The organism is Streptomyces sp. NPDC047853 (genome assembly GCF_043204535.1).
GTDB lineage: Bacteria > Actinomycetota > Actinomycetes > Streptomycetales > Streptomycetaceae > Streptomyces.
On the sequence record NZ_JBIDCI010000003.1, the window covers coordinates 519,745 to 576,976 of the forward strand.

The 57,232-nt window shown below is 72.9% G+C and carries 46 protein-coding genes; 25 read left to right on the top strand and 21 right to left on the bottom strand.

Going from position 1 to position 57,232, the window contains the following annotated elements; all coding sequences use genetic code 11:
• Nucleotides 1-238 precede the first annotated feature (238 nt).
• A complete protein-coding gene (locus tag ACGF5T_RS09240; protein ID WP_366766815.1) occupies nucleotides 239-1,633 on the bottom strand; it encodes a diaminopimelate decarboxylase in 1,395 nt (464 codons plus the stop codon).
• 197 nt (nucleotides 1,634-1,830) lie between these two features.
• On the opposite strand from ACGF5T_RS09240, the gene hutU reads away from it, so the two are divergent.
• The 4 genes from hutU to hutI are packed head-to-tail and all read left to right on the top strand — an operon-like array spanning nucleotide 1,831 to nucleotide 7,308.
• Complete coding sequence (gene hutU / locus ACGF5T_RS09245; RefSeq protein WP_361013685.1) at nucleotides 1,831-3,531, top strand: urocanate hydratase; 1,701 nt, start codon at nucleotides 1,831-1,833, stop codon at nucleotides 3,529-3,531.
• Nucleotides 3,528-4,745 carry an allantoate amidohydrolase gene (locus ACGF5T_RS09250; protein WP_366766768.1) on the top strand — a complete coding sequence of 406 codons (1,218 nt, stop codon included), beginning with the start codon at nucleotides 3,528-3,530 and terminating at the stop codon, nucleotides 4,743-4,745. The genes hutU and ACGF5T_RS09250 overlap by 4 nt, the downstream gene beginning before the upstream one ends.
• Nucleotides 4,742-6,091, top strand: coding sequence for a formimidoylglutamate deiminase (locus ACGF5T_RS09255; RefSeq protein ID WP_361013679.1), 1,350 nt, complete (start codon nucleotides 4,742-4,744; stop codon nucleotides 6,089-6,091). Before ACGF5T_RS09250 ends, ACGF5T_RS09255 begins: the two co-directional genes overlap by 4 nt.
• A gap of 41 nt (nucleotides 6,092-6,132) precedes the next feature.
• Complete coding sequence (gene hutI, locus ACGF5T_RS09260) at nucleotides 6,133-7,308, top strand: imidazolonepropionase (protein ID WP_361013676.1); 1,176 nt, start codon at nucleotides 6,133-6,135, stop codon at nucleotides 7,306-7,308.
• Between the two features lie 103 nt (nucleotides 7,309-7,411).
• On the opposite strand, the gene ACGF5T_RS09265 is transcribed toward hutI, so the two are convergent.
• Nucleotides 7,412-8,338, bottom strand: a complete 927-nt coding sequence (locus ACGF5T_RS09265) for an RNA polymerase sigma factor SigF (RefSeq protein ID WP_356608809.1) — start codon at nucleotides 8,336-8,338, stop codon at nucleotides 7,412-7,414.
• Nucleotides 8,339-8,579: 241 nt separating this feature from the next.
• Between ACGF5T_RS09265 and ACGF5T_RS09270 the strand changes: the two genes are divergently transcribed.
• The gene (locus ACGF5T_RS09270; protein WP_121747439.1) at nucleotides 8,580-8,957 is read left to right on the top strand and encodes an STAS domain-containing protein; all 378 of its coding nucleotides are present in this window, start codon (nucleotides 8,580-8,582) and stop codon (nucleotides 8,955-8,957) included.
• A 179-nt stretch (nucleotides 8,958-9,136) separates the two neighbouring features.
• Nucleotides 9,137-9,760 carry an ATP-binding protein gene (locus ACGF5T_RS09275; protein ID WP_356608807.1) on the top strand — a complete coding sequence of 208 codons (624 nt, stop codon included), beginning with the start codon at nucleotides 9,137-9,139 and terminating at the stop codon, nucleotides 9,758-9,760.
• 493 nt (nucleotides 9,761-10,253) lie between these two features.
• Here ACGF5T_RS09275 and ACGF5T_RS09280 read toward each other — a convergent pair whose 3' ends face one another.
• Entirely contained in the window at nucleotides 10,254-11,750 is a 1,497-nt protein-coding gene (locus ACGF5T_RS09280) for an MFS transporter (protein ID WP_356608805.1), read from the bottom strand.
• 530 nt (nucleotides 11,751-12,280) lie between these two features.
• On the opposite strand from ACGF5T_RS09280, the gene ACGF5T_RS09285 reads away from it, so the two are divergent.
• Both ACGF5T_RS09285 and ACGF5T_RS09290 read left to right on the top strand, forming a co-directional pair.
• On the top strand, nucleotides 12,281-12,958 hold the full coding sequence (locus tag ACGF5T_RS09285) for a response regulator transcription factor (protein ID WP_053132192.1): 678 nt from the start codon (nucleotides 12,281-12,283) through the stop codon (nucleotides 12,956-12,958).
• A 47-nt stretch (nucleotides 12,959-13,005) separates the two neighbouring features.
• A complete protein-coding gene (locus ACGF5T_RS09290) occupies nucleotides 13,006-14,280 on the top strand; it encodes an ATP-binding protein (protein WP_356608803.1) in 1,275 nt (424 codons plus the stop codon).
• A 28-nt stretch (nucleotides 14,281-14,308) separates the two neighbouring features.
• Here the strand turns inward: ACGF5T_RS09290 and ACGF5T_RS09295 are convergent, their stop codons facing one another.
• Nucleotides 14,309-14,881, bottom strand: coding sequence for a GtrA family protein (locus ACGF5T_RS09295; protein WP_356608801.1), 573 nt, complete (start codon nucleotides 14,879-14,881; stop codon nucleotides 14,309-14,311).
• A 165-nt stretch (nucleotides 14,882-15,046) separates the two neighbouring features.
• On the opposite strand from ACGF5T_RS09295, the gene ACGF5T_RS09300 reads away from it, so the two are divergent.
• Genes ACGF5T_RS09300 through ACGF5T_RS09310 form a run of 3 tightly spaced genes read left to right on the top strand, consistent with a single transcriptional unit; the run spans nucleotide 15,047 to nucleotide 17,909 of the window.
• Complete coding sequence (locus ACGF5T_RS09300; RefSeq protein ID WP_356608800.1) at nucleotides 15,047-16,186, top strand: 5-(carboxyamino)imidazole ribonucleotide synthase; 1,140 nt, start codon at nucleotides 15,047-15,049, stop codon at nucleotides 16,184-16,186.
• On the top strand, nucleotides 16,183-16,725 hold the full coding sequence (gene purE / locus ACGF5T_RS09305; protein WP_366766767.1) for a 5-(carboxyamino)imidazole ribonucleotide mutase: 543 nt from the start codon (nucleotides 16,183-16,185) through the stop codon (nucleotides 16,723-16,725). Before ACGF5T_RS09300 ends, purE begins: the two co-directional genes overlap by 4 nt.
• Nucleotides 16,726-16,730: 5 nt before the next feature.
• Nucleotides 16,731-17,909, top strand: coding sequence for a dipeptidase (locus ACGF5T_RS09310; RefSeq protein WP_361013665.1), 1,179 nt, complete (start codon nucleotides 16,731-16,733; stop codon nucleotides 17,907-17,909).
• On the opposite strand, the gene ACGF5T_RS09315 is transcribed toward ACGF5T_RS09310, so the two are convergent.
• On the bottom strand, nucleotides 17,858-19,000 hold the full coding sequence (locus ACGF5T_RS09315; protein WP_366766766.1) for an alkene reductase: 1,143 nt from the start codon (nucleotides 18,998-19,000) through the stop codon (nucleotides 17,858-17,860). The genes ACGF5T_RS09310 and ACGF5T_RS09315 overlap by 52 nt on opposite strands.
• A 73-nt stretch (nucleotides 19,001-19,073) precedes the next feature.
• Between ACGF5T_RS09315 and ACGF5T_RS09320 the strand changes: the two genes are divergently transcribed.
• Together ACGF5T_RS09320 and ACGF5T_RS09325 are read left to right on the top strand one after the other, a co-directional pair.
• The gene (locus tag ACGF5T_RS09320) at nucleotides 19,074-19,430 is read left to right on the top strand and encodes a MerR family transcriptional regulator (protein ID WP_361013660.1); all 357 of its coding nucleotides are present in this window, start codon (nucleotides 19,074-19,076) and stop codon (nucleotides 19,428-19,430) included.
• Between the two features lie 103 nt (nucleotides 19,431-19,533).
• On the top strand, nucleotides 19,534-20,664 hold the full coding sequence (locus ACGF5T_RS09325) for a dipeptidase (protein ID WP_366766765.1): 1,131 nt from the start codon (nucleotides 19,534-19,536) through the stop codon (nucleotides 20,662-20,664).
• Nucleotides 20,665-20,706: 42 nt separating this feature from the next.
• Here the strand turns inward: ACGF5T_RS09325 and ACGF5T_RS09330 are convergent, their stop codons facing one another.
• Both ACGF5T_RS09330 and ACGF5T_RS09335 read right to left on the bottom strand, forming a co-directional pair.
• Nucleotides 20,707-21,099 carry a VOC family protein gene (locus tag ACGF5T_RS09330; RefSeq protein WP_356608788.1) on the bottom strand — a complete coding sequence of 131 codons (393 nt, stop codon included), beginning with the start codon at nucleotides 21,097-21,099 and terminating at the stop codon, nucleotides 20,707-20,709.
• Between the two features lie 28 nt (nucleotides 21,100-21,127).
• Nucleotides 21,128-21,499, bottom strand: a complete 372-nt coding sequence (locus ACGF5T_RS09335; protein ID WP_361013653.1) for a VOC family protein — start codon at nucleotides 21,497-21,499, stop codon at nucleotides 21,128-21,130.
• A 93-nt stretch (nucleotides 21,500-21,592) separates the two neighbouring features.
• Between ACGF5T_RS09335 and ACGF5T_RS09340 the strand changes: the two genes are divergently transcribed.
• Entirely contained in the window at nucleotides 21,593-22,099 is a 507-nt protein-coding gene (locus ACGF5T_RS09340) for a CGNR zinc finger domain-containing protein (RefSeq protein ID WP_361013650.1), read from the top strand.
• Nucleotides 22,100-22,211: 112 nt separating this feature from the next.
• Here ACGF5T_RS09340 and ACGF5T_RS09345 read toward each other — a convergent pair whose 3' ends face one another.
• Nucleotides 22,212-23,555, bottom strand: a complete 1,344-nt coding sequence (locus ACGF5T_RS09345) for a UDP-glucose/GDP-mannose dehydrogenase family protein (protein WP_366766764.1) — start codon at nucleotides 23,553-23,555, stop codon at nucleotides 22,212-22,214.
• Nucleotides 23,556-23,735: 180 nt separating this feature from the next.
• On the opposite strand from ACGF5T_RS09345, the gene ACGF5T_RS09350 reads away from it, so the two are divergent.
• Nucleotides 23,736-24,893, top strand: coding sequence for an acyl-CoA dehydrogenase (locus ACGF5T_RS09350; protein ID WP_366766763.1), 1,158 nt, complete (start codon nucleotides 23,736-23,738; stop codon nucleotides 24,891-24,893).
• Nucleotides 24,894-24,916: 23 nt separating this feature from the next.
• On the opposite strand, the gene ACGF5T_RS09355 is transcribed toward ACGF5T_RS09350, so the two are convergent.
• A complete protein-coding gene (locus ACGF5T_RS09355; RefSeq protein ID WP_356608778.1) occupies nucleotides 24,917-25,483 on the bottom strand; it encodes an acyl-CoA thioesterase in 567 nt (188 codons plus the stop codon).
• A gap of 119 nt (nucleotides 25,484-25,602) precedes the next feature.
• Here ACGF5T_RS09355 and ACGF5T_RS09360 point away from each other — a divergent pair, with 119 nt between their 5' ends.
• The gene (locus ACGF5T_RS09360) at nucleotides 25,603-26,859 is read left to right on the top strand and encodes an LCP family protein (protein ID WP_356608776.1); all 1,257 of its coding nucleotides are present in this window, start codon (nucleotides 25,603-25,605) and stop codon (nucleotides 26,857-26,859) included.
• Between the two features lie 42 nt (nucleotides 26,860-26,901).
• Here ACGF5T_RS09360 and ACGF5T_RS09365 read toward each other — a convergent pair whose 3' ends face one another.
• Entirely contained in the window at nucleotides 26,902-28,278 is a 1,377-nt protein-coding gene (locus tag ACGF5T_RS09365; RefSeq protein WP_366766762.1) for an LCP family protein, read from the bottom strand.
• 269 nt (nucleotides 28,279-28,547) lie between these two features.
• Here ACGF5T_RS09365 and ACGF5T_RS09370 point away from each other — a divergent pair, with 269 nt between their 5' ends.
• Entirely contained in the window at nucleotides 28,548-29,594 is a 1,047-nt protein-coding gene (locus ACGF5T_RS09370) for a glycosyltransferase family 2 protein (RefSeq protein WP_356608772.1), read from the top strand.
• Nucleotides 29,595-29,600: 6 nt separating this feature from the next.
• On the opposite strand, the gene ACGF5T_RS09375 is transcribed toward ACGF5T_RS09370, so the two are convergent.
• From ACGF5T_RS09375 to ACGF5T_RS09400, 6 genes are all read right to left on the bottom strand, one after another.
• The gene (locus ACGF5T_RS09375) at nucleotides 29,601-31,220 is read right to left on the bottom strand and encodes an LCP family protein (protein WP_356608770.1); all 1,620 of its coding nucleotides are present in this window, start codon (nucleotides 31,218-31,220) and stop codon (nucleotides 29,601-29,603) included.
• A gap of 76 nt (nucleotides 31,221-31,296) precedes the next feature.
• Nucleotides 31,297-33,033, bottom strand: coding sequence for an LCP family protein (locus ACGF5T_RS09380; protein ID WP_366766814.1), 1,737 nt, complete (start codon nucleotides 33,031-33,033; stop codon nucleotides 31,297-31,299).
• A gap of 216 nt (nucleotides 33,034-33,249) precedes the next feature.
• Nucleotides 33,250-34,968, bottom strand: coding sequence for an LCP family protein (locus tag ACGF5T_RS09385; protein ID WP_366766761.1), 1,719 nt, complete (start codon nucleotides 34,966-34,968; stop codon nucleotides 33,250-33,252).
• A 199-nt stretch (nucleotides 34,969-35,167) separates the two neighbouring features.
• Nucleotides 35,168-36,943: an LCP family protein gene (locus ACGF5T_RS09390; RefSeq protein WP_366766760.1), complete on the bottom strand. Its 1,776-nt coding sequence runs from the start codon at nucleotides 36,941-36,943 to the stop codon at nucleotides 35,168-35,170.
• A gap of 273 nt (nucleotides 36,944-37,216) precedes the next feature.
• Complete coding sequence (locus tag ACGF5T_RS09395) at nucleotides 37,217-38,452, bottom strand: LCP family protein (protein ID WP_392887340.1); 1,236 nt, start codon at nucleotides 38,450-38,452, stop codon at nucleotides 37,217-37,219.
• 209 nt (nucleotides 38,453-38,661) lie between these two features.
• A complete protein-coding gene (locus ACGF5T_RS09400) occupies nucleotides 38,662-39,426 on the bottom strand; it encodes a TIGR03089 family protein (RefSeq protein ID WP_356608762.1) in 765 nt (254 codons plus the stop codon).
• 139 nt (nucleotides 39,427-39,565) lie between these two features.
• Between ACGF5T_RS09400 and ACGF5T_RS09405 the strand changes: the two genes are divergently transcribed.
• Together ACGF5T_RS09405 and ACGF5T_RS09410 are read left to right on the top strand one after the other, a co-directional pair.
• Nucleotides 39,566-40,975, top strand: a complete 1,410-nt coding sequence (locus ACGF5T_RS09405; RefSeq protein ID WP_366766759.1) for a peptidoglycan recognition protein — start codon at nucleotides 39,566-39,568, stop codon at nucleotides 40,973-40,975.
• Between the two features lie 106 nt (nucleotides 40,976-41,081).
• Nucleotides 41,082-42,164 carry an NDP-sugar synthase gene (locus ACGF5T_RS09410; protein ID WP_361013627.1) on the top strand — a complete coding sequence of 361 codons (1,083 nt, stop codon included), beginning with the start codon at nucleotides 41,082-41,084 and terminating at the stop codon, nucleotides 42,162-42,164.
• Nucleotides 42,165-42,291: 127 nt separating this feature from the next.
• Here ACGF5T_RS09410 and ACGF5T_RS09415 read toward each other — a convergent pair whose 3' ends face one another.
• The 4 genes from ACGF5T_RS09415 to ACGF5T_RS09430 all read right to left on the bottom strand — a co-directional run bounded on the left by ACGF5T_RS09415 (nucleotide 42,292) and on the right by ACGF5T_RS09430 (nucleotide 46,228).
• Nucleotides 42,292-43,302: a DNA-3-methyladenine glycosylase 2 family protein gene (locus ACGF5T_RS09415; protein WP_356608756.1), complete on the bottom strand. Its 1,011-nt coding sequence runs from the start codon at nucleotides 43,300-43,302 to the stop codon at nucleotides 42,292-42,294.
• Nucleotides 43,303-43,376: 74 nt separating this feature from the next.
• Nucleotides 43,377-44,720, bottom strand: coding sequence for a coenzyme F420-0:L-glutamate ligase (locus ACGF5T_RS09420; RefSeq protein ID WP_366766758.1), 1,344 nt, complete (start codon nucleotides 44,718-44,720; stop codon nucleotides 43,377-43,379).
• Nucleotides 44,717-45,676, bottom strand: coding sequence for a 2-phospho-L-lactate transferase (cofD, locus tag ACGF5T_RS09425; RefSeq protein WP_356608752.1), 960 nt, complete (start codon nucleotides 45,674-45,676; stop codon nucleotides 44,717-44,719). Before cofD ends, ACGF5T_RS09420 begins: the two co-directional genes overlap by 4 nt.
• 33 nt (nucleotides 45,677-45,709) lie before the next feature.
• Nucleotides 45,710-46,228 (bottom strand): cysteine dioxygenase family protein, encoded by a 519-nt coding sequence (locus ACGF5T_RS09430; RefSeq protein ID WP_356608750.1) that lies wholly within the window; start codon nucleotides 46,226-46,228, stop codon nucleotides 45,710-45,712.
• Nucleotides 46,229-46,916: 688 nt separating this feature from the next.
• Between ACGF5T_RS09430 and ACGF5T_RS09435 the strand changes: the two genes are divergently transcribed.
• The 3 genes from ACGF5T_RS09435 (at nucleotide 46,917) to ACGF5T_RS09445 (ending at nucleotide 52,661) form a co-directional block, all read left to right on the top strand.
• The gene (locus ACGF5T_RS09435) at nucleotides 46,917-47,180 is read left to right on the top strand and encodes a WhiB family transcriptional regulator (RefSeq protein ID WP_003975777.1); all 264 of its coding nucleotides are present in this window, start codon (nucleotides 46,917-46,919) and stop codon (nucleotides 47,178-47,180) included.
• Nucleotides 47,181-47,397: 217 nt separating this feature from the next.
• Nucleotides 47,398-51,159, top strand: a complete 3,762-nt coding sequence (locus ACGF5T_RS09440) for a glycosyltransferase family 2 protein (RefSeq protein WP_366766757.1) — start codon at nucleotides 47,398-47,400, stop codon at nucleotides 51,157-51,159.
• On the top strand, nucleotides 51,156-52,661 hold the full coding sequence (locus tag ACGF5T_RS09445; RefSeq protein ID WP_366766756.1) for a DUF5719 family protein: 1,506 nt from the start codon (nucleotides 51,156-51,158) through the stop codon (nucleotides 52,659-52,661). The genes ACGF5T_RS09440 and ACGF5T_RS09445 overlap by 4 nt, the downstream gene beginning before the upstream one ends.
• A 52-nt stretch (nucleotides 52,662-52,713) precedes the next feature.
• On the opposite strand, the gene ACGF5T_RS09450 is transcribed toward ACGF5T_RS09445, so the two are convergent.
• Nucleotides 52,714-53,169 (bottom strand): metallopeptidase family protein, encoded by a 456-nt coding sequence (locus tag ACGF5T_RS09450; RefSeq protein ID WP_356609088.1) that lies wholly within the window; start codon nucleotides 53,167-53,169, stop codon nucleotides 52,714-52,716.
• Between the two features lie 294 nt (nucleotides 53,170-53,463).
• On the opposite strand from ACGF5T_RS09450, the gene ACGF5T_RS09455 reads away from it, so the two are divergent.
• From ACGF5T_RS09455 to ACGF5T_RS09465, 3 genes are all read left to right on the top strand, one after another.
• A complete protein-coding gene (locus ACGF5T_RS09455) occupies nucleotides 53,464-53,886 on the top strand; it encodes a DUF3499 domain-containing protein (RefSeq protein ID WP_356608744.1) in 423 nt (140 codons plus the stop codon).
• Between the two features lie 205 nt (nucleotides 53,887-54,091).
• Nucleotides 54,092-55,708: an L-lactate permease gene (locus ACGF5T_RS09460; RefSeq protein ID WP_366766755.1), complete on the top strand. Its 1,617-nt coding sequence runs from the start codon at nucleotides 54,092-54,094 to the stop codon at nucleotides 55,706-55,708.
• A gap of 89 nt (nucleotides 55,709-55,797) precedes the next feature.
• Nucleotides 55,798-57,162 carry a phosphomannomutase/phosphoglucomutase gene (locus ACGF5T_RS09465; RefSeq protein WP_366766754.1) on the top strand — a complete coding sequence of 455 codons (1,365 nt, stop codon included), beginning with the start codon at nucleotides 55,798-55,800 and terminating at the stop codon, nucleotides 57,160-57,162.
• The last annotated feature ends 70 nt before the right edge of the window (nucleotides 57,163-57,232 follow it).

Here is a 57,232-nt window from a genome sequence, read left to right on the forward strand (position 1 = left end):
GCCGCACCCTGCGGGCCCCGAGCCGCGTCACGCGCACGCCGAAGCGACCCCGACAGCCACCCGGCCGCCGTACGTCGCTCCGCCTCACACCGAGTTGCCGCACGCGGGGCCTCGTCCCGCGTCCGGTTGCCGCACGCGGGGCCCGGCCCGGCGTCCGGCCGCCGCACCCCGGCCCGGCGCCCGGCCGCCGTACGCGGCCCGGACCACGCCCGGCCGCTGCCGCGGGGGCCGCGGCCGTCTACGAGCCGCCGGTGCCCCTGTCGCCGGCCATGTCCGTGAGCGCGATGGCGTGCTTCCCTCCCGCCTCGGTGACGATCTCGTCGACCGTCTGGGCCTCCCGGACGGTCGCGAAGGCGACACCCCCGTCCGCGCGCCGCACGAAGCCGTGGACCGCGGGACGGGCGAGCGAGTTGTACGCGTAGTGGTGCGCGAAGTAGTACGCCCCCGTGTCCAGCGCCGCCGCGTAGTCGCCCTGCTCCAGCCGCGGCAGGGCGCGCCCGACCGCCAGCAGGTCGCCCGCGAAGCACGCCGGACCCGCCACGTCCTGCACCACGTCCGGCCCCTGCTTCGGCAGCCCCTTGCCGTCGTACGCGGCGATCCGCAACGGCCACGCCCCCGGCGCGTACACCGTCCGCGTCGCGACCTGGACGCCCGCGTGCGTCACCGCGACCGGCCGCCCCCCGGCGCTCTTGGCGTACTCCACCTGCGCCACGACGGTGCCGTGCTCGGCCAGCAGGGACCGCCCGAACTCGGTCACCAGCCCGTACCGGCCGTCGAACAGCCCCGGCACCGCCTCGCGCAGTACGCGCGCGTAGTCCGCGTACGTCGGTGTCGTCTCGTCGGACGCGAAGTTCACCGGCAGGCCGCCGCCGATGTCGAGCGTGTCCACCTGCCGGCGTCCGGCCCGCTCGTTGATCTCCTCGGCGAGCGCGTACGTCTCCGCGACACCCTCGGCCATCAGGGAGAGCGGGATGCCCTGGGACCCGGTGTGCGCGTGCAGCCGGGTCAGCCACGGCCTGTCCAGGTACGCCCGCACCACCCACTCGCGCGCCCCCTCGTCGCGCAGCGCCACCCCGAACTTGGAGGTGGCCGTCGCCGTCGACAGGGCCTCGATGGAGCCCCCGCCGATCTGCGGGTTGACCCGGATGCCGAGCGGTGAGGAGCTCGTCCCCCCGGCCATCAGCGCGTCGATGCGCTCCAGCTCCTGCGGGTTGTCCGCGTTGACGGCGACGCCCAGCGCGAGCGCCTCCCGCAGTTCCTCCGGTGTCTTGGCCGGGGAGTCCAGCACCGTCCGCTCCGGCGGCACCCCCGCCGCCCGCGCCAGCGCCAGCTCTCCCGGGCTCGCGACCTCCGCGCCGATGCCCTCCCCGTGCAGCAGGCGCACCACCGGGACCAGCGGGGACGCCTTCACCGCGAAGGCGTGCAGCACGGGCGTCCCCGGCGCCGTCACCGCCTCGAACGCCGCTTGCAACGCCGCCGCCGACTCCCGGATCCCGGTGACGTCCAGCAGCCCGACGATCGGCGCACCCGGTCCGAGCAGACCCTGTTCCACGGCCGCCCGCACCGCCTCGTCCCGCCGGGCCGCCCGCTCCGTGCCGGTGCCGTGGGGGCCACCGCTCGTGCCCGTGCCCATGCCTTCGCTCACGCGCTTCCTCCGTACTCGCCGCCTGCCTGTGCACACCCCTGGCTGCCTGCCCACGCCATCAAGCCAAACACCCGTGGCGCCCCCGCGCCGGGACACGGGACGTATTGACTAGTTCTATTCACGAAGCGAGGATATGAATAACAGCAGTAACAATCCGCCGGGACCAAGCCACCAGGAGGCAGACCATGTCCGGACCCCGTCCTGTCCGAGCGCCGCGCGGGACCACGCCGAGCGCCCTGGGCTGGCAGCAGGAGGCCGCCCTGCGGATGCTGCAGAACAACCTCGACCCCGAGGTCGCCGAGCACCCCGACAAGCTCGTCGTCTACGGCGGGACGGGCAAGGCGGCCCGCGACTGGCGGTCCTTCGACGCGATGGTCCGCACCCTGGAGACCCTCAAGCAGGACGAGACGATGCTCGTCCAGTCGGGCCGCCCGGTCGGCGTCATGCAGACCCACGAGTGGGCGCCGCGCGTCCTCATCGCCAACTCCAACCTCGTCGGCGACTGGGCCAACTGGGAGGAGTTCCGCCGCCTGGAGGCCCTCGGCCTGACCATGTACGGGCAGATGACGGCCGGTTCCTGGATCTACATCGGCACCCAGGGCATCCTCCAGGGCACCTACGAGACCTTCGCCGCCGTCGCCGCCAAGAAGTTCGGCGGAACCCTCGCCGGGACCATCACCCTCACCGCCGGTCTCGGCGGCATGGGCGGCGCCCAGCCCCTCGCCGTCACCATGAACGACGGCGTGGCGATCTGCGTCGACTGCGACCCCCGAGCCATCGACCGCCGCATCGAGCACCGCTACCTCGACGTGAAGGCCGACTCCCTCGACCACGCCCTCCAGCTGGCCACCGAGGCCCGCGACCGGCGCAGGCCGCTCTCCATCGGCGTCCTCGGCAACGCCGCCGACCTGGTCCCGCAGCTGCTCGCCATGGGCGCCCCCATCGACATCGTGACCGACCAGACCTCGGCCCACGACCCCCTCGCCTACCTGCCCACCGGCCTCGCCTTCGAGGACATGGCCGACGCCGCCGCCAAGGACCCGGCCGGCTTCACCACCCGCGCCCGCGAGTCCATGGCCCGGCACGTCGAGGCGATGGTCGGCTTCCAGGACGCCGGCGCCGAGGTCTTCGACTACGGCAACTCCATCCGCGGCGAGGCCCGGCTCGCCGGGTACGACCGGGCGTTCGCCTTCCCCGGCTTCGTCCCCGCCTACATCCGCCCCCTCTTCTGCGAGGGCAAGGGCCCCTTCCGCTGGGCGGCCCTGTCCGGCGAGGCCTCCGACATCGCCAAGACCGACAAGGCGATCCTCGACCTCTTCCCGGAGAACGAGTCCCTGGCCCGCTGGATCAAGCTGGCCGGCGAGCGCGTCCACTTCCAGGGCCTGCCCGCCCGCATCTGCTGGCTCGGCTACGGCGAGCGGGACAAGGCCGGCGAGCGGTTCAACGACATGGTCGCGAGCGGTGAACTGGCCGCGCCCGTCGTCATCGGCCGCGACCACCTGGACTGCGGCTCCGTCGCCTCCCCCTACCGCGAGACCGAGGCCATGCTCGACGGCTCCGACGCCATCGCCGACTGGCCGCTGCTCAACGCCATGGTCAACGTGGCCTCCGGCGCCTCCTGGGTCTCCCTCCACCACGGCGGCGGAGTCGGCATGGGCCGATCGATCCACGCCGGGCAGGTCACGGTCGCCGACGGCACCGCGCTGGCCGGCGAGAAGATCCGCCGGGTCCTCACCAACGACCCCGGCATGGGCGTCATCCGGCACGTCGACGCCGGGTACGACATCGCCGAGTCCGTCGCCGGGGAGCGGGGCGTGCGGGTGCCGATGCGCGAGGGCGACGGGGCCGGCGAGGGTGACGAGGCGCGCGAGGGTGACGGCGCGTGAGCTTCCACAGCATGTGGGCGGAGCTGCTGCCGATCGGCCGCGGCTCCGCCTCCGGCGGCTACCGCCGCTTCGCCTGGACCGGCGCCGACGCCGACTGCCGGGCCTGGTTCCGGGAGCAGGCCGAGGCCCGCGGGCTGACCTACGAGACCGACCGCAACGGCAACCAGTGGGCCTGGCACGGCGACCCCGCCGCCCGCAACGCCGTGGTCACCGGCTCCCACCTGGACTCCGTGCCCGACGGCGGCGCCTTCGACGGGCCCCTCGGGGTCGTGTCCGCCTTCGCCGCCCTGGACGAACTGCGCGCCAGGGGAGCCCACCCCACCAGGCCGCTCGGCATCGTCAACTTCGGCGACGAGGAGGGCGCCCGCTTCGGCCTCGCCTGCGTCGGCTCCCGGCTCACCGCGGGCGCCCTCACCGTCGAGCAGGCCCACCGCCTGACCGACGGGGACGGCATCACCCTCCCGCAGGCCATGGAGGCCGCCGGCCACGACCCGGACACCCTCGGCCCCGACCCCGAGCGCCTCGCCCGTATCGGCGCCTTCGTCGAACTCCACGTCGAACAGGGCCGCGCCCTCGACCTCTCCGGCGACCGGATCGGCATCGCGTCCGCCATCTGGCCGCACGGCCGCTGGCGGTTCGACTTCCGGGGCGAGGCCAACCACGCCGGCACCACCCGGCTCGCCGACCGGCGCGACCCGATGCTGAGCTACGCCGAGACCGTCCTCGCCGCCCGCCGCGAGGCCGAACTGGCCGGTGCGGTCGCCACCTTCGGCAAGATCGCCGTCGAGCCCAACGGCGTCAACGCCATCCCGTCCCTCGTCCGGGGCTGGCTCGACTCCCGCGCCGCCGACCAGGCGAGCCTGGACACCGTGGTCACCGCCATCGAGAAGGCCGCCCGCGAGCACGCCGCGGCCCAGGGCGCCGAACTGGACGTGGTCCGCGAGTCCTTCACCCCCGTCGTCGAGTTCGACCACGCCCTGCGCGACGAACTCGCCCGGATCCTCGGCACCGGCACGGACCTGCGGGTGCCCGTCCTGGGCACGGGCGCCGGACACGACGCCGGAATCCTCTCCGGGCGCGTCCCGACCGCCATGCTGTTCGTACGCAACCCCACCGGCGTCTCGCACTCCCCGGCCGAGTACGCCGCCGAGGACGACTGCGTGGCCGGGGTGACCGCACTCGCCGACGTACTGGAAGGGCTGGCCTGCACGTGAGGACCACCGAGCGGACCCGGACGTACTGGCTGGAGCACGCCTGGCTCGGCACCCACGTCGAGCCGGGCGTCGCCGTGGACGTGCGCGACGGCCGCGTCACCGCCGTCCGCACCGACACCCCCGCCCCGCCGGCCGGAGCCGAGATCCTGCGCGGACTGACCCTGCCCGGTCTCGCCGACGCCCACAGCCACGCCTTCCACCGCGCCCTGCGCGGCACCGTCCAGGTCGGCTCCGGCACCTTCTGGACCTGGCGGGAGGTCATGTACTCCGTCGCCGACCGGCTGACCCCCGACACGTACCACGACCTCGCCCGCGCGGTGTACGCCGAGATGGCCCTCGCCGGCATCACCGCCGTCGGCGAGTTCCACTACGTCCACCACGCCCCCGGCGGCACCCCCTACGCCGATCCCAACGCGATGGGCGAGGCGCTCATCGAGGCAGCCGCCGAAGCCGGCATCCGCATCACCCTCCTCGACACCTGCTACCTGTCCTCCGGCTTCGGCCGGGCCCCCGACGCCCACCAGCGACGCTTCTCGGACGGGACGGCCGAGGCCTGGGCGGAACGCTCTTCACTTCTCAAGGAACGGGATCACGCGCGGATCGGTGCCGCCGTCCACTCCGTACGGGCCGTGCCCGCCGACCAGTTGGCGACCGTGGCCCACTGGGCCGAGCAGCGGCGGGCCCCGCTGCACGTGCACCTGTCCGAGCAGACCGCCGAGAACGACGCCTGCCACGCCGCCCACGGCCGCACCCCCACCCGGCTCCTCGCCGACCACGGCGTGCTCGGCCCGCGCACCACCGGCGTCCACAACACCCACCTCACCGACGAGGACATCGCCCTGCTCGGTGACAGCCGCACCGGCACCTGCATGTGCCCCACCACGGAACGGGACCTCGCCGACGGCATCGGACCGGCGGCGGCCCTCCAACGGGCGGGCTCCCCGCTCTCCCTCGGCTCCGACAGCCACGCCGTCGTAGACCTGCTGGAGGAGGCCCGCGCCATGGAACTGAACGAGCGCCTGCGCACCCGCACCCGCGGTCACTGGACCGCTGCCGCCCTGCTGCGCGCCGCCGGCGCCGACGGATACGCGGCCCTCGGCTGGGACGACGTGGGCACCCTCGAGACCGGGGCCCGGGCCGACCTGACGACCGTCGCCCTCGACTCGGTCAGAACAGCGGGGCCGCCGCCCAGGCTCGGCGCCGAGACGGCCGTATTCGCCGCGACGGCAGCGGACGTGCGGCACACCGTGGTGGGCGGGCGGCACGTCGTGCGCGACGGGGCGCACACCCTCGTACCCGATGTGCCCGGGGCCCTCGCGCGGGCCGTCGCCGCCCTGCACGCGTAGCAACCGCCCGCCCCAGCACCCGCAAGGACGCCACGGACACCATGAGCAGCAGCACCGTCATCACCAACATCGCCGCACTCGTCACCAACGACCCCTCCCTCGGTGACCGCTCCCCCCTCGGACTGGTCCGGGACGCGGCTGTCGTCATCGACGGCGACCGCGTCGCGTGGACCGGTGAATCAAGCAAAGCACCCGCCACTGACAGCCGGGTCGACGCCGGAGGCCGGGCCGTCCTCCCCGGCTTCGTCGACTCCCACTCCCACCTCCTCTTCGCGGGCGACCGCACCGAGGAGTTCAACGCCCGCATGTCCGGCCGCCCCTACAGCGCCGGCGGCATCCGCACCACCGTCGCCGCCACCCGCGCCGCGAGCGACGCGGAACTGGAGGCGGGCCTCGTCCGGTATCTCGACGAGGCCCTGCGCCAGGGCACCACCACCTTCGAGACCAAGTCCGGCTACGGCCTGACCACCGCCGACGAGGCCCGCGCCCTGCGCGTCGCCGCCCGCCACACCGACGAGGTCACCTTCCTCGGCGCCCACATCGTCGCCCCCGAACACGCCGACGACCCGGCGGCCTACGTCGACCTCGTCACCGGCGAGATGCTCGACGCCTGCGCTCCGCACGCCCGCTGGATCGACGTCTTCTGCGAGAAGGGCGCCTTCGACGGCGACCAGGCCCGGGCCGTCCTCACCGCGGGCAAGGCCAGGGGACTGCACCCGCGGATCCACGCCAACCAGCTCTCCTACGGCCCGGGCGTGCAACTGGCCGTCGAGCTGGACGCCGCCAGCGCCGACCACTGCACCCACCTCACCGACGCCGACGTGGACGCCCTGGCGAGCGGCCGCACGGTCGCCACCCTGCTCCCCGGAGCGGAGTTCTCCACCCGGGCCCAGTGGCCCGACGCCCGGCGCCTGCTCGACGCGGGCGCCACGGTCGCGCTCTCCACCGACTGCAACCCGGGCTCGTCCTTCACGTCGTCCGTGCCCTTCTGCATCGCGCTCGCGGTACGGGACATGGGCATGACGCCGGACGAGGCGGTCTGGTCGGCCACCGCGGGCGGCGCCGCGGCCCTCAGGCGCGACGACATCGGCCGCCTCACCCCGGGCGCGTACGCCGACCTGACCCTTCTCGACGCCCCCAGCCACGTCCACCTGGCCTACCGGCCGGGCGTGCCCCTGGTCGCGGGGGTGTGGAGGCGCGGCGTGCGCAGGGTGTGAGCGCTCGCACGCCGGCCGGGCCCGAACCGCCCCCGGACAGCCCGAAGGGGGGCGGCCCGACGTCGGACCACCCCCCTGGAGGGCAAGCGTCACCCGGCGAGGATCAGTCCTCGGCCGTGAGCCCCTTGCGCAGCCGTACGAGCGTCCGCGACAGCAGGCGCGAGACGTGCATCTGGGAGATGCCGAGTTCCTCGCCGATCTCCGACTGGGTCATGCCCGCGACGAAGCGGAGGGAGAGGATCTTCCGGTCCCTGGAGGGGAGTTCGGCGATCAGCGGCTTCAGCGACTCGACGTACTCGATGCCCTCGAGCCCGTGGTCCTCATAGCCGATGCGGTCGGCCAGCGCGCCCTCCGCGTCGTCCTCCTCCGGCTGGGCGTCCAGCGAGGAGGCGGTGTAGGCGTTGGACGCCGCCATGCCCTCCAGGACCTCGTCCCTGGACAGGCCGAGGTGCTCGGCCAGTTCGCCCACCGTGGGGGCGCGGTCGAGCCGCTGGGCCAGCTCGTCGCCGGCCTTGGCCAGGTCGAGCCGCAGCTCCTGCAGCCGGCGCGGGACGCGCACGGACCAGGAGGTGTCGCGGAAGAAGCGCTTGATCTCGCCGATGATGGTCGGCATCGCGAACGTGGGGAACTCCACACCGCGCGACAGCTCGAAACGGTCGATCGCCTTGATCAGGCCGATCGTGCCGACCTGGATGATGTCCTCCATCGGCTCGCTGCGCGAGCGGAAGCGGGAGGCGGCGAACTTGACCAGCGCGAGGTTCAGTTCGACGAGCGTGTTGCGTACGTACGCGAACTCGTGGGTGCCTTCCTCCAGCGACTCCAGCCGCTCGAAGAGGGTCCTGGACAGGGCCCGGGCGTCCGCCGGAGCCACCTCGTCGTACGCCGGGATGTCCGGAAGCCCGGCCAGTGCGCCGTCGTGTCCGACGGCCACGTCGTGCTGCTCGATGGGATCCAGATGTTCCGGAGGGAGTGTCGACGTCGCTTCTTGGGTACGCGATCCGTCGAGCCGGGGTGACATGATGTCCTCCATCGTTCTCGGCATACGGCTGCCGAAGCCAATTGCGTGCACTGCGGTGTGCGGCGCCTCCAAAGCCGGCCGTGTCGGGTTACGTGTTCCTACTAGGCCTACCGGGTTTACCGAGCCAACCGCAAGTGTGTTCTGTGCATGTATGTCCGTTTGTGTGCGGTTGTTCGGGTGTCGGAGTGCGCGGGGAAGGCGTAGTGTTCGAGGGCGTCAGCAAGCAGTCACGACCTCGGGAGAGAGAAACGGCATGGACCGCGGGACGGTCGGCAGTGCCCAGTCGGGCCGGCTTCTGGTGGAAGTACGGGAAGAGGGCCCCAGTGCCGTCGTGACACCGGCGGGTGAGTTGGACCACCACACCGCCGAGCTGTTGCGCGAGCCACTGGAGGACTGTCTCGCCAAGGGATTCAACCGGCTTGTCGTCGATTGTTCGCGTCTGGAGTTCTGCGACTCCACAGGGCTCAACGTCCTGCTCGGCGCGCGGTTGAAGGCGGAGGCCGCGGGGGGCGGTGTGCATCTGGTGGCCATGCAGCCCGTAGTGGCTCGCGTGTTCGAGATCACGGGGGCCGAAGCGGTCTTCACCCTCCACGACACGCTCGAGGCCGCCCTGGCCGACGAGTCCGACTGAGCCCGCTCCGGCCCGGCCGGCGGGTTCCGTGCGCTCCCTGGGGCGGGCGTTTTCACCCCGTCCCGTGTTTCGTGGCCAATACAGGGGTGTTCGGACGGTTCGGTCGGGCAGGAGACATCCAGAACCGACTGTGTACGACGTTGAAACATGAACTGGTGAATCGGTGAGGTGAAGCGCTGATGAGCACCACCCGGCCCTACTCGCCGGGCGACCGCGGTCCGGAGCCCAGCGGCGCTTCCGGGGGCTCCGAGGGGGGCGGTGTGTCCGGGACCGGGGAGTCCGACGAAGGCGTGTCCGCGGGGCAGGCCGCCGCGATCGGGGCGTCCGCGTCCCCGTCGCCCGCGCAGGCCGTGGCCGCGCCCGAGAGTGCCGTCGCGCGTGCGGAGAACGGTGGGCGGCAGGTGCGCAGACTGAGCTTCGACGACCAGAGCGGGGTCGTCCCGCTCGCCCGTGACTTCACCCGCCAGGCGCTGTATGCCTGGGGCTGGTTGCCCTCGTCCACCGCGGATCAGCGGGCCGCCGCCGAGGACGTGCTCCTCGTGGTGTCCGAACTGGTCACCAACGCCTGTCTGCACGCAGAGGGGCCGGACGAGCTGTCGATCACCTGCGAGAAGAAGGTGATCCGGCTGGAGGTCTCCGACCGCGGCACGGGAGAGCCGGCGCCGCGCACCCCGCACCGCGCCGGGCGGCCCGGCGGACACGGCATGTTCATCGTGGAGCGGCTGTGCCTGGACTGGGGCGTGGTCCGCACACCGGGAGTCGCGGGCAAGCGGGTCTGGGCGGAACTGGGAGCACCGGCGTAGGGATCGGCGCCTGCCGCCGTTCCCCCACCCTGCCGCCGTTCCCCCACCCTGCCGCGGAGCCGCCCCGGCTGCTCAGCCTCGGCCTCCGCCCCTCGCCGTCCGCCGTCACCCGGCGGTCCCGTCACCGTCCTCGCCCTCAGTCCTCCGTTCCCTCGCCCCGTGCCCGCCTGAACGGCCTCCTCCCGGCCGAGACCCGGACGCGGGGCCTGCGTGCGTCGGTACGCCTGCGCACGCCTCCGGCTCCCGCCGACCGCCCACGACTCGGCACGACCGCCCCTCGGCTGCCCACGCTCGGTAGCGCCTGCCTACGCCTGCCTACCGACGGCCCACGCGGGGCCTACGAGGGCTCACGACGGCCACAGGCCGTCCCACGGCCCCGCCAACGGCTCCGCGGACGGTGCGGGGCGCCCCGGGCCCGGCGCCCGCCCCCGAACACGGCGAAGGGGCCACCGCGCCCACCCGGACGCGGTGACCCCTTCCTCGCGGGCGGGTCTCAGCGGACGTCGCCCATGAGTTCCTTGACGCGCTTGCGGTACATCCAGATCGCCAGACCGGCGACCACGGCGAGCGTGGCTTCCGCCGCCACGATGCCCGTCTTGTTCAGGTCGACGCCGGCGATGGAGAGCAGACCGGTCGTGGCGTCACCGGCGGTGACGGCCAGGAACCAGACGCCCATCATCTGCGAGGCGTACTTCACCGGCGCCATCTTCGTGGTGACCGACAGGCCCACCGGGGAGAGCATCAGCTCACCGCAGGTCTGGACGAAGTAGATCGCCACCAGCCACATCGCGGCGGCCTTGTGACCACCGTCCGCGATGGCCAGCGGGGCCAGGAAGAGGAAGAAGGACAGGCCGACCAGGACGAGGCCGAACGAGAACTTCACGATGGTGCTCGGTTCCTTGCCGCGCCGGGCGAGCGCCAGCCACAGCGTGGCGAAGACCGGGGCGAGGGCCATGATGATGACCGGGTTCACCGACTGGAACCAGGAGACCGGGAAGTCCCAGCCGAGCACGCTGGTGTTGGTGGAGGAGTCGGCGAAGATCGCCAGGGTCGAGCCGCCCTGGTCGTAGATCATCCAGAAGACGGCCGCGGCCACGAAGAACCAGATGTACGCGGACATCTTCGACTGCTCGGCGCGGTCCAGCGACCTGTCGCGCTTGATGCGGGTCAGCACCAGCACCGGGATGATCACGCCGAGCAGGGTCAGCGGGACCAGGATCCAGTTCAGGGTGTAGTTCCCGGAGAAGCCGACGATCGCGTAGAAGACGACGGCGAGCGCGGCCCAGAACGCGGACTTGCGCAGCGTCGAGGTCTTCTCCGCCGCCGACAGCGGCTTCGGGACCACGCTGGAGTGCGGCGCCAGGTTGCGGCTGCCGATCAGGAACTGGATCACGCCGAGGCCCATGCCGACCGCGGCGAGCGCGAAGCCCAGGTGCCAGTTGACGTTCTCGCCGATGGTGCCGATGATCAGCGGCGCCGCGAAGGCACCGAGGTTGATGCCCATGTAGAAGACGGTGAAGCCACCGTCGCGGCGCGGGTCGTCGGGGCCGTCGTAGAGCTGGCCGACCATCGTGGAGATGTTGGCCTTCAGCAGGCCCGAGCCGATGGCGACCAGGCCGAGGCCGGCGAAGAACGTGCCCGAGGAGGGCAGCGCCAGCGTCAGGTGGCCCAGCATGATGATGCCGCCGGCGACGGCGACGGTCTTGCGGGGTCCCCAGACACGGTCGCCGAACCAGCCGCCCGGCATCGTGAGCAAGTACACCAGCGAGAGGTACACCGAGTAGATCGCGGTCGCGGTGCCGGCGTTCATGCCGAGACCGCCGGGGGCCACCAGGTACAGCGGGAGCAGAGCCCTCATGCCGTAGTAGGAGAAACGCTCCCACATCTCGGTCATGAAGAGAGTGGCCAGTCCGCGGGGGTGGCCGAAGAAGGTCTTCTCGGAACCGGGGGTGCCCGGTGTGACCGAGTCCTTCGTCAGGCTGGACGCCATGGTCGATCCTTGCTGGTCGGGACGCGCTCATGCGGCGATGCGCGCCCGGTGGGGGGCGGCCGGCACCGGCGGCCTTCGTCCGCCCACCCCACGCCCGAGGGATTCCGCTCCGGATCACGGAGCGCGGGACGGCGACCACCGGGATCCACGCCTCTGCGCGCGTCACTGCACGCGGTGAGGCCCGGCCACAGGTCATTCCTTTCAAGGTCGGCCGTGGGGGCCGACCCGCACACAAAAGAGACCTTCAGCGTCGAACTGTCGCCAAAGGTCCCCAGGGTGCTACAGGCGCTGATTCACCATACGGCAGGACACCGCCCGGTATGGAAGGACTTGAGACCGGGATCACAGGTGAGAACGGAACCGCGAACGATCATTCGCAGGTCCTTTCCAGGATGGCACCCCGCAAGCCGCAGGTACGCGCCGGGGGTCGGCGGGGCCCAGGGCGCCGGGGCGCCCGGCTTGTCCGCAGGTAAGAGACCGCGGGTGCGATCACGCCCCGGGCGCTGCTCCGAGCGGACTACCATCAGCTCATGACCCGTGTACTGCTCGCCGAGGACGACGCGTCCATCTCGGAGCCGCTGGCCCGCGCACTGCGCCGGGAAGGGTACGAGGTCGAGGTGCGTGAGGACGGACCGACCGCACTCGACGCCGGGCTGCAGGGAGGCGTCGACCTGGTCGTGCTGGACCTGGGCCTGCCGGGCATGGACGGGCTGGAGGTCGCCCGGCGGCTGCGGTCCGAGGGCCACGCCGTGCCGATCCTGATCCTGACCGCGCGCGCCGACGAGGTGGACACCGTCGTCGGGCTGGACGCGGGCGCCGACGACTACGTCACCAAGCCCTTCCGTCTCGCCGAGCTGCTCGCCCGGGTCCGCGCCCTGCTGCGGCGCGGGTCCGTCGAGCCCCCGCAGCCGCCCGCCACGCACGGCGTGCGTATCGACGTCGAGTCGCACCGGGCCTGGATGGGCGAGGAGGAGCTCCAGCTCACCGCCAAGGAGTTCGACCTGCTGCGGGTGCTGGTGCGCGACGCCGGCCGGGTCGTCACCCGCGACCAGCTGATGCGCGAGGTCTGGGACACCACCTGGTGGTCGTCGACCAAGACGCTCGACATGCACATCTCCTGGCTGCGCAAGAAGCTGGGGGACGACGCGGCGAACCCGCGCTACATCGCCACCGTGCGCGGTGTGGGTTTCCGCTTCGAGAAGAACTGAGCACGAGTGGGGCCGAGTGCCCGCAGGGCCTGCCCGGGTAAGAGGACATGCGCCGCCGACTGATCCAGTCCACGCTCGCCGTGGTGCTCGTCGTGATCGCCGTTTTCGGCGTCTCCCTCGTGATCGTGGAGACCCGCACGATCAGCAGCACCGCCCAGGAACGCGTCGACCTGGAGGCGGTGCGGCTGGCCAGCATCGTGGACAGTCGGCTGCTCGGCACCGGGACGGTCGACGCGGCGTTCCTGCGGGAGCAGGTCGCGGACGCCCGGTACGCCGAGATCCGCATCCCCGGCCGCACGGTCATCGAGGTCGGCAGCCGGCCGACCGGTGAGGTCATCCGCGGCAGGGCCACCGGCGAGGAGGGCGAGACGGTGCTCGTCGAGGAGCCCAGCTCCTCGGTGACCCGCGAGATCGGCCGTACGCTGCTGATCATCGGCCTGGTGGCGCTGCTCGCGGTGGTCGCCGCGGTCCTGCTGGCGATCCGGCAGGCCAACCGCCTCGCCTCCCCGCTCACCGACCTCGCCGAGACCGCCGAACGCCTCGGCTCCGGCGACCCGCGCCCCCGCCACAAGCGCTACGGCGTCCCCGAGCTGGACCGGGTCGCGGACGTGCTGGACTCCTCCGCCGAGCGCATCGCCCGGATGCTCACCGCCGAGCGCCGCCTGGCCGCTGACGCCTCCCACCAGCTGCGCACCCCGCTGACCGCGCTGTCCATGCGGCTGGAGGAGATCACCCTCACCGACGAGCCCGAGACGGTGAAGGAAGAGGCGACGATCGCGTTGTCGCAGGTGGAGCGGCTGACGGACGTGGTGGACCGGCTGCTGACGAACTCCCGCGACCCGCGCAGCGGCTCGGCCGTCACCTTCGAGCTGGACGACGTCATCCAGCAGCAGATCGCCGAGTGGCGGCCCGCCTACCGCAGCGAGGGGCGGGCGATCGTCAGCTCCGGCAAGCGGCACCTGACGGCCGTCGGCACCCCGGGGGCGGTGGCGCAGGTGCTGGCCGCGCTGATCGAGAACAGCCTGATGCACGGCGGCGGCACGGTGGCCCTGCGGACCCGGGTGACCGGCAACCAGGCGGTGGTCGAGGTCACCGACGAGGGGGCCGGTGTCCCGGCCGACCTGGGCGCACGGATCTTCGAGCGGACCATCAGCGGGCGGAACTCGACGGGCATCGGCCTGGCCGTGGCCCGGGACCTGGCGGAGGCGGACGGTGGCCGGCTGGAGCTGCTCCAGGGCCGCCCCCCGGTCTTCGGCCTCTTCCTGTCCCGTACGCCGCCGTCGAAGCAGGGCTCCGGCGACTCGGACGGGACCGTGCGCTAGCCGCTTCGGCCCCAGGCGGCCGGACGGGTCAGCGGCGGGCCGCGGGGGTGCCGTCGGGCGTGGGCACCGCTGTGGGGTTCTCGTGCTCCAGGAAGGTCTCCGCCCGCGTCACCGGCCGCCGGGCCGGCAGCGCGCGGAAGACCCAGCTGCGGTACGACCAGAAGCGGAAGAGCGTGCCGATGCCGATGCCGAGGAACTTGAAGATGTTGCTCTGCAGCGGGCTGTCCCAGCCGAAGCCGTACGTCGCCGTGTAGAGCACGCCGTTCTCGATCACCAGTCCGATCGCGCTGAAGACCAGGAACAGCGTCATCTCGCGGGTCCGGTGGCTCTTGTCGCGGTCCCGGTACGTGAAGTAGCGGAAGCCCAGGTAGTTGAAGACGATCGCGACGATCGTCGCGACGATGCTGGCCCGCACCACCTGGAGGTCGGTCACGTGCCGTACGAAGTTGAAGACGAGCAGGTTGACCAGCACCCCCGCGCCGCCCACCGCGCCGAACTTCGCGATCTCCCTGACCAGCCGGTCGACCCGTCCCCGCACGGCGCCGCGCGGCGCCGGGGGAGTGGGGGGAGCCGTATGAGCACCCGAGGAACCATGTCCCATGGTCGTGCAGGCCCCCGTCCGTGGGTCGGCGTCAATCCGTTCATGCTAACCACCCGGACGCGCGATCTTCCTGCGGACGGACGCGGGGCGCCGGGAACGAGCGCCGGGACCGCCCGGAAACGGCCGGTAAACAGGTGGGCTCCGCGCGGCCGATACGCTAGGGGTGTGACGTTCCCGGTAGTCGGTATGGTCGGCGGTGGCCAGCTCGCTCGTATGACACACGAGTCGGGCATCCCGCTGGGCATCAGGTTCAAGCTCCTCAGTGACACCCCTCAGGACTCTGCGGCGCAGGTCGTGAACGAAGTCGTCATCGGCGACTATCGCGACCTGGACACGCTGCGCGAGTTCGCGCGCGGCTGTGACGTGATCACCTTCGATCACGAACACGTGCCGACCGAGCACCTCAAGGCCCTGGAGGCGGACGGCATCCCCGTGCGCCCCGGCCCCGAGGCGCTCGTGCACGCCCAGGACAAGGGCGTGATGCGCGCGAAGCTCGTCGCGATCGGCGTGCCCTGCCCACGGCACCGGATCGTGAGCGATCCGGCCGACGTGGGCGCCTTCGCGGGTGAGGGCGACGGGTTCCCCGTGGTCCTCAAGACGGTCCGCGGCGGGTACGACGGCAAGGGCGTGTGGGTGGTGGACTCCGTCGAGGAGGCCGCCGAGCCGTTCCGCGCCGGCGTGCCCGTGCTCGCGGAGGAGAAGGTCGACTTCGTCCGCGAGCTGGCCGCCAACGTGGTCCGCTCCCCGCACGGCCAGGCGGTGGCCTACCCCGTCGTCGAGTCCCGCCAGGTCGACGGGGTCTGCGACACGGTGATCGCCCCCGCCCCCGACCTGGACGAGGGCCTCGCCCTGCGGGCCGAGGAGATGGCGCTCAGCATCGCCAAGGAACTCGGCGTCGTCGGCCACCTCGCCGTCGAGCTGTTCCAGACCCGCGACGGCCGCATCCTCGTCAACGAGCTGGCGATGCGCCCGCACAACTCGGGCCACTGGACCATGGACGGCGCGATCACCTCGCAGTTCGCCAACCACGTCCGCGCCGTCCTCGACCTGCCGCTGGGCGACCCGCGTCCGCGCGCCCCGTGGACGGTCATGGTCAACGTCCTCGGCGGCGACTACCCCGACATGTACTCCGCGTACCTGCACTGCATGGCCCGCGACCCGCAGGTCAAGATCCACATGTATGGCAAGGACGTGAAGCCCGGCCGCAAGGTGGGCCACGTCAACACCTACGGCGACGACCTGGACGACGTGCTGGAGCGCGCCCGTCACGCTGCCGGCTACCTGAGAGGGACGATCACCGAATGAGCCAGGCCAGCCCGGTCAGCCCGATCGTGGGCATCGTCATGGGGTCGGACTCCGACTGGCCCGTCATGGAGGCCGCCGCCAAGGCGCTCGACGAGTTCGAGGTCCCCTACGAGGTCGACGTCGTCTCCGCGCACCGCATGCCGCACGAGATGATCGCGTACGGCGAGCAGGCGGCCGGACGCGGCCTGAAGGCGATCATCGCCGGGGCCGGTGGCGCCGCCCACCTGCCCGGCATGCTCGCCTCCGTCACCCCGCTGCCCGTCATCGGCGTGCCGGTGCCGCTGAAGTACCTGGACGGCATGGACAGCCTGCTCTCCATCGTGCAGATGCCGGCCGGCGTCCCCGTCGCCACCGTCTCCGTGGGCGGTGCCCGCAACGCCGGGCTGCTGGCCGCCCGCATGCTCGCCGCGCACGACGAGGAGCTGCAGGGCCGCATGCGCGAGTTCCAGCAGGAGCTGAACGACCAGGCCACCGAGAAGGGCAGGCGGCTGCGGAACAAGGTCGGGGGCCCGGCCGCGGGCTTCGGCTTCGGGAAGTGACGCGGATGACCTCGCTGGAGCCGGCCCGCGCACTGCTGCGCGAGTTCCCCGTCGTGGACGGCCACAACGACCTGCCCTGGGCGCTGCGCGAGCAGGTGCGCTACGACCTCGACGCCCGGGACATCGCCACCGACCAGTCCGCCCACCTGCACACCGACCTCGCCCGGCTGCGGGCCGGCGGCGTCGGCGCGCAGTACTGGTCGGTGTACGTCCGCTCGGACCTGCCCGGCGCGGTCACCGCGACGCTGGAGCAGATCGACTGCGTACGCCGGCTGATCGACCGCCACCCGGGCGAGCTGCGGGCCGCGCTGACCGCCGCCGACATGGAGGCCGCGCGGACCGAGGGCCGGATCGCGTCGCTGATGGGCGCCGAGGGCGGCCACTCCATCGACAACTCGCTGGCCACGCTCCGCGCGCTGTACGCGCTCGGCGTGCGCTACATGACGCTCACCCACAACGACAACATCGCGTGGGCCGACTCGGCGACCGACGAACCCGGTGTCGGCGGCCTGTCGGCCTTCGGCCGCGAGGTCGTGCGGGAGATGAACCGCGAGGGGATGCTGGTCGACCTCTCGCACGTCGCCGCCACCACCATGCGGGACGCGCTGGACACCTCCACCGCGCCGGTGATCTTCTCGCACTCCTCCGCGCGGGCCGTCTGCGACCACCCGCGCAACATCCCGGACGACGTCCTGGAGCGGCTGCCGGCCAACGGCGGCGTGGCGATGGTGACGTTCGTGCCGAAGTTCGTGCTCCAGGCGGCCGTGGACTGGACGGTCGCCGCCGACGAGAACATGCGCGCGCACGGCTTCCACCACCTGGACACCGGCCCCGAGGCGATGAAGGTCCACCGCGCCTTCGAGGAGCGCACCCCGCGTCCCGTCGCCACCGTGTCGACGGTCGCCGACCACCTCGACCACATGCGCGAGGTGGCCGGGGTCGACCACCTCGGCATCGGCGGCGACTACGACGGCACCCCGTTCACGCCCGACGGCCTCGCCGACGTCTCCGGCTACCCGAACCTGATCGCCGAGCTGCTCGACCGCGGCTGGTCCCGGGCCGACCTGGCCAAGCTGACCTGGAAGAACGCGGTACGGGTGCTGGGCGCGGCGGAGGACGTGGCCCGGGGGCTTCAGGCCACCCGGGGGCCGTCCAACGCGTCGCTGGAGGAGCTGGACGGCTGAGCCGTCCCCTCGGGGAGGGCGGGGTAGTCGGTGTAGCCGGTCGCCCCGCCCACGTACATGAGGTACCGGTCCCGCACCGGGTTCAGCGGTGCGCCCAGCCGCAGCCGCCGCACCAGGTCGGGGTTGGCGAGGAACGGCCGGCCCAGGGCGATGAGGTCGGCTCCCGCCTCCAGCAGCCGTTCGGAGGCGCGCCGCACGGAGTCCGCGGAGGGCGTCCCGCCCAGGACCGGGTTGGCGATCAGCACGCCGGGCCAGCCGGCGCGGATGCTCCGGAACACCGGGGCGTGCGGGTCGGCGTACACCAGGTGCAGGTACGCGAGCCCGAGGCCGCCGAGCCGCTCGGCCAGGGCCGGGTAGATCTCCTCGGTCTCGCCCTCCGCGATGCCGTTGACCGTGTTGCCGGGGGAGACCCGCAGCCCCACCCGTTCGGCGCCGATCTCGGCGGCCACGGCCTCGGTCACCTCGACCGTGAAGCGGAGCCGCCCGGCGAGGGAACCGCCGTAGCCGTCGGTGCGGCGGTTGGTGTTGGCCGCCAGGAACTGGTGCAGCAGGTGGCCGTTGGCGGAGTGCACCTCGACGCCCTCGAACCCGGCGTCGAGCGCGTTGCGGGCGGCCCGCGCGAAGTCGGAGACGGTGGCGCGGATGTCCTCCCCGGTCATCTCCCTCGGGACGACGGAGGGCCGGTGCCCCTCCGGTGTGAAGATCGTCTCGGGCAGGGGGACCGGCGAGGGCGCGACCGGTGTGAGTCCGCTGGTCGCGGGGTGGCCGACCCGGCCGCCGTGCTGGAGTTGGAGGAACATCCGCCCGCCCGCCCGACGGACCGCGTCGGTCACCTGCCGCCAGCCCGCCACGTGCCGGGCGCTGTGGACGGCGGTGATGTTCGGGTAGGTCTGCCCGACCGCGTTGGGCGTCGCCGCCTCGGCGATGATCAGCCCGGCGGAGGCCCGCTGGGCGTAGTGGGTGGCCATCAGAGGGGTCGGCGTGCCGTCGGCCTCGGCGCGGTTGCGGGTGAGGGGGGCCATCACCAGACGGTTGGGGAGGGCGAGCGGGCCGAGGGACGCGGAGGCGAAGAGGTCGGTCGAGTTCGTCATGCCCGTACGCTAGAACCTGACACTGATGTCAGAATCAAGGTCCGGTGAGCGAGGCAGGGGAGAGGACGTACACATGCGGATCGGTGAACTCGCCCGGCGCACGGGTGTCAGCGAGCGCTCGCTGCGGTACTACGGGCAGCAGGGGCTGCTCACGGCCGAGCGTACGGCCGGCGGGCACCGCGCGTACACGGAGGCGGCGGTCGACCGGGTCATCCGGATCCAGGAGCTGTACGCGGCCGGGCTGTGCAGTGACAAGATCGCCCAGCTCCTGCCCTGCATGCGGGACGGGGACGGGGGCCCCTCGGCCGCGGCCTCGCCGAAGCTGGTCGCCGACCTCACCGCCGAGCGCGCCCGCATCGACCGGATGATCGCGGACCTGCTCCGCTCCCGGGACACCCTGGACGAGGTGATCGAGGCGGCCCGGGGCTGAGCCGTCCCCGGGGTCCGTACCCCCGAACGCACCGTCCACCAGGAAGCCCTTTCCGCTCCGTGCGACGGTGGCCGTATCGCACGACGACCGTACGGAGCCCGCCATGGCAGACCTCCAGGACGACCTGCACACCGGTACCGAGGCCGGCGAGCTCGACGACCTGCCCGTGCCGTTGCCGGCGGCAGTCTTCCCGCCGGAGCCCTACGCGCCCGTGTCCGACCCCGACGACGAGCCGCTGTCCCGGGCGCACGCCGTGCTGGCCGCCCACCCCGTCGCCGACGGCTACAGCGGCCTGCCCTGGGCGCTCAAGCACCTGCCCTGGTACGACCTGGAGCTGGGCGAGAGCTCCGTCGACACGGACGTGCCGCGGCTGCGCGAGGGGCACGTGGGCGCGTTGTTCTGGTCGCTGCACCTGCCCGAGGCCCTCGACGGCGACCGGGCGGTCGGCGCGACGCTGGAGCAGTTGGACCTGGTGAAGACGGTGGTGCGGGCGCACCCGGAGGGCCTGCGCCTGGCGTACGACGCGGGGCAGGCCATCGACGCCCGCAACTGCGGCCGGGTCGCCGTGCTGCCGGGCCCGGCCGGCGCCGCCGCCCTCGGTGACCGCCTCGGCATCCTGCGCAGCCTGCACGCCCTCGGATTGCGCATGCTCACGCTGACCGGGGCGTCCTGGGCCGGCGAGGCCGGGCTGACCCGGTTCGGCGAGGAGGTCGTCCGGGAGATGAACCGGCTCGGCGTGATCGCCGACCTCTCCGGTGCCTCCACCGAGACCATCCGCCGTACCTTCGCCGTGTCCAAGGCGCCGGCGCTGTGCACCCGCTCCGCCGCCCGGGCCCTGCGCCCGCACCCCGCGAACCTCCCCGACGACCTGCTCGTGGAGCTGGGCGCGTCCGGCGGCCTGTGCATGGTGCCGCTGACCGCCGAGCAGACCGGCCCGACCGTCCGGGACGTCGCCGACCACCTCGATCACGTCCGTTCGGTGGCCGGCCCGCAGAGCGTCGGCCTGTCCGGCACCTACGACGCCGGCACCGCCCACCCGCTGGAGCTGGGCGACGCCACCGGCTACCCCCGGCTCATCGCCGAGCTGTTGCGGCGCGGCTGGGAGGAGTCCGACGTGGCCCTGCTGACCTGGGGGAACGTCCAACGGGTGCTGCGGAGCGCGGCGTTCACCGCCCGGGCGGCACAGCTGCGCCGGGAGCCGTCGACGGCGACGATCGCCGAACTCGACGGCTGAGGGCCACCTCGGTCGAAGGCGCCCCCTTCCGGCCCGGCGCGGTCAGAGGTGTTCGATGCGGCACAGGCAGAACGGATGCCCGGCCGGATCGGCGTACACCATGAAGTCCTTCTTCTCCCGGTCCTCCAGGTCCAGCGGCCGGGCGCCCAGGGCGAGCACCCTCTCGTGGGCCGCGTCCATCTCCTCCCAGGTCGCCCCGCCGTGGAAGTCGAGGTGGAACTGCTGGGCGTTGCGGTCCGCGCGCGGCCACTCCGGCGGGGTGAGCCCCTCGGCCCGCTGGAAGGACAGCCTGGGGCCGCCGGGCACCTGGAGCACCACCCAGTCGGGGTCCTCCTCCTCGGGGGTGCCCCCGCCGACCTCCGCGTAGAAGCGGGCCAGCTCGAGGGGTTCGGGACAGTCGACGACGACGGAACGGAAGCGTGCCACAGGTGCCACGGGGGCCTCCCGGAGTAGAAGGGTGGGTTCAGCAGGCGCAAAGGCAGAACGGGTGCCCGGCCGGGTCGGCGTAAACCCGGAACGACCGCGCCCGGTCCTCCGCGTCCAGCGGCTTCGCGCCCAGCTCCAGCACGGCCTTCTCCGCCGCGTCCAGGTCCTTGACGTCGAGGTCCAGGTGGAACTGCTGCTGCCCGTCGTCACCGGGCCACTTCGGCGGTACGTGGCCGGGGGAGCCCTGGAAGGCCAGGGTCCGGCCGCCCGGCAGATTCAGGTCCACCCACTCGTCGTGCTCGTCGCTGCGGTCCTCGATCGTGCCGCCGAGGACGCCGGCGTAGAAGCGGGCCAGGGCGTGCGGGTCGGGACAGTCCAGGACGACGGGGCCCAGTTCGGCGACAGCCATGACTTCCTCCTTGAGGTCCGTCGGTTACCAGCAGAGGGCGGGTAACCAGTAACGGTTACTCCATGCTCCCGTAATGGGGGTAACGTCGCAAGCATGAACGAGCGTTCCGTCGCGCCGGGAGGCCTGGAGCTGGTCGAGCGGCTGGTGAACTCCCTCGACCTGGAGACCGGTGCCGACGCGCTGGACACACCGCAGGGCCGGGCGCGGCTCGGGCTCACGGAGGAGGAGGCGCCCGGGGCGCGCGAGCTGCGCGAGTCCCTGCGCGCGGTCCTGCTCGCCCACGCCGGCCACCCGCCGCACCGGGCGGTGACCCCGCTGGGCGAGCTGCTGGCCGCCGCCCCGCTGGTGGTGACGGTCGACCCGGCCGACGGCGCCGCCGCCCTCGCCCCGGCCCGCGACGGCTCCCTGACCGCCCGCGTGGCCGCCGCCGTCGCCGAGGCGCTGGTCGCGGGCACCTGGACGCGGCTGAAGGCCTGCGAGGCGGCCGACTGCCACTGGGCGTACTACGACCGCAGCCCGGCCGGGCGCGGCCGCTGGTGCTCGATGCAGGTGTGCGGGGCCCGTGCCAAGATGCGCCGGTACCGCGCCAAGGGGGCGTGAACCGACCGCACCGCACGGGCGGACGCGGCGCCCGGTGGGGCAGAATGCAACCGGCGCCGGTTCGGCCGACTGAGCCTCGGCCGAACCGGCGCCGCCTTCGTGCAGCGCGCTCCTAGGCGGTCGGACGGCCCATCGCCCGGTACGTCCAGCCGGCCTTCCGCCAGGCCTGCGGGTCCAGGGCGTTGCGCCCGTCCAGGATCACCCGGGCCGTGACCGCCTCGCCCAGCGCCTCGGGGTCCAGCTCGCGGAACTCCCGCCACTCCGTCAGGTGCAGGACGACGTCGGCGCCGCGTACCGCCTCCAGCGCGGAGTCGGCGTAGCCGAGCGTCGGGAACAGCCGCCGGGCGTTCTCCATGCCCTTGGGGTCGTAGACCGTGACCTGGGCGCCCTGGAGGTGGACCTGCCCGGCGACGTTCAGCGCGGGGGAGTCCCGGACGTCGTCCGAGTCGGGCTTGAAGGTGGCGCCGAGCACCGCGACCCGCTTGCCGAGGAAGGGGCCGCCGCCCAGCGCCTGCCGGGTCAGCTCCACCATCTGTCCGCGCTGGCGCATGTTGATCGAGTCGATCTCGCGCAGGAAGGTCAGCGCCTGGTCGGCCCCCAGCTCACCGGCGCGCGCCATGAACGCCCGGATGTCCTTCGGCAGGCAGCCGCCGCCGAACCCGATGCCGGCCCGCAGGAACTTCCTGCCGATGCGGTCGTCGTACCCGATCGCCTCGGCCAGCTTGGCCACGTCGCCGTCGGCCGCCTCGCAGACCTCCGCCATCGCGTTGATGAAGGAGATCTTGGTGGCGAGGAAGGAGTTGGCGGAGGTCTTCACCAGCTCGGCGGTCGGGAAGTCGGTCACGACGAACGGCGAACCCTCCGCCACCGGCGTGGCGTACACCTCGCGCAGCAGCCTCTCGGCGCGCTCGCTGCGCACGCCGACCACGATCCGGTCGGGGTGCAGCGTGTCCTGGACGGCGAAGCCCTCCCGCAGGAACTCGGGGTTCCAGGCCAGCTCGGCCTCGTCACCGGCCGGCGCGTGCGCGGCGAGGTAGGCCGCCAGCCGGTCGGCGGAGCCCACCGGCACGGTCGACTTGCCGACGACGAGCGCGGGGCCCGTCAGGTGCGGCGCGAGCGAGGCCAGCGCGGAGTCGACGTACGACATGTCACACGCGTACTCGCCGTGCTTCTGCGGGGTGTTCACGCACAGGAAGTGCACGTCGCCGAAGGCCGCGACCTCGGCGAAGTCGGTGGTGAAGCGCAGCCGGCCGGTGGAGCCCTCGATCCCGGCGACGTGCCGGCCCAGCAGCTCCTCCAGACCGGGCTCGTACATCGGGACCTGGCCCCGCTGGAGCATCTCGATCTTCTCGGGCACCACGTCCAGGCCCAGCACCTCGAAACCGAGCTCGGCCATGGCGGCGGCGTGGGTCGCGCCGAGGTAGCCGGTACCGATCACGGTGATCTTGAGGGCCATGGGTGCTCCAGAGGTGTACGGCACAGGTGCGCGCCCGAGCATATCCGGGGCGCGGGGCGGACCCCTTCGGCGGCTGTCGTCTACCTCACCTATCCACGAGCGCGGGCGGGCCCTAAAATTTGGGTTACTTAACGGTAGTTAGCGTGCCCCGCATCACAGCGTTTTGGAGCGTGAGAGACCTTGGCCGGATCGGCTGACTTCGACCTGTACCGCCCGTCCGAGGAGCACGACATGCTCCGGGACGCCGTCCGCTCCCTGGCCGAGGCGAAGATCGCGCCGCACGCCGCCGAGGTGGACGAGGAGGCCCGCTTCCCGCGCGAGGCCCTCGCCGCCCTCACCGCGAACGACCTCCACGCGGTGCACGTCCCCGAGGAGTACGGCGGCGCGGGCGCCGACGCGCTCGCCACGGTGATCGTCATCGAGGAGGTCGCCCGCGTCTGCGCGTCCTCGTCCCTCATCCCGGCGGTGAACAAGCTCGGCTCCCTGCCGGTGATCCTCTCCGGCTCCGAGGAGCTGAAGAAGAAGTACATGGCCCCGCTCGCCAAGGGCGAGGGCATGTTCTCCTACTGCCTCTCCGAGCCCGACGCGGGTTCCGACGCGGCCGGCATGAAGACCAAGGCCGTGCGCGACGGCGACTTCTGGGTGCTCAACGGCGTCAAGCGCTGGATCACCAACGCGGGCGAGTCGGAGTTCTACACGGTGATGGCCGTGACCGACCCCACCAAGCGCTCCAAGGGCATCTCCGCCTTCGTCGTCGAGAAGTCCGACGCGGGCGTCTCCTTCGGCGCCCCGGAGAAGAAGCTCGGCATCAAGGGCTCGCCGACCCGCGAGGTCTACCTCGACAACGTCCGCATCCCCGCCGACCGCATGATCGGCGAGGAGGGCACCGGCTTCGCCACCGCGATGAAGACGCTGGACCACACCCGCATCACCATCGCCGCCCAAGCCCTCGGCATCGCCCAGGGCGCCCTCGACTACGCCAAGGGCTACGTCAGGGAGCGCAAGCAGTTCGGCAAGCCGATCGCCGACTTCCAGGGCATCCAGTTCATGCTCGCCGACATGGCCATGAAGATCGAGGCGGCCCGGCAGCTGACGTACGCCGCCGCGGCCAAGTCCGAGCGCGGCGACAGCGATCTGACCTTCCAGGGCGCCGCCGCCAAGTGCTTCGCCTCCGACGTGGCGATGGAGGTCACCACCGACGCCGTGCAGCTCCTCGGCGGCTACGGCTACACCCGTGACTACCCGGTCGAGCGCATGATGCGCGACGCCAAGATCACGCAGATCTACGAGGGCACCAACCAGGTCCAGCGCATCGTCATGGCGCGCAACCTGCCGTAACCGGTCGGCGCGCGCCCGGACGCTCAGTCGTCGAAGCCCTCCGCCACCCGCCGCTCCCGCAGCTCCATGATGGCGCGGCGGCGGGCCAGGCGGTGGGTGCGGCGGATCTGGGCCTCCTGGTAGCGGCGCTTGTCCTTCTCGGTCTCGGGGAGCACCGGCGGGACCGTGCGGGGCTTGCCGTCCGCGTCGACCGCGGCGAAGACCAGGTAGGCCGAGCCGACCTGGGTGGCCGGGGTGGACTCGTTCCAGCGCTCGGCCAGGACCCGCACGCCCACCTCCATGGAGCTGCGGCCAGTCCAGTTGACCTGGGCCTTCACATGGACGAGGTCGCCGACGCGGACCGGTTCGAGGAACGCCATCTCGTCCATGGACGCGGTGACGGCGGGGCCGCCGGAGTGCCGTCCGGCCACGGCGCCCGCCGCGTCGTCGACGAGCTTCATGATCACCCCGCCGTGCACCGTCCCCAGGAGGTTGGTGTCGCTGTGGGTCATGATGTGGCTGAGGGTGGTGCGGGAGGCCGAGGTCGGCTTGCCCGGGATCTCCGGAGCCGCCGGCCGCTCGGCCGAGGCCTGTTCTGCCTGGTCTGTCATGGCCTCCACCTTATGCCGGGGCGACAGCCGTGCGATTTGTGTCAGCTTCGCAACAGGGCCGACCCTATTTTCCGACGACCCTTGTATGGGCCGTGGGGCGGACCTGCACACTGGTGCGCATGAATGATTGGCCCGAGGGATGGTCCGGCGACAACCGCGGCGACCGGTACGGACGCGGCAGCGCGAGCGCACGGCCCGAGAGCGCGCGCGTGATGCGCCAGGTCCGCCGCGGCGCGGCGCCGCCGCCCGGGCAGTCCGCCCCGCCGTACGGCGGGGTGCCGCAGCAGCCGTCGTACGTCGACGGCCAGGGCCACGGCGGACAGGACGGCTACGACAGCGGGTACAACACCGGCCAGGTCTACGGCAGCCCCGGCGGTCCCGGTCCCGGCCGGCCCGCGCCCGACTGGCGCCGCCGGATCAAGTGGACCGCGATCACGCTGGCCACCGTGGTCGTCGTGACGACCGTCGGCACCTACTTCTGGGCCGACTCCAAGCTCAACCGCGAGGTCGACCTGTCCAAGGTCATCGAGCGTCCCGGGGCCGGCGAGGGCACGAACTACCTGATCGTCGGCTCGGACAGCCGCGAGGGCATGACCAGCGAGCAGAAGAAGGACCTGCACACCGGCTCCGCCGAGGGCAAGCGGACCGACTCGATGATGATCCTGCACACCGGGGACAACGGGTCGACGCTGATCTCCCTGCCCCGCGACTCGGACGTGGAGATCCCCTCCTTCGTCGGCTCCGAGTCCGGCAAGAAGTACGAGGGCACCGGCCGGCGCGTGAAGCTGAACGCCGCCTACGCGGAGGACGGCCCCGAGCTGCTGGTGCGCACCGTCGAGCACAACACCGGTCTGCGCCTGGACCACTACGTGGAGATCGGCTTCGCCGGCTTCGCCAACATCGTGGACTCGGTCGGCGGCGTCGAGATGGACATCCCGCAGGACATCAAGGACCCGAAGTCCGGCGCCGACCTCAAGAAGGGCAAGCAGACCCTGAACGGCGAGGACGCCCTCGCCTTCGTCCGTACCCGGTACGCGCTGGCCGGCTCCGACCTGGACCGGACGAAGAACCAGCAGAAGTTCTTGTCGGCGCTGGCGAACCAGGTGGCCACCCCCTCGACCGTCCTCAACCCGTTCAAGCTGTACCCGACCATGGGCTCCGGCCTGGACTCCCTCGTCGTCGACAAGGACATGGGCCTGTTCGACCTGGCGAGCATGTTCTGGGCGATGAAGAGCGTCAGCGGCGGCGACGGCACCTCGATGAACATGCCGGTCTCCGGCAGCGTCGGGGGCAACCTCAGGTGGGACGACGCCAAGGTGAAGCAGCTGGTCGAGCAGCTCGAGAACGACGAGAAGGTCACCGTCTCCGGCAACTGAGCCCGCGGTGGCCCCGGTAGCCCCCGGTGACCGCCCGCGCGGTCACCTCTCCCCGCACACCACCTCGTCGCCGCGCACCACCGTGCCCGACTCCTGCGGCGGGTCCGCCGGCCGCACCTTCGCCACGTCCTTGAAGCCGGCGCCCGCGATCACCTTCAGCGTCGGGCCCTGGCCCCTGACCGGCCGCAGCTCGCTGCCGGGCAGGGCGGCGGCCAGCGACTTCGCCGAGTTGTCCCAGCGGGGGTCGAAGGCGACGACCGTCCGCTGCACCGCGCGGTCGACGGCGTTCCGCGGCACCCGGGTGGTGCGGAACCCGGTCGCGGCCAGGGCGTCGTCCACCCTCCTGCCGAGGCCCGGGGTGCGCGTGCCGTTCTCCACCTGGACCCGGATCTGCTTCGGGTCCACCGGCACGCGTACGGGAGCCGGGCCCTTCGGCTTCGGCCGGGGCGCGGTCAGCGGCTCGTCCTCGCGCAGGGCGTCGAAGATCCGCCCGGACTTGGCCGGGTCCCACTTCAGGGTCGAGCCGACGCCCTTGACGGCGTAGCCCATCTGACCGATCGGCACGGTGGTGAACTCCGAAGAGGACGGCGAGAAGTTCCGCATCGCCCGCCCCAGCGCCAGCATCTCGTCGGTGCCGAAGCCCTCGTCGGCCCGGACCGAGCCCAGCACCGCCTGGGTGACGTCGCGGAACCTGATCGGGTTCAGCAGCAGTCCCGAGGACGTCGCCCGGTCGATGAGGGCGGCCAGGAAGCGCTGCTGACGCTTCATCCGGCTCAGGTCCGAGGCCCCGTCGAGGTGGCGGGCGCGGACGTACTGCAGCGCCTGTCCGCCCTTCAGCTCGTGGGTGCCCGCGGGCAGGTCGAGTCCGGTGTAGCGGTCCTTGAGCGGCTGGGCGGTGCAGATCCGCACGCCGCCGAGCACGTCCACGGTCTTCATGAAGCTGGTGAAGTCGACCTCCAGGTAGTGGTCGATCTTCACCCGGGTCATGTTCTCGACCGTGCGGACGGTCAGTTGCGGGCCGCCCTCGGCGTAGGCGGCGTTCAGCTTGAGCGGGTGCCCCTTGTGGTGCTCACCGGTGGTGCGGTCGGTGTGGTCGGGGGTCTCGGCGTAGGAGTCGCGCGGCAGGCTGACCACGCTCGCGCGTTCCCGGTCCTCCGAGATGTGCACGATCATGATCGTGTCGGTGCAGTGGCAGGGGGCGCCGCCCAGCTTGTACCGGCGCCGCTCCTCCGCGGTGATGCTGTCGCGGCCGTCGGTGCCGACCAGCAGGACGTTCATGCCGTCGCCCGCCCGCGGCCGGTTCTTCATGTCCTTGAAGGCGTCCACCCGCGAGATGTCCGCGTCGAGGCCGGAGAGCACCGCGTGCCCGATCCCCGCCGACGCGAGCACCACCACCGACAGCGCGGTCACCGCCCGCACGGCCCAGCGCGGCTTCCTCCGCCGTACGGGCGGCCGGGGCGGGCGCCGGGACGGTCGCCCGCCCCGCTGCGGCGGGGGGCCGCCGCGGGGGGACGAGGCCGGGACCCGGGGGGAGCGGGGCGGCGTGGGCAAGGTGACACCTCCGCGAGGACGGGCCGTGCGGCCGGGGGTGGAATCCGTGAGCACCGTAGGCCCATACGATCTGCTGCCCGGGTCCGTGCCCCCGCGGCGCGCACCCGTGTCCCCCGTTCGCGGTAACGTGAGCACCGATGAACGCCAAGTCCGACGTGCGGCCGCCCGCCGTTTCCGTGATCATGCCCGTCCTCGACGAGGAGCGGCACCTGCGCGGTTCCGTCCGCGCCATCCTCGCCCAGGAGTACGCAGGCGAGATGGAGGTCGTGATCGCCCTCGGTCCCTCGACGGACCGTACGGACGAGATCGCCGCCGAGCTCGTCGCCGAGGATCCGCGCGTGCACACCGTGCCGAATCCCACCGGCCGTACGCCCGCCGCGCTGAACGCCGCGATCAAGGCCTCCCGCCACCCCGTCGTCGTCCGCGTGGACGGCCACGGCATGCTGTCGCCGAACTACATCGCCACCGCCGTACGGCTCCTGGAGGAGACCGGCGCGCAGAACGTGGGCGGCATCATGCACGCCGAGGGGGAGAACGCCTGGGAGGACGCCGTCGCCGCCGCGATGACGTCGAAGATCGGGGTGGGCAACGCCGCCTTCCACACGGGTGGGCAGGCGGGCCCCGCCGAGACGGTCTACCTGGGGGTCTTCCGCCGCGAGGCGCTGGAGCGGCAGGGCGGGTACAACGAGGAGTTCATCCGCGCCCAGGACTGGGAGCTGAACTTCCGTATCCGCGAGGCCGGCGGCCTGATCTGGTTCTCGCCCGAGCTGCGGGTGTCCTACCGGCCCCGGCCGAGCGTGCGCGCCCTGGCCAAGCAGTACAAGAACTACGGCCGCTGGCGGCACGTCGTCGCCCGCTACCACTCCGGCTCGATCAACCTGCGCTACCTCGCGCCGCCGACGGCCGTGTGCGCCATCGCGGCCGGCGTCGTGGTGGGCGCGGCGCTGACCCCGTGGGGCTTCGTGGTGCCCGGCGGCTACCTGGCGGCGATCGTCGCGGGCTCGGTCCCGGCGGGCAAGGGGCTGGGGCTGAAGGCGCGGGCGCAGATCCCCGTGGCCCTGGCGACCATGCACATGTGCTGGGGCTGGGGCTTCCTGACCAGCCCGCGCTCGCTGGCCAGGAAGGTCATCGCCTCGCGGCGCCCGGCGGTCCAGCCGGACGCGGACGCCGCCGAGGCGCACTGACCTCCCTCAGGACCAGGTGAACGCCGGGTTCACGCGCATGCAGGCGCTCTCGTCGGCGCCGTTGAGGGCCTCGGCCGAGTCGGGGGTCGTGTCGTCCGCCTCGGGTGCCGTGTACGCCGTCCCCTCGCGCCAGTCGGCGCCCACGATCAGCGTGACGCCCGAGACGTCGGTCGAGCGCCGCACCGAACTCGCCGGGACACCCAGGGACTCGGCGACCCGCCGGGCGTCGCCCTCCAGGTCGGCGCTCGGGTAGCGGACGACCGTACGGGCCTCGCTCGGCAGCACGGACGGGTCGGCCACCGCCTCGTCGAAGCCCCGCTCCACCAGCAGCCCCGCGACGGCGTTCGCGCGGCCGGGGGCGGTGCCGAGCCGGTCGGTGCGGGTGCCGTTGCGGACCTGCACCGCGAGGGCGTCGTCGGGGGCCGCGGGGTCCGCCGGAGGGGTCGTCTCCGCGGCGGGCTCCTTCTTCTCCGCGTCCTTGCCGTCCAGGGCGATGTCCTCGCGCACCAGCCGGAACAGCTGCTCCGCGTCCTCGGTCGGCTCCACACGGGCGCCCACGTAGCGGTTGGGCATCGTGGTCATGGTGATGCGCTCAGGCTTCACCTTGCGCAGCTCGTTGCTGAGGTCGTACAGCTTCTTGACGGTGTCCAGGCCCGGGTCGACGGTGAGCGCCCGGGTGGCCTCCTCGGCCAGCCTGCGCAGCTTGTTCGGGCTGCTCAGGGTCGCGTTCTCGCGCAGCACCCGGACCATGGAGTTGAGGTACATGTGCTGGGCCTTCGCCCGCGCGAGGTCGCTGCCGTCCTCGAAGCCGTAGCGGGTGCGCAGCCACTGCAGGGCCTGTTCGCCCTGGATCGGGTGGGTGCCCTTCTCCAGCTTCAGGCCGGAGCCGTGGCCCTGGCCGTCGCGGGAGTGGATGTTGGCGTCCACGCACACCGGTACGCCGCCGACGGCGTCCGCCATCGACACCACGCCGGCGAAGTCGACCATCACGAAGTGGTCGATGTGGATGCCGGTGAGCTCCTGCCAGGTGGCCACCGTGCAGCCCGGACCGCCGTGGCCGAGGCTCTGGTTGGTCATCACCCGGCCCTCGCTCGCCGGGTACACCTTGCCGTCGTCCGGGGAGGTGCACTTGGGGACCTTCACCAGGGTGTCGCGCGGCATGCTGACGACCGACAGGTTGCTGCGGTCCGCGGACAGGTGCACCAGCATCTGCACGTCCGCAAGCGGCGTCGAGCCGAACGTCTCGCGGGCGCCGCCCAGTTGCTGGTTCTCCTCGCTGTCCCGCGCGTCCGAGCCGATCACCAGGATGTTCAGCGGGGTCTGCCCGGCCGCGTTCGGCGTGGGCGCGGCGACCTTGGCGTCGCCCAGGTTGAGGGGGTCCTTGCGGATGTTGTCGTTGAGGTGCTCGTAGTAGAGGTACCCGGCACCGGCCGTACCGGCCATGAGCACGGCGAGCGCCACCGCCGTCCAGCGGAGCACCCGGCGCCGTCCGCGCACCCGGCGTCTGCCGGGCTCGGCGCCGCCCTCGCCCTCGTCACCTCCCTCCTGCCGTACCGCCTCCGCACGCTCGGGAGCCTCCGAGGCCCCCTGCCGCGTGTCCTCCCCCTGCACACCGCTCCGCGTCATCTCGCGTCCTTCCCCACCCCCGCGCCACCCCGCGGGCCCGTCACCGTCCTGTCAGACGTACGACGGGCCCGTCAGGTCAACTGGCGCACTGCACTTGGTCGGCCGTCGACTTGTCCAGCTCCGGTGTCTCCACGGAGGTGGCGTCGAGCTTCACTCCCGCGCCCTTGAAGTCCTTGCCGAGGGTGAGGGTCATCGTGGGCAGCCCCTGCGCGTTGGTGACGCTCTCGCCGGGCTTCATGGCGGCGCCGGACAGGCCGAGGATCTCGGCGAGGGCGCGGGCCTGGTCGGCCTGGTCGGGGGCGTACTCGAGGGTGGTCTTCGCCAGTTCGGTGTCGGCGTTGCCCGCGTTCTCGGACTTGGTGACGCCGGCCTCGGTCTGGAGGTGGTTCAGCTCCAGCTGGGCGCTGCCGGCCGCGGCGCCGCCGTTGAGGATGCGGACGCGGATCTCGGAGGGGTCGGACTTCGCGCCCTCCAGGCGGGCGGCGACGGCGGCCTTCTCCTTCTTCTCCTTCTTCTTGACCTCGGTGAAGGAGATGTCGTTCCGGATCATGTCGAAGACCTGGGGGCCCTTGGCCTCGTTCACGACCACCGTCGCCTTGACCTTCTCGGCGGGGTTGTCGATCACCGGCACCGTGGTGAAGGTGATGTTCTTCGTGGGCACCTTCTTCAGCTCCAGGGCCATGTCCTTGAGCGTGCCCACCTTGCCGATGGCGCTGTCCACGGTCAGTGCCTTGGTCGCGGCCTCGGCCAGCTTCACCAGCTTCGTGGGGCTGGTGAGGGTGTCGCTGGAGGACATCTTCCGCATGAGCGAACCCAGGAACTGCTGCTGCACCTTGATGCGGTCCAGGTCGCCCTCGTTGCCGAAGGCGTGGCGGGTGCGGACGAAAGCGAGGGCCTGCTCGCCCTCCACCGTGGACTCGCCCGCGGGCAGCTTGAGGTGGGACTTCGGGTCGTCGACGGCCTTCTCCACACAGACGTCGACGCCGTCGACGGCGGTGGTCAGCGTCTTGACCGCGTTGAAGTCGGCCATCATGAAGTGGTTCGGCTGGATGCCGAACGCCTCCTTCACCGTGCGCATGGTGCAGCCCGCGTCCCGGCCGCCCTCGCCCAGACTCCGGTTGAAGCGGACGCCCGCCTCCCCGGGGACGATCTCCGTGGAGCCGTCCTCCTGCTTGGTCTCGCAGTCGGGGATGTCGACGATGAGGTCGCGGGGGATGCTGAGCGCGGTCGCGTTGGAGCGGTCCTTGGCGACGTGCAGCAGGATCGTGGTGTCCGCGTGACCGACGCTCCCGGCGTCGCCGTAGCCCTCGTTGCCCGCGCCGGTGCGCTTGTCGGTGCCGATGACGAGGATGTTGAAGGCCTCGTCCTTGCTGAAGCTGCTGCTGCCGGCGTCACCGACGTCCGTCGTCGAGACGTTGCCCTCGAGGTGCTTGAGGTAGACGTAGCCGCCCACGCCGGCCACGAGGACGACGAACGCGGTGCTGCCGCCGACCCACAGCAGGGCCTTCTTGCCCTTCGACTTCTTCGCGGGCCGGCGACCCCGTCGGCCCGGCACCGGCTCCTCGGGCGCGGGGCGCCGGCGCCGCTGGGGCGGGACCTCGCGGCCCGGTGCGGACGTACGGCGTGCCGAGCCGGCCTTGCCGGCCGCGGACGAGGCTTCCTTGGCACGGGGGGCGGGCCGGCGGGGGCCCGGGACGGCCGACTGCGGTGCGGAAGGGGACAGTCGCAGTTCGTATTCGCCCGTACGCGGATTCAGTACCCACTGGTCTGCGGGATCGACGTTCTCCGCCCGCCCACGTCCTTGCGCGTCCACGGTCTCCCAGTCCTTCGTCGGGGCCACGCGGCACCTTCTGCCGGAAGGCGCACGATAAAGGGTCAACATGTGCACGACGCCAGGGCGGACCTCGCGGCGGGGGCACTGGAGCGCTCAGACTATCCGCCCGGTTCAGCGTCGAACGACACCGGTGACGAAGTCGGCGCCCCTACAAGCGGGCAATCCCTCCTATATTCACGAGGCCCCCACCGGCTCCTACCAGCGATAGGGCTTGTAGACGTCCATGCACTTGCTGCTGTCCGAGCCGTTGAGGGCGTCACTGGTGTCCGGCAGGTCCCCCGCCTCGGGCGTCTTCTGTTTCGGGTAGGACGTCCCGGAGCGCCAGTCCGCTCCCACGACGAGCGTGATCCCCGACACGTCCGGGGACTTGAGCACCGAGGCCGCCGGGATGCCCAGCGCCTCGGCGACGCGCAGCGCGTCGCCCGCCGACTCCGCGGTCGGGTAGCGGACCACGGTCCTCTCCTCGGACGGCGTGACCGAGGAGTCCTTGGCCGCCTTGGCGAAGCCCTGCTCCACCAGCGCCTGGGCGATCGTGCCCGCGCGTCCGGTCACCGGGCCGAGGGTGGCCGAGCGGGTCGCGTTCCGGACGAGGACGCCGATCTCGGAGTCGGGGGCGGCGGAGTCCTGCGAGGGCTTCGCGCCGGAACTCGCGTCCTCGCCGCCGGAGCTGTCCTTGCCGCCGTCCTTGCCGTCCGCGGCGCCCTTGTCGTCGAAGGACACGTCGTCGCGGAGCATCGCCCACATCGTGTCGGCGTCGGGGGCCGGGAGCAGGTGGTTCCGGTCCTGGGGGTCCTCGACGGTCGGCATCGTCGTCATGGTGATGCGGTCCGTCGGCACCGTCTTGAGCTGCATGCCCAGGTCGTAGAGCTTCTTGACGGTGCCGACCTCCTCGGAGACTGTCAGGGACTTCGTGGCCGCCTCGGCCAGGCCCATCAGCCGGCCGGTGTCGGTGAAGATGTTCTGCTGCTTGAGCGTGCGGATCATCGAGTTCATGTACATGTGCTGCGCCCGCGCCCGCAGCAGGTCGCTGCCCCAGGCGTGCCGGGTGCGCAGCCACTGGAGGGCCTGCTCGCCCTGCACCTTGTGCCGGCCGGCGGTCAGCTTCAGACCCGACCCGCCGGGCACGGCGGGCAGCGGGCGGTCCCACACGTTCTGGTTCACGCAGACCTCGACCCCGCCGACGGCGTCCGCCATCGAGACGACGCCCGCGAAGTCGATCGTCATCCAGTGGTCGATGTAGACACCGGTGAGGTTCTGCCAGGTGGCGAGGGTGCAGCCGGCGCCGCCACGGCCGAGGGACTCGTTGATGATCGTGTTGGTCGCCGGGTACGTCTCGTCGGTCTCCGGGTCCGTGCACGCGGGGATGTCGACCCGGGTGTCGCGGGGGATGCTCACGACCGCGGCGCTCTTGCGGTCCGCGGCCAGGTGGATGAGCATCTGCACGTCGCCCAGCGGCGGGTTGTCGCGGTGGTTCCTGCCACCGCCCAGCGCGACGTTCGCGTCCGAGGCCCGGCTGTCGGAGCCGACCATCAGGATGTTCAGGGGCCGCTGCCCGGCCGCGTTCGCCTCGGGCCGCTGCGCCTTGGAGTCGCCGCTGCTGCGCTCGCCCTTCTCGATGTTGCCGTTCAGGTGCTCGTAGTACAGGTACCCGGCGCCGGCCGTCCCGAGTATCAGCACCGCCAGGGTCGTCGCGGACCAGCGGAGCGCCCGGTGGCGGCGTCCGCCCGCCCGCCGCCGCCCGGACCGCCTCCCGTGGCCGTTGCCGCTTGCGTTGCCGCCCGAGTTGCCACTTCCGTCGCCGCTTCCGTGTCCCGTGCCCCCCGTCCCGCCCGCACCCGGGCCGGCCCCGGCCCGCCGGGATCGCCGGGCGGTGTCGGGACGGGTCCCCTCCCCGTGCACACTGCTCTGCGTCATGTCCCTCTTCCCACCCTAGGACCCGCGTACGTGCCTCTGCGCGCCGCCTCTTCGCACAGTTGGACGTACGGGCCCCCTCGTTGGCTGTACGGCGGCCCCGACGGATTGCTCGTCTCCCGGAGGGTCACTCCCGCCCCGGCCGTCCCCCGGGCCCACCGATGGACTGTCGCCCTGTCAGACGCACGCGGGACCCTTCAGGTCACTTCGCGCACGCGACCTTGTCCGCCGTGGACTTGCGGACCTCTTCGGGCGCCTTGCCGGCGGTGGCGTCGAGCTTGGCCCCCGGCTCCTTGAAGTCCTTGCCGAGGGTGAGGGTCATCGTGGGCAGTCCCTGGGCGTTGGTGACGCTCTCGCCGGGCTTCATGGCGGCGCCGGACAGGCCGAGGATCTCGGCGAGGGCGCGGGCCTGGTCGGCCTGGTCGGGGGCGTACTCGAGGGTGGTCTTCGCCAGTTCGGTGTCGGCGTTGCCCGCGTTCTCGGACTTGGTGACGCCGGCCTCGGTCTGGAGGTGGTTCAGCTCCAGCTGGGCGCTGCCGGCCGCGGCGCCGCCGTTGAGGATGCGGACGCGGATCTCGGAGGGGTCGGACTTCGGGCCCTCCAGGCGGGCGGCGACGGCGGCCTTCTCCTTCTTCTCCTTCTCCGACTCCTTCTTCTTGACCTCGGTGAAGGAGACGTCGTCCCTGATCATGTCGAAGACCTGCTGGGCGGGCCCCTCCTGGAGGACGACCGTCGCCTTGACCTTCTCGGCGGGGTTGTCGCGCACCGGCACCGTGGCGAAGGTCAGGTTCTTGGTGTTGAGCTTGCCCAGCTCCAGCCCGAGGTCCTTCAGCTTGCCGATGCTGTCCAGCTTCGAGTCGACGGTCAGCGCCTCGGTCGCCGCCTCCGCCAGCTTCACCATCTTCGAGGGGCTGGTGAGCGTGTCGTTGGACTTGAGCTTGCGCATCAGCGCGCTGAGGAACTGCTGCTGGATCTCGATGCGGCTCAGGTCACCGCCGAAGCCGACGGAGTGCCGGGTGCGGACGAAGGCGAGGGCCTGCTCGCCCTCGATGGTGTGCTTGCCCGCCGGCAGCTTCAGGTGCGAGTCCGGGTCGTCGATGTCCTTGGCCAGGCAGACCTCGACCCCGCCGACTGCCGAGGTGAGGGTCTTGACCGCGTTGAAGTCCGCCACCATGAAGTTGTCGGGCGTGACCCCCGTCAGCTCGGTGACGGTACGCATGGTGCAGCTGGGCGTGCGGCCGTCCTGGCCGAGGCTGGTGTTGAAGCGGACGCCGGGGGAGCCGGGAATGATTTTCTGCGTCCCGTCCTCCTGGGTGGTCGGACAGTCGGGGACGTCGACGATCAGGTCGCGGGGGATGCTGAGCGCGGTCGCGTTGGAGCGGTCCTTGGCGACGTGCAGCAGGATCGTGGTGTCCGCGTGCCCGGCGCTGCCCGCGTCGCCGTAGCCCTCGTTGCCCGCGCCGGTGCGCTTGTCGGTGCCGATCAGCAGGATGTTGATCGCCTTGTCCTTCTGGAAGCCACCGGTGCTCGCGCCGTCGTCGGCGACGGACTGGATGTTGTCGTTCAGGTGCTCCAGATAGAGGTATCCGGCCGTGCCGGCGGCGAGGACGACGAAGGCCATGGTGCCGCCGCTCCACAGCAGGACCTTCTTGCCCTTCGACTTCTTCGCCGGACGCCGGCGACCCCGCCGCCCGGGCGGCGGCTCCTCGGGTGCCGTACGGCGCCTGCGGGGGCCGGGGACGTCACGGTCCGGCGCGGTCGAGGGGGCGGGCGCGGAGGCCCGCGCGCCCCGGCCGCGCGAGCCGCCGGGGGCTGTGGCCCGGCCCGATCCGCCGGGCGCGGCGCCGCGCGGGCCCGGGACCGCCGACTGCGGTGCGGAAGGGGGCGGTCGCAGTTCGTATTCGCCGGTGACCGGATTGAGTACCCACTGGTCTGCGGGGTCGATGTGCTCCGCCCGCCCACGGCCTTGCGCGTCCACGGTTGTCCGAATCCTCCGTCGGGGCCACGCGGCGCCCTCCCCTGCGGGCGCCCGGTCTCGCTGGTCCGGTGCGCGACCCGGGGCACAACCTCGGGGCCGGGCGCACCGGAGGGCTCACATTAACCGCCCCGCTCGCGCAGAGGCGGTGGCAGTGACACATTCCACGAGCCTTACAACCGGGCAATCCGGCGTATTCACTGGACAACTGTCCCCCTCGCCCGGTCCCTCTCCGGCCCCGCCGTGCGCACGCCTTGCCCGCTCTTGGACCGCGCTTTACCCGCAGATGTCCTCCGCCGCGGTGTTGCCGCTGAACGTCGGCGCCGGGGACTCGCCGAGCCGACCGGGGCCGGGCTCACGGGCGCCCCCGGCCCCGGTCGGCTCCTCCCGCTCGCCCGCCGCCCCGATCGCCACGGGCTCGTCCGTCCGCAGCCGGGTGAACAGCCGCTCCGCGTCGGGCTCCACGAGCTGGTCGCGATTGACGTCGCCCGCGTACGCCTCCCGCGGCACGGTCAGGAACTGCACCCGTTCGGTGGGGATGCCGCGCAGGCCGCGCACGAGGTCGTACAGACCGCGCAGGCTCGCCAGGTCCGGATCGGTCGTGAGGGACGAGGTGGCCGCGTCGAGCACGGGGTAGAGCTTCACCGGGTTCAGCAGGACGTCGTTGCTCTGCACCTTGTTGACGAGCGCCCCCAGGAAACGCTGCTGCCGGTCCATCCGGTCGGTGTCACTGCCGTCGCCGAGTGACTTGCGGGCGCGCACGTAGCCGAGGGCCTGCTCCCCGTCGAGCGTCACCCGGCCCGCGGGCAGCCGCAGCCCGGCGTCCTCGTCGTCGACCGGTGCGCGCAGGCACACCTCGACGCCGTCGAGCGCGTCGACCAGCTTCTTGAAGCCCTGGAAGTCGACGACCACGTGGTGGTCGAGCCGGATGCCGGTCAGCTTCTCCACCGTACGGACCGAGCATGCCGAACCGCCCACCTCGTAGGCGTGGTTGAACTGCGCGAGGACGGGCGCGGTGCGCGAGCCGTCCGGGCGGCGGCAGCCGGGCACGTCCACCATCAGGTCGCGGGGGAGGGAGACGGCGGTGGCACTGTCCCGGCCGGCCGCCAGGTGCAGCAGGATCGTGGTGTCCGACCGCTCGGTGCCCGAGTCGCGCCCGTAGCGCGCGTTGCCGTCCCCGGACCGCGAGTCGGACCCGATCAGCAGGATGTTCTGCGCGCCCCGGACCAGCGCGGTGGGCCGCTCCTTGTCGTACCGGGCGAGTTCGGCCGCCGCCGCCTCGTCCGCCGTGATGTTGCCGTCCAGTTTGGCGTACACCGCCCACCCGGCGCCGGCCGCGCCGACGGCCAGCACGGCGACCGCGATCCCCCCGCACCCCAGCCGCCGCCTCCGACGACGCCTCAGCCCGTCCCCGGTCGCCGACGCCCCGGGCGGGGGCCCGTCGAGGGGTGTGCCCGCGTCGTCGTCGCTCACGTCTCCCTCCGTCCCGCACCCGTGCGCTCCTACGACCATGGCCCGGACGGAGGCCGGAGGAGGAACGGGGGTGGGCCGAACGGGGGAGGCGCGGCTCCGGGGTTACGGGACCGGGGCGTGGGCCGGGCTCACGGGGGCGGGTTACGGGGCCGGGGATGCGGAGCCGGGACGCGCGACCGGGGTCACGGCGCCGGAGTCGTGCGGACCGCGGTCGTAGGGCCGCCGCCGACGAGTCGCACCGGCCGCGGTCACCGGGCCGTGGTGGAGACCCGCTCCGCCTCGATCCGCTGGTCCAGGACGTCCGCCCCCGCCTGGTCGAGGTGCCGGCACAGCACCACCGACCCGCCACTGGCCAACGGCCCGTACAGGCCCGCGCTCAGCCCCTCCCAGGTGTCGTACGGCAGCCCCGACAGGATCCGCGCCCCGGGCCCCGTGAGCCCCAGCCCCGACGCCTCCGCCCGGGCCCGCTCCACGACCTCCGCCCCGCTGAACTCCCGTCCGGCCACGATCAGCGCGGGCGCCTCCGGGTCGACCGGCGCGTACGGCACGAAGCGGTCGCCCTGCCCCGGCACCTCCACGGCGTAGTCGGCGAAGCCCTCGGGGGCGCGCGGCACGAACCGGCCCCCGAGCGGTCGCAGTGCCAACGCCATCCGTGCGCCCGAGCACGCCCGCGCCGCCTCCAGCGCCTGCGGCTCCGGGCCGCTCACCACCACGTCGGCCGCGGCCGGGTCGCCCGCCACGTCGGCGACGACACCCACCGACGCGCACGCCAGCAGCCACACCGCGGTCTGCCAGTGCGCGGGCAGCAGCAGCGCGACCCGGTCGCCGGGTTCGACGGAGAGTTCGTCCTGGAGCAGGTTGGCGGTCTTGGCCACCCAATTGGCGAAGGTGGCCACGGACAGTTCGACGCGTTCGCCGGTGGCGTCGTCGTAGAAGGTCACCAGGGGGCGTCCGGGGTCCGCGGCGAGCGCGGAACTCAGCAGGTCGGCAGGGGTGCGGTCGGTCGAGTTCACCCGGGCAAGCGTACGCGGGCGACCGGGCGCGCACCGGGCGTACGGCGTACCGCACGGCCACCGGTTCGGACGAAAACGGCCTGGGGACCGACAGGTTACGGATGGACAGATTTGTCCGGGGATATCCACGATCAGGGGCATGCGTGGATTCCTTGCTTCCTCGATCGGTGTCACGTGCGCGGCGGCCCTGGCCCTCCCGCTCGCCCCGCCCGCGGCGGCCTCCTCCGCGGCCCGGCCCTCGAACGGTGCCGTCGTGCCCGCCGAGGCGTCCGTCCCCGGCAGCACCCAGTCGCTGCCCCTCACCCCAACCGCTCGCGACCGCGCCCCCGGTGCGGCCGAACAGGGCGTCCCCCGCCGGGACGTTCGGCACTTCTCGCTGGTCGGTGTCGTCTGGGACAACCCGGCCACGGAACTGCACGGACAGGTCCAGGTCCGTACCCGCGCCACCGCGACCGGCACCTGGTCGGACTGGCAGGAACTGGAGACCCACAACGCCGACCACGCCGCCGACCCGGGCAGCGCCGAGAGCACCTCGGGCCGTGTCCGCGGTGCCACCGCCCCGCTGTGGGTGGGCGAGTCCGACGGCGTGGAGGTGCGGGTACGGGCGGAGAGCACCCCGGAGAACCCGGGGGCCGCGACCACGACGGCCAGGGCCGCCGGCCCGGCCCCGCTCGCCGCCTCCCCGCTCCCCGCCGGCATGCGCCTCGAACTCGTCGACCCCGGCGCGGGCACCGGTCCCGCGGCGGCCCCGGGAGCGGAGGACGGCCCCCGCACCGCCGTCACGACCGCGGAGTCCGCCGAGGCGGTCGCCGCCTCCGCCGTCAACGCGGGGCTCGCCCCGCTGGGCGCCACCGAGATCCCGGCCCTGAACCGCGTCCAGACCGAGGCCGCGCTGCTCTCCGCGGGCGCCGGCGCACTGACGACGGAACAGCGGGCCAAGCCGTACATCGGCCCCCGCCCCGGCATCACCACGCGCCGCGGCTGGGGCGCGAACGAGAACCTGCGAGAGAAGAAGTTCGTGTACACGAAGAAGGTCAAGGCGGCCTTCGTGCACCACTCGGCCACCGGCAACAACTACACCTGCAAGCAGGCGCCGTCAGTCATCCGCAGTATCTACCGCTACCACGTCAACAGCATGGGCTGGCGCGACGTCGGCTACAACTTCCTCGTCGACAAGTGCGGAAAGATCTACGAGGGACGGGCCGGTGGCGTGTCCAAGGCGGTACTGGGTGCCCACACCATGGGGTTCAACTCCAACAGCATGGGCATCGCCGTCCTCGGCACCTACGGCTCCAAGAAGCCGTCGTCGGCCGCCGTGAAGGCGATCGCCAAGCTCACCGCCTGGAAGCTCGGTCTCTACGGCATGAATCCGCGCGGGAAGACCTACCTGAAGTCCGGTGGCGGGAATCTCTACCGAAAAGGTAAGAACGTACGACTGAACGTCATCTCCGGTCACCGCGACGGCTTCGCCACGAGCTGTCCGGGCAAGAAGCTCTACGCCAAACTCGGCACGAGCCGCTCGACGGCGGCGAAGTACCAGGGCCGCTGAGGGCGGAACACCGCACGACCACCGAAGGCGCCATGGAACGGTCTGCATACACTGGCCGGCCGAAAGAGTCAGTTCGGCCGGTCCCGGCAGGAAGCAGAGACGACAGGTGACAGAAGCGATCCTCCTGGTCGGCGGCAAGGGCACGCGGCTGCGGCCGCTCACGGTGCACACCCCCAAGCCCATGGTCAGGGCGGCGGGAGTGCCGTTCCTCACGCATCAGCTGGCGCGGGCCAAGGCGGCGGGCGTCGAGCACATCGTCCTCGCGACGAGCTACCTCGCCGAGGTCTTCGAACCGTACTTCGGCGACGGCTCGGCCCTGGGCCTGCACATCGAGTACGTCACGGAGGAGGAGCCGCTCGGCACGGGCGGCGCGATCCGCAACGTGGCCTCCCGGCTCCACTCGGGCCCGGACGACCCCGTCCTGATCTTCAACGGCGACATCCTGACGGGCCTGGACATCGGCGCGCTGGTCCGCACCCACGAGACGACGGGCGCGGACGTCTCCCTGCACCTGACGAAGGTGACCGACCCGCGGGCGTACGGCCTGGTCCCCACGGACGACACGGGCCGGGTGCTCGCCTTCCTGGAGAAGCCGCAGACGCCCGAGGAGATCGTCACCGACCAGATCAACGCGGGGGCGTACGTCTTCCGCCGCTCGGTCATCGACACGATCCCGGCGGGCCGCCCGGTGTCCGTCGAACGCGAGACCTTCCCCGACCTCCTGGCCACCGGAGCGCACCTCCAGGGCCTGGTCGACTCCACGTACTGGCTCGACCTGGGCACTCCGGCGGCCTTCGTACGCGGCTCGGCGGACCTGGTCCTCGGCCGCGCCCCGTCCCCGGCGATACCGGGCCGGTGCGGCGACCGTCTCGTCCTGCCCACGGCACGCGTCGCGCCCGACGCCAAGCTGGCCGGCGGCACGGTGGTCGGCGAGGGCGCCTTCGTCGCGGAGGGGGCGCGGGTCTTCGGCAGCACGATCCTGCCGGGCGCGGTCATCGAGCCGGGCGCCGTCATCACCGACTCGCTGATCGGCAACCGGGCCCGCGTCGGCACCCGCTCCGTCCTGACGGACACGGTCATCGGCGACGGCGCGGTCATCGGCGCCGACAACGAACTCCGCTCGGGCGCCCGCATCTGGTGCGACGCCCACATCCCCCCGGCCTCCCTGCGCTTCTCCCCGGACGCCTGACCCCACGACCCACCCGTGCCGCCCGCCGTAGCCGCGGGCAGTCGTGCCGCCGGGGCGGCACGGGTGGGCGCAGCGGCGCCCGGCCGGCGCCGGCACGTGTCACCCACCCTCAGAGGGGCGAGCCCTCTCAGAACCGCTCGATCCCCCGCGGGGCCATCCGCGGGGCCCGCCTCGGCGGCACCCGCCCGCTCAGCAGCACCAGCCGAGCCGCCCGGTGCCGCTGCCCGGCATACGGCTCCAGCAGCCTCAGCATGGCGGCATCGTCCGCGTCCCGGTCCCCGGCCAACGCGAACCCCACGATCCCGGGCAGATGCAGGTCCCCGACCGTCACGGCGTCCGCCGCCCCGTGACTGCGCTGCACCGTCTCCGCCGACGTCCACGGCCCGATCCCCGGCACCAGCTCCAGCCGCTCCCGCGCCGCCGCCGGCTCCATCCCGGCCGCCTCCTCCAGCCGCGCGGCGACCCGCACCGCCCGCAGGATCGTCGAGGCCCGCTTGTCGTCCACCCCGGCCAGGTGCCACTCCCAGGACGGGATCAGCGCCCACGTCCGCGCCGCCGGCATGACACACATCCGCCCGGGCACGGGCCCCGGCGCCGGCTCCCCGAACCTGCGCACGAGCAGCCGCCACGCCTGGTACGCCTCCAGCGTCGTGACCTTCTGCTCCAGGACCGACGGGATCAGCGACTCCAGCACCAGCCCGGTCCGCGTCAGCCGCAGCCCCGGCCGCCGATGCGCCGTGAGCGCCAGCAGCCGGTGCCGGGGCACGAACGCGGACGGATCGTCGTCGGCGCCCAGCATCCGCGGCAGCCACTCCAGCAGCCACTCCGCCCCCGGCCCCCAGGCCTCGCCCCGCACCTCGCCGCCGCGCGCGGTGACCCGCAGCGTGCCGGGCCCGGCGGGCGTGCGGCTGGCCCGCCACACCGATCCGTCCGGCGTCGTGCGGAACGTCGGATCTCCCGGCCCGCGCCGCAGCGGACCGAGCGCCAGCCCCAGCTCCAGCGGGCCGTCCGGCACCCACACCCTCGTCCTGCCCGGCGCGCCGGGCTGCCGGGGCACCCCGTTCGCGGGCGCGGGTACGACGGCCTCGCCACCGCGCACGGTGGCGCGCGTGGGCCGGGGGGCGAAGCGTCCTGCCACGGGTGAGGTCCTCGAGCCGGGGAGAGGGTGCTGATGATGCAGACCCTACGAGGGTAGAGGCTCGCCCGGACAGCTCACCGCACCTCGATGAACGCCTCCGCGGTCCGCTCCGGTCGCGCCTTCGGCTCCCCGGCCGGATGACCGACCGCCACCGCGCCCATCGGGTCCCAGTCGTCCGGCAGCTCCAGCACCTCGCGCACGACGTCCCGGCAGAACATCGTCGAGGAGACCCATGCGGAGCCCAGCCGCTCCGCGGCCAGCGCGACGAGCAGGTTCTGCACACCGGCGCCGGTGGCCACCACGAACATCTCCCGCTCGGCGCCGTCCCGCCGGGCGTCCCCGTAGGTGTGCGATCCGTCCGTCACCAGGCAGGGGACGACCAGGTACGGCGCGTTGCGGAGCACGTCCCCGCGCCGGATCCGCTTGGCGATCGACTCCTCGCTCTTGCCGTCCCGCCGCAGGTCCGCGATCCAGGCGTCCCGCATCGCGTCCAGCAGACGGGTGCGGGACTCCGGCGACTCCAGCAGCACGAAGCGCCACGGCGTCGTGTGGTGCGGGGCCGGCGCGGTCACGGCCGCCGCCACCGCCCGGCGTACGGAGCCGGGATCGACCGGCTCGTCGGTGAAGGCCCGGACCGTACGGCGCTGGGTCACCGCCTGCCGTACCGCCTCCGACGTGCCCAGCCGGAACATGTCGTCGCGCGCGCCGCGCACCATCGCCCGCGCGCCCTCGCCGTCGTCCCCGGTGACCACCAGGGGCAGCCCGCGCACGACGGCGACGGGCAGCCCCGCGGTCTTGCCCTTGACCAGGTCGCCCGCGGCGGCGAGCTCGTCGGCGGTGGCGACGACGGTGGCACCGAGCGCGTTGCCGTGCGCGTCCGTGCCGCCGCGGAGGTCGTCGAGGACCCGCACCCCGGCGGCGCCGATCGCGACGTCGGTGAGCCCGGCCCGCCAGGGCCGCCCGAACGTGTCGGTGACGACGACGCCGACGTCCACGCCCAGCACGTCGCGCAGACCGGCGCGGATGCCGCGCGCGGAGGCGTCCGGGTCCTCGGGGAGCAGCAGCACCGTCCCGGCGGGCGTGTTGGACGCGTCGACCCCGGCCGCCGCCATGACCAGGCCCTGCCGGTTCTCGACGATGCGCAGGGCACCGCGCCGGGCCACCACGCGTACGGTCTCCGCGTCGATCGCGGCCTCCCGGTCGGCGGCCCGGACGATCCTGCCCTCGGCCTTGGACACGATCTTCGAGGTGACGAGCAGCACGTCCCCGTCGGTCAGCCCGGGCTCGGCCGCCGCGATCAGCTTGGCCAGGTCGTCGCCCGGCTGCACCTCCGGCAGACCGGGGACCGCCCACACCCGGTAGCCCTCCCGGTCGGCGGGGGAGTCACCGGGAGCACCGGCTCGCAGGGCACCGCTCACGCCTCCCGCACCTCCTCCGCCAGCGTCAGCGCCTCCCTGGCCATCCGCGCCGTCGCGTCGAGGTCGGTCATCATCAGCGGGACGGCGCGGCAGAGGATGCCGGCCGCCTTCACGCGCGTGACGGACTCCGCGTCGACCGTGTCGACCAGCCAGCCGTCGAGCAGCCCCGAGCCGTAGTGCTCGGCGACCGCGGCCGCCGTGGACTCCACGCCGACCGCCGCGAGCACCTTGTCGGCCATCCCGCGCACGGGCGCGTCCCCGACGATCGGGGACAGGCCGATCACCGGCACCCCGGCCTCGGCGATCGCCTCCCGGATGCCGGGCACGGCGAGGATCGTGCCGATGGAGACGACCGGGTTGGACGGCGGGAAGAGGATGACGTCCGCCTCCGCGATGGCCTCCAGGACGCCGGGCGCGGGCTTCGCCCGGTCGGCGCCGACCGGGACGACCGCCTCGGCCGGGACCGAGGCGCGCAGCCGCACCCAGTACTCCTGGAAGTGGACCGCCTTGCGCTCCCCGTCCAGCTCGACGGCGACATGGGTCTCCACCCGGTCGTCGCTCATCGGGATGAGCCGCACCCCGGGCTTCCAGCGGTCGCAGAGCGCCTGCGTCACCTCGCTGAGCGGGAAGCCCGCGGTGATCATCTGGGTCCGCACGATGTGCGTGGCGAAGTCCCGGTCGCCGAGCCCGAACCACTCGGGGCCGACGCCGTACGCCGCGAGTTCCTCCTTCAGGTGGAAGGTCTCGTCGGCCCGCCCCCAGCCCTGCTCCTCGTCGATACCGCCGCCGAGCGTGTACATCACCGTGTCGAGGTCCGGGCAGACCTTCAGCCCGAAGAGGTGGATGTCGTCCCCGGTGTTGCCGATGACCGTGATGTCCGCGTCCGGCGCGGCCTGCTTCAGACCACGCAGGAACCGGGCACCGCCGATGCCGCCTGCCAGAACCACAATGCGCATGGCCCCAGTCTTGCAGGCGGGTACGACACCGCGTCAGGCAGTCGTCACGGCACCGGCGTCCGCGCCCCGCGGCACGGCGGCCGAGCACTGGGGGGCGTGCATCGGCATCTCCGTCAGCCCGGGGTAGTAGACGTGCAGACTGACCGCCGGCTCCAGCGCGTCGTTGCCCACCTCGTGCACGTACCCCGGCGCGAAGACCCGCTGCGCCCCCGGCTCCAGCGCGCGCGTGCCGCGCCGGGTGCGCTCGGTCAGCGTGCCGTCCAGGACGGTCAGCACGCCGGAGGACAGGCCGTGGTCGTGGCGCCCGCTGCCCTGCCCCGGCACCCAGGACAGCAGCCACACCTCGTAGCCGGGGCCGGTGCGCAGCCGGTGGTACCAGCGGGTCGTCGCGTCGTACCGGACCAGGTGCTCCCACGCGGAGCGGTCGGCGGCGATGGAGCGGGCCAGGCCGACGAACTCGGCGACCGTCGACGGGTGCTCGCGCGGGGCCTGGAGGAGGTGGGGGACTTCGAGGATGTCGCCGGCGATCTGGAGGTCGCTGTCGCTGTTCATGGGTCGGTGGTTCCTCGGCAGAAGAGTGCGGGGGAGGCGGAGACGGCGAAGAACGGCCCTGGTGGGGCGAGGGGGGACAGCCAGCCGGGTCGCGTGGACCCGAGGACGGCCGGAGCGCGGTGGGCTCAACAACCGGAACGGCAACAACAGCTACAGCGAGCGCGCGCAGCACCGTGGGACCCGGCGGTGCGGGTCGAGGTGAGCGCCAAGTTCGCGAGCATGCCCACAAGGACAGCGGTTCACACCGGCACTGTCAACTCGATGACCGTTATGTGGGACATGCTTCACCTCATCCGGTTCATCTGAAAGGTGAAAGGTTTGCTCAGGGGGCTTCCGGGACACATGGCGCACAAGCCGGGCGCACAACCCCCGTTGCGACTCCGTGATCCGACTGTGATCAGGTTCGCTTCGGCGTGTGTATCGGAACGGGATCGAACACCGGAGCGTCCTTCCTGGCGCAGGCTCTGCGCGGGATCGGTGCCCCTGTGGGCCTCATTGGTATGTCAAGGTTTAAGGCGATTTGAACACTTTCCGCATGGCCTTGGTTCCGCAGAGTGAATAAGGGACCCAATAGCAGATCTCGGCTTGACTCGCCCGTAGCAGCACACTTGTAATTTCACTCGTGTCGTTCAGCCGGAATCGATAACGGCTGGATCACGGGGACGCGAAAGACAGACGAGGGGCGCACATGACCGAGCTGGTGCAGCAACTGCTGGTCGACGACGCGGACGAGGAACTCGGCTGGCAGGAGCGCGCACTGTGCGCCCAGACCGACCCCGAGTCCTTCTTCCCCGAGAAGGGCGGCTCCACCCGGGAGGCCAAGAAGGTCTGCCTCGCCTGCGAGGTCCGCTCCGAGTGCCTCGAGTACGCCCTCGCCAACGACGAGCGCTTCGGCATCTGGGGCGGCCTGTCCGAGCGGGAACGCCGCCGGCTGAAGAAGGCCGCCGTCTGACCCGCCGTCCGACGGACGGTGCGGCGACCATTACCTGTACGGGCACACGCGCACAGCGGTGGAGAGCGCGGTAACGGCCCGTCACGGGTGGGTTGTCCACAGGCGGCGGGCCGTGGTCCTGCCCAGCCGATAGTGTGGGCGCTCGTCCGAGACGCCCCGCCACTCCCGACAGGCACGGGCGTCCACCGCAGTCCACCGAACCGGGGCCCGTACCTCGATGTCCGTGCACAGCCACACGGCAGCCCAGCAAGACCTCGCTGCCACACCTGAGTTCCCGCGTCACGTGGTGACCGCGGTCCTCGTCGCCCACGACGGAGCCCGCTGGCTGCCCGACGCGCTCGCCGGGCTGCTCGGCCAGGAGCGCCCCGTCCAGTACGCGGTCGCCGCCGACACCGGCAGCGCCGACGACTCCGCCCGGCTGGTCACCGAGGCCCTCGGCGACGACCGGGTGCTCCACCTCGCCCGGCGCACCGGCTTCGGCCAGGCCGTCGAGGAGGCCGCCCGCACCGCCCCCGTCCTCACCCCGGACGACCTGGCGTACCTGAGGCGGCCCAGCGGCTGGGACCCCGTCACCCGCACCTGGCGCGACGACGCCTACGACCTGCCGGAGCTTCCCCACGGAGAGCCGGTGCAGTGGCTGTGGCTGCTGCACGACGACTGCGCACCCGAACCCGACGCCCTCGCCCAGCTGCTGCGCGTCGTGGACACCGAGTACGAGCTCGGCCGCGACGACGTCGCCGTCGTGGGCCCCAAGCTCCGCGGCTGGTACGACCGCAGGCAACTGCTGGAGGTCGGCGTCTCCATCGCCAACTCCGGCCGCCGCTGGACCGGTCTGGACCGCCGTGAGCAGGACCAGGGCCAGCACGACCACGTCCGGACCGTCCTGTCCGTCTCCACCGCCGGCATGCTGATCCGGCGCGACGTCTTCGAGCGCCTCGGCGGATTCGACCGCCGGCTGCCCCTGATGCGCGACGACGTCGACCTGTGCTGGCGCGCGCACGCCGCCGGTCTCCGCGTCCTCGTCGCCCCCGAGGCGGTCGTCCGCCACGCCGAGGCGGCCTCCCGCGAGCGCCGCGCCGTCGACTGCGCCGGCCGCACCACCGCCTCCCCGCACAAGGTGGACAAGGCCGGCGCCGTCCACACCCTCCTGGTCAACGTCCGCACGGCCGTGCTGCCCTGGGTACTGCTGCGCATCGTCGTCGGCACCCTGCTGCGCACCCTCGCCTATCTCGTCGGCAAGGTGCCCGGACAGGCACTCGACGAGATCCGGGGCCTGCTGAGCGTCCTGCTGCGCCCCGAGCGCATCGTCGCCGGACGCAGGGAACGCGGCCGCCCGCAGGTCGAGAAGGACGAACTGCGCGCCCTCTTCCCGCCGCCCGGCGCGACCGTCCGGGTCACCGTCGAACAGGTCGCGGGCAATCTCGTCGGCAGCTCCGACGCCGAGACGGCCACCGGCGCCGGACGCCACGGCGGCGGCATCGAGTCCGGACCCGGCGGCGACGACGCCGACTTCCTGGAGATCGAGCAGTTCGCCCGCCTCAAGCGCATCGCCCGCAAGCCGGGCCCGCTGCTCTTCCTGGTGCTGCTGCTCGTCTCCCTGGTCGCCTGCCGCGCCCTGTTCGGCAGCGGCGCGCTGGCGGGCGGCGCCCTGCTGCCCGCCCCGGCCGACGCCGGCGAGCTGTGGTCGCGCTACACCGACGCCTGGCACACGGTGGGCACCGGCGGCACCGCCTCCGCACCGCCCTACCTCGCGCTCGTCGCCGCGCTCGCCTCCCTGCTGCTGGGCTCCACCGGCCTCGCCGTCACCCTGCTGCTGGTCTGCTCGGTGCCCCTGGCCGGCGTCACCGCGTACTTCGCGTCCCGCCCGCTGGTCATGTCCCGGCTGCTGCGCGCGTGGGCGGCCGTCGCCTACGCCTTCCTGCCCGCCGTCACCGGCGCCCTGGCCGGCGGCCGCGTCGGCACCGCCGTCCTCGCCGTGCTGCTGCCGCTCATCGCGCGCGCGGGCGTCGCGGCGGCCGGCCTCTCCCACTCCACGGGGGCCCGCGGCAGCTGGCGGGCCACCTGGGCGTACGCGCTGCTGCTGACGATCACCACCGCCTTCACGCCCGTCGTGTGGCCCGTCGCGCTGCTCCTCGGCGTCGGCGTCCTGGTGCTGCGCCGCGGCGACCTCACGGCGTACGGGCCGCGCTTCCTCGCCCAGCTCGGCACCCCGCTGCTGCTCCTCGCCCCCTGGTCGCTGTCGCTGCTCCCGTTCGGCTTCCTCGACGAGGCCGGCCTGGAGTACGGCGCCTCGGCCGCCTCCGCCCTCGACCTGCTCGGGGCGAGCCCCGGCGGCCCCGGCACGGTCGGCGGGCTGGTCCTCATCGGCATCGTGCTCGCCGCGCTGGCCGCCCTGCTGCGCTCGGAGCGGCAGTCGGGCATCCGCGCGGCCTGGGCCGTCGCCCTGGTCGCCCTGGTCTTCGCGGTCCTCTCCAACCGCTCCGTCTGGGCCGGACCCGCCACCCTCGTCTACGGCATCGCCCTGCTCTCCGCGGCGGCCCTCGGCGCCGACGGGGCACGCTCGCGCGTGGCCGAGCAGAGCTTCGGCTGGCGCCAGCCGGTCGCCGCCCTGATCGCCCTCGCCTCGGCCGTCGGACCGCTGATCGCCGCCACCGGCTGGATGATCGGCGGCGCCGACGGACCGGTGGAGCGGCGCGACCCCGTCCAGGTGCCCGCGTTCGTCGCCGAGGAGAGCCGCACCCACGACCAGGCCCGCACCCTCGTCCTCGACAGCGACTCCGCCACCCACGTGAGCTACACGCTGGTGCGCGGCTCCGGCGCACGCCTCGGCGACGGCGAACTGGCCGCCGGGGACGGCGGGAACGACGGACTCGACAAGGTCGTCGCCAACCTCGTCGCCGGTTCCGGCGCCGACCAGGCCGACCAGCTCGGCGGCTTCGCCGTGCGCTACGTCCTCGTGCACAAGGGCGCGCCCCGCGAGGTCACCCGCGTCCTGGACGCCACGCCCGGCCTCAACCGGCTCAGCCAGCAGGACGGCAGCGGCCTGTGGCGCGTGGACCAGGAGGTCGCGCGCGCGACGATCGTCACCGGCGAGGGGGCGGACGCCGAGGCGCCGCAACCCGTGGCGGCCGGTCCCGTCGAGATCCACACCGAGATCCCGTCCGGCGCCGACGGACGCGTGCTGCGCCTCGCCGACACCGCCGCCGAGGGCTGGACGGCGACCCTGGACGGCACACCGCTCACCCGCACCACCGTCGACGGCTGGGCGCAGGGCTTCGAACTCCCCGCCGCCGGCGGAAAGCTGGCCGTCACCTACGACGCCCCGTTCACCCACACCGTCTGGCTCTGGGCCCAGGGCCTGCTCGCCGTGGTCCTGGTCGTCCTCGCCCTGCCCGGCAGGCGCCGCGACGTCGACGACGACCTGCCCGAGGAGCAAGTCGTCGCCGCCGAGGCCGTCGAGGGCGAGGGCCGCCGCGCCCGGCGACTGCGGGCGCAGGCAGAGGCGGAGGCCGAGGCCGAGGCCGGCGCGGCCGCCGAACCGGTGGCCGGGCAGGACATCTCCCCGGAGGGCGCCCCGCCCCCCGGGACCCCCGCGGCGGTCCCGCAGCAACCGGCGTACGGCGCGTGGGACACGCCCGAGTACACCGACGCCGCCCACGGCTCCTACGACCCGTACGGCGGCGATCAGTACCGGAGCGCGCCCGCCTACGACCCGGCCGCCTACGCACAGCAGCAGCCGTACCAGGGCGACCCGTACCAGGGGGACGCCTACCAGGGCGGCCAGGGCGGCCAGTACGAAGCGGGGCCGTACGACCCGTACGCCTACGGCGATCCGTCCGACCCGTCCCAGGCCGGGCCGTACGACCCCGCCTACGGCCAGGGGTACGGCCAGGGCGGATACGACACGCCCTACGACCCCTCGCAGGCCCACGACCCGCACGGCACCGGCAGTGAGCGTCCCGACGGGAGCCAGCAGTGAAGCGCACCACCCTGTCCCTGATCGCCGGCACGGCGGCGCTCGCGGCCGTCACCGGGTTCGCGGCGGTGTCCACCCCGGACGCCACCGGTGCGGACACCGCCGAGCCCGCCGCCCGGCTCCCCGTAGAGCGCACCACCCTGTCCTGCCCGGCGCCCAGCACCTCGGACCTCGCCGAGACGGCGTACACCTCCTTCACGCCCGTCGTGAAGGGCGCCGACAAGAAGGGCGAGGCCGCCCTCACGACGGCGGCCGCGGGCGCGGCGTCCGGAGACGCGGAGGGCGGGGAGGCCGAGGGCGGGGAGAAGCCCGAGAAGCCCGTCGTGCAGCCGGGGGCGCCCGGTGTGCCGGTCGCCGGGAAGACCTCCGGGGCCGAGACGCCCGCGCTGATCGGGACCGCGACGGGGAGCCACGCCCCCGGCTGGACCGTGCAGCAGACCACGGAGGTCGCCGCGGGCACCGGCCGGGGACTCCAGGGCGTCGACTGCGCCGCGCCGGACACGGAGTTCTGGTTCCCGGGAGCGGCCACGGCCGCCGACCGCACCGACTACGTGCACCTGACCAACCCCGACGACTCCGCGGCCGTCGTCGACATCGAGCTGTACGGCAAGGACGGCGCCTTGAAGACCACGGTGGCGGACGGCGTCACCGTGGCGCCGCACGCCAGTGAGGCGCTGCTGCTGTCCACGCTCACCGACGTGAAGGAGCCCGACGTCACCGTGCACGTCACGGTGCGCAGCGGACGGGTCGGTGCCGCGGTGCAGGCGCTGTCCGACAAGACCGGCGGTGACTGGCTGACCGCGGCCGCGGACCCGGCCGGCGAGCTGGTGCTGCCGGGCATCCCCGACGACGCCACCGCCGTACGCCTGGTGCTGTTCACGCCCGGTGGCACCGACGCCGACCTGAAGGTGCGGCTGGCCTCACCGACCGGACCGATCACGCCCGCCGGGAACGAGACGGTGCACGTGAAGTCCGGCATGACGACGGGCATCGACCTCGGAGAGGTCACGCGCGGCGAGGCCGGGTCGCTGATGCTGACGCCGACGGGCCGGTCGGTGCCGGTCGTGGCCGCGGTCCGGGTCGTGCGGGGCGAGGGCGCGGAGCAGGAGTCCGCATTCATCCCCGCCGCCCACCCGGTCGGGGCGCGCGCGACGTCGGCGGACAACCGCGCCAAGAGCACGACGCTGTCCCTGACCGCTCCCGGCCGGGCGGCGAAGGTCAAGGTCACGGCGTCGGCGGGCACCGAGGGCGGCACGACGGCGACCAGGACGTACACGATCAAGGGCGGCACGACCCAGGACGTCGAGGCTCCGGTCCCGGCGGGTCTGGAGGGCACCTACGCGCTGACCGTCGAGACGGTCTCGGGCGGCCCGGTGTACGGGTCCCGCACACTGACCGGGCAGGACGACGACGTCGCGTCCTTCACCGTGCAGACCCTCCCCGACGACCGGGGGACGGTCGCCGTACCGAACGCGGACGAGGACCTGGCGGTGCTGCAGAGGTAGCGGGCCGCGCGAGCGGCGGGCCCGCGGCTCCCGGGGGGCCGCGACCGCCCGCTCAGTCCTCCCCGTACCGCGGGTCCACCGTCTCCGGCGTCAGCCCGAGCAACTCCGCGACCTGCTCGACCACCACCTCGTGCACGAGCGCCGCCCGCTCGTCCCGCCCCTTCGTCCGGATCTCGACCGGCCGCCGGTACACGACCACCCGTCCCCGACGTCCGTCCCGCGAGGGCTCGGCGGTCCCCAGGGGCACCGCCTCGTCGTTCCACGGCTGGTCGGCGGCGCCGTCCAGCCGCGGCACCTCCAGCACCAGGAAGTCGATGTCGGCGAGCTGCGGCCAGCGCCGCTCCAGGCGCTCCACGGAGTCCTGCACCAGGTCCGCGAAGACCTCGCCGCGGCTCGCGGCCAGCGGTACCTGCGGAGGTGCGATCGGGCCCCGCATGCCCCGGCCGTGGCGGTCACGGCGGCGGGGCCCTGGGCGGCCGGTCTCACGGGGCGTCACGGGGTTGTCCATCACCGCTGAAGGGTAGTCCCCGCCGGGTCCGCGCGCCGGACCGCACACGCGCACCGGCCCGCGCCGCGGTGCCTGGCAGGACGTGTCGCCCGATGACCGTTCCAGCCAAGGTTGGGCTCGATTCCGCATCTCTCCGCGACCGGTGACCTCAAGGCATATGTCGCTGTTCGTAGCGGTTCGCGACCGACCCCGCGGCGGCCGAACCCCCGGCGAACCAACGTCCGTGCAGGTCACAGCGGTGCGCCCGGAGTGTCGTGTGGGGCGTTTCACACCACGACACGGTGGTGTGACCTGGTGGGGAGTCGTCGCGGCCCGCTCAAGAGTGCGGTACCGTCCAACATCGTGAGCCCTGTACGTCGCTGTTCGCGCACCGCCTGCGGCCGTCCCGCCGTCGCGACGCTGACGTACGTCTACGCCGACTCGACCGCGGTCCTCGGCCCGCTCGCCACCTACGCCGAACCCCACTGCTACGACCTGTGCGCCGAGCACTCCGAGCGCCTCACCGCCCCGCGCGGCTGGGAGGTCGTCCGCCTGCTCGATGGTTCGGCCCCGGCCCGCCCCAGCGGTGACGACCTGGAAGCGCTCGCCAACGCGGTGCGCGAGGCGGCCCGCCCTCCAGAGCGGACGGCCGAGGCCGGCCGCGGTCCGCGGACGGCCGATCCGATGGAGGTCGCGCGCCGCGGCCACCTGCGCGTCCTGCGCTCGCCGGACAACTGAGCCACTGCTGCGCCTTCGGCTCCTCCTGCGCCTTCGGCTCCTCCTGCGCCTTCGGCCACTTTTGCATCTCGGCCACTCCCGCATCTTCGGCCCCCTGCGAACACACCCGTTGCCGCACACCCATTGACGTCGTCTTGTCGCGGACACGACCATTCCGGATGTCACGAGAAACCGCTTTCACATAGCGGAATCCGGGGAGGCGCCCGTGTACGTCCAGGAACTGGAACCCGTCGCCGGTTCCCTCGGCCTGTCCGCCCTGGTGGCGGCCCTGCCCCTGCTGATCGTCCTCGTCCTGCTGGGCGGCGTCCGCATGAAGGCCCACCTGGCGGGCCTCACCGGCCTCCTGGTGGCCGTGCTCGTCGCCTGGCTGGCGTACGGCATGCCGCTGGGCCAGACTGCCTCCAGCGCCGCCCAGGGAGCCGCGTTCGGTATCTTCCCCATCCTGTGGATCGTCGTGAACGCCCTGTGGGTCTACCGGATGACCGTCCGCACCCGGCACTTCGACATCCTGCGCCGCTCCTTCGGACGGCTCTCCGACGACCCCCGCATCCAGGCCCTGGTCGTCGCCTTCTGCTTCGGCGCCCTGCTGGAGGCCCTCGCCGGGTTCGGCGCGCCCGTCGCGATCTGCTCGGTCATGCTCGTGGCGCTCGGTTTCGACCCGGTGCGCGCGGCGGTCGTGGCGCTGGTGGCGAACACCGCGCCGGTCGCCTTCGGCGCGATGGGCACCCCCGTGGTGACGCTGGCCCAGGTCACTGGCCTGCCCCTGGACGACGTCGCCTCCGTGGTGGGCCGTCAGACCCCCCTGCTGGCCCTCGTCGTCCCCCTGCTGCTGGTCGCCCTGGTCGACGGACGCCGCGGCCTGCGTGAGACCTGGGTACCCGCGATGGCCTGCGGAGTCGCCTTCGCCGTCGCCCAGTTCGTCGCCTCCAACTACTTCTCCGCCCAGCTCGCCGACATCGCCGCCGCCCTCCTCGGCGCCGGTGCCCTGGTCGCCGTGGAGCAGGCCCGCCGGCCCGCCGCCGAGCCCGTCCGCGCGGCCGTGCTGACCGGCGCGAGGAGCGAGGAACTGGACGAGGACGACCCCCGCCGGGAGGTCCTGCGCGCCTACGCGCCCTACGCCCTGATCGTCGCCGTCTTCTCCGTCGCGCAGATCCCGGCGGTCAAGGACTGGCTGGCGCGGGCGACCCGGACGTACGACTGGCCCTTCCTGGACGTGGCCGACCCCGCGGGGAACCCGGTCGCCGGCAACGTCTTCTCCTGGCCGATCGTCTCCACCGGCGGCACCCTCGTCCTGCTCGCCGGCCTGGCCAGTGCCGTCGTCCTCGGTGTGCACGCGCGCGTGGCGCTCAAGGAGTGGCTCGCGACCGTGCACGAGCTGCGGTTCGCCCTCCTCACCGTCACCTCCGTACTGGCCCTCGCCTACGTCATGAACCTCTCCGGGCAGGCCGCCACCATCGGCCACTTCGTCGCGGCGGCCGGCGCCGGGCTGGCGTTCCTCTCGCCGGTGCTCGGCTGGTTCGGCGTCGCCGTCTCGGGTTCCGACACCTCCGCCAACGCGCTCTTCGGCGCCCTCCAGGTGACCGCCGCACGGGAGTCGGGGCTGTCACCCGAACTGCTCGCCGCCGCCAACAGCTCGGGTGGCGTCCTCGGCAAGATGATCTCCCCGCAGAACCTCACCATCGCCTGCGCGGCCGTCGGACTCGCCGGCCGCGAGGGCGACCTGCTGCGCAAGGTGCTGCCCTGGAGCCTCGGCCTGCTCCTCGTCATGTGCCTGATCGTGGTCGGGCAGTCCACACCGGTCCTGGGCTGGATGCTGCCCTGACCCGCCCTGGCCTTCGGGAACCGCCCGGCGCCCGCTCCGTGGTTACGGGTAGTTTGTGGGCTCCGACAGGACTTGAGGAAAGGCTGGCCGTGGCTGCTGATCTGTCGCAGATCGTGAAGGCGTACGACGTGCGCGGTGTCGTCCCGGACCAGTGGGACGAGACGCTGGCCGAGCTGTTCGGCGCGGCCTTCGTCGAGCTGACCGGCGCGCGCGCCGTCGTGGTCGGCCATGACATGCGGCCGTCCTCCCCGGGCCTCTCCGGTGCCTTCGCGCGCGGGGCCGCGGCCAAGGGCGCCGACGTCACCCTGATCGGCCTGTGCTCCACCGACCAGCTGTACTACGCCTCCGGCGCGCTGGACCTGCCGGGCGCCATGTTCACCGCTTCGCACAACCCGGCCCGGTACAACGGCATCAAGCTCTGCCGCGCGGGCGCCGCCCCCGTCGGCCAGGACACCGGCCTCGCCGAGATCCGCGCCCTGGTCGAGGGCTGGAGCACCTCCGGCGCCCCGGAGCCGGCACCGCGGCCGGGCACCGTCACCCGGCGCGACACGCTCGCCGACTACGCCGCACACCTGCGTTCCCTGGTCGACCTGACCGCCATCCGCCCGCTGAAGGTCGTCGTCGACGCGGGCAACGGCATGGGCGGCCACACCGTCCCCTCGGTCTTCGCCGGCCTGCCCCTCGACCTGGTGCCGATGTACTTCGAGCTGGACGGCACCTTCCCCAACCACGAGGCCAACCCGCTCGACCCGGCCAACCTCGTCGACCTGCAGAAGCGCGTCCGCGAGGAAGGCGCCGACCTCGGCCTCGCCTTCGACGGCGACGCCGACCGCTGCTTCGTCGTCGACCAGGACGGCGACCCGGTCTCCCCCTCCGCGGTCACCGCCCTCGTCGCCGCCCGGGAGCTGGCCCGCAACGGCGGCAAGGGCACCGTCATCCACAACCTGATCACCTCCTGGTCCGTCCCGGAGGTCGTGGCGGAACACGGCGGCACACCGGAACGCACGCGCGTGGGCCACTCCTTCATCAAGGCCGAGATGGCCAGGACCGGGGCCATCTTCGGCGGCGAGCACTCCGCGCACTACTACTTCCGCGACTTCTGGAACGCCGACACCGGCATGCTGGCCGCCCTCCACGTCCTCGCCGCGCTCGGAGGCCAGCAGGGTCCGCTGTCCGCCCTCGTCGCCGAGTACGACCGCTACGCGGGCTCCGGCGAGATCAACTCCACCGTCGCCGACCAGGCGGACCGCCTCGCCGCGATCAGGGCCGCCTACGAGGGCCGCGACGGCGTCACCCTCGACGAACTGGACGGCCTGACCGTCACCGCGGCCGACTGGTGGTTCAACGTCCGCCCGTCCAACACGGAGCCCCTGCTGCGCCTCAACGCCGAGGCCCGCGACGAGGCGACGATGGCGAGGGTCAGGGACGAGGCCCTGGCGATCATCAGGGGCTGAGGTCGGATGGGGAGAGGGTCGCTCCGCGGGCCTTTGTCCTTGGTCCACCCGTCAGCGCACGTTTCGGGTG

Bases quoted from the DNA above. Each gene is read 5' to 3' on its own strand.
- ACGF5T_RS09270 (WP_121747439.1), top strand. From the start codon at position 8,580: ATGGACCGCGGGACGGTCGGCAGTGCCCAGTCGGGCCGGCTTCTGGTG.
- ACGF5T_RS09375 (WP_356608770.1), bottom strand. From the start codon at position 31,220: ATGACGCGGAGCGGTGTGCAGGGGGAGGACACGCGGCAGGGGGCCTCG.
- ACGF5T_RS09285 (WP_053132192.1), top strand. From the start codon at position 12,281: ATGACCCGTGTACTGCTCGCCGAGGACGACGCGTCCATCTCGGAGCCG.
- ACGF5T_RS09345 (WP_366766764.1), bottom strand. From the start codon at position 23,555: ATGGCCCTCAAGATCACCGTGATCGGTACCGGCTACCTCGGCGCGACC.
- purE (WP_366766767.1), top strand. From the start codon at position 16,183: ATGAGCCAGGCCAGCCCGGTCAGCCCGATCGTGGGCATCGTCATGGGG.
- ACGF5T_RS09295 (WP_356608801.1), bottom strand. From the start codon at position 14,881: ATGGGACATGGTTCCTCGGGTGCTCATACGGCTCCCCCCACTCCCCCG.
- ACGF5T_RS09275 (WP_356608807.1), top strand. From the start codon at position 9,137: ATGAGCACCACCCGGCCCTACTCGCCGGGCGACCGCGGTCCGGAGCCC.
- ACGF5T_RS09310 (WP_361013665.1), top strand. From the start codon at position 16,731: ATGACCTCGCTGGAGCCGGCCCGCGCACTGCTGCGCGAGTTCCCCGTC.
- ACGF5T_RS09395 (WP_392887340.1), bottom strand. From the start codon at position 38,452: ATGGTCGTAGGAGCGCACGGGTGCGGGACGGAGGGAGACGTGAGCGAC.
- ACGF5T_RS09430 (WP_356608750.1), bottom strand. From the start codon at position 46,228: ATGAACAGCGACAGCGACCTCCAGATCGCCGGCGACATCCTCGAAGTC.
- ACGF5T_RS09355 (WP_356608778.1), bottom strand. From the start codon at position 25,483: ATGACAGACCAGGCAGAACAGGCCTCGGCCGAGCGGCCGGCGGCTCCG.
- ACGF5T_RS09240 (WP_366766815.1), bottom strand. From the start codon at position 1,633: ATGGGCACGGGCACGAGCGGTGGCCCCCACGGCACCGGCACGGAGCGG.
- ACGF5T_RS09265 (WP_356608809.1), bottom strand. From the start codon at position 8,338: ATGGAGGACATCATGTCACCCCGGCTCGACGGATCGCGTACCCAAGAA.
- hutU (WP_361013685.1), top strand. From the start codon at position 1,831: ATGTCCGGACCCCGTCCTGTCCGAGCGCCGCGCGGGACCACGCCGAGC.
- ACGF5T_RS09340 (WP_361013650.1), top strand. From the start codon at position 21,593: ATGAACGAGCGTTCCGTCGCGCCGGGAGGCCTGGAGCTGGTCGAGCGG.
- ACGF5T_RS09435 (WP_003975777.1), top strand. From the start codon at position 46,917: ATGACCGAGCTGGTGCAGCAACTGCTGGTCGACGACGCGGACGAGGAA.
- hutI (WP_361013676.1), top strand. From the start codon at position 6,133: ATGAGCAGCAGCACCGTCATCACCAACATCGCCGCACTCGTCACCAAC.
- cofD (WP_356608752.1), bottom strand. From the start codon at position 45,676: ATGCGCATTGTGGTTCTGGCAGGCGGCATCGGCGGTGCCCGGTTCCTG.
- ACGF5T_RS09385 (WP_366766761.1), bottom strand. From the start codon at position 34,968: ATGACGCAGAGCAGTGTGCACGGGGAGGGGACCCGTCCCGACACCGCC.
- ACGF5T_RS09290 (WP_356608803.1), top strand. From the start codon at position 13,006: ATGCGCCGCCGACTGATCCAGTCCACGCTCGCCGTGGTGCTCGTCGTG.
- ACGF5T_RS09320 (WP_361013660.1), top strand. From the start codon at position 19,074: ATGCGGATCGGTGAACTCGCCCGGCGCACGGGTGTCAGCGAGCGCTCG.
- ACGF5T_RS09405 (WP_366766759.1), top strand. From the start codon at position 39,566: ATGCGTGGATTCCTTGCTTCCTCGATCGGTGTCACGTGCGCGGCGGCC.
- ACGF5T_RS09335 (WP_361013653.1), bottom strand. From the start codon at position 21,499: ATGGCTGTCGCCGAACTGGGCCCCGTCGTCCTGGACTGTCCCGACCCG.
- ACGF5T_RS09450 (WP_356609088.1), bottom strand. From the start codon at position 53,169: ATGGACAACCCCGTGACGCCCCGTGAGACCGGCCGCCCAGGGCCCCGC.
- ACGF5T_RS09280 (WP_356608805.1), bottom strand. From the start codon at position 11,750: ATGGCGTCCAGCCTGACGAAGGACTCGGTCACACCGGGCACCCCCGGT.
- ACGF5T_RS09440 (WP_366766757.1), top strand. From the start codon at position 47,398: ATGTCCGTGCACAGCCACACGGCAGCCCAGCAAGACCTCGCTGCCACA.
- ACGF5T_RS09325 (WP_366766765.1), top strand. From the start codon at position 19,534: ATGGCAGACCTCCAGGACGACCTGCACACCGGTACCGAGGCCGGCGAG.
- ACGF5T_RS09370 (WP_356608772.1), top strand. From the start codon at position 28,548: ATGAACGCCAAGTCCGACGTGCGGCCGCCCGCCGTTTCCGTGATCATG.
- ACGF5T_RS09315 (WP_366766766.1), bottom strand. From the start codon at position 19,000: ATGACGAACTCGACCGACCTCTTCGCCTCCGCGTCCCTCGGCCCGCTC.
- ACGF5T_RS09360 (WP_356608776.1), top strand. From the start codon at position 25,603: ATGAATGATTGGCCCGAGGGATGGTCCGGCGACAACCGCGGCGACCGG.